Source organism: Rummeliibacillus sp. JY-2-4R (assembly GCF_053847205.1).
Map to the genome: position 1 here is coordinate 980418 of NZ_CM132623.1, position 57671 is coordinate 1038088.

The window sequence follows — 57671 nt, forward strand, 5'->3', positions numbered from 1 at the left end:
GCTTGGCTATCGTATTGGAGATATTCATCGCTTTGATATTGTCGTATTTCATGCACCCGAACAAAAAGATTATATAAAACGAATAATCGGTTTACCAGGTGATAAAGTAGCATATAAAAACGATCAATTATATATAAATGGTAAAGCTATTAGTGAACCATATTTACAAAAGTACAAAAACGAAATAACAGATGGTGGCACTTTAACTGAAGACTTTACACTGAAAGATATTCCAGGTGTGCAAGGTGATACGATACCACCAAATTATGTTTTTGTAATGGGAGATAACAGACGATATAGTAAGGACAGCCGACATATAGGACTCGTATCTGTCGATAAAATTATTGGAAAAACAACTGTAGTCTTTTGGCCACTCGATCAAATGGGCAAAGTGAATTAACATATAGGAGTGAACTAAATGACCATTCAATGGTTTCCAGGACATATGGCCAAAGCTCGCAGACAAGTAACTGAGAATTTGAAACTTGTAGATATTATTTTTGAACTAATTGATGCGCGATTACCTATGTCTTCAAGAAATCCGATGCTTGACGAAGTCATTCATCAAAAAACAAGATTATTAATATTAAACAAAGCTGATATGGCTGATGAAGCTCAAACAAAAAAATGGCTTACTTATTTTGAACAGCAAGGCCAAAAGGCAATAGCCATCAATTCGTTAGATGGAAAAGGTTTAAAACAAGTAACAAATGCTGCTAAAGAATTGCTTGCAGACAAATGGGCACGTATGAAAGCAAAAGGTTTAAAATCTCGTGCAATTAGAGCGATGATTGTTGGTATTCCTAATGTAGGTAAATCTACATTAATCAATCGTTTAGCAAAGAAAAATGTTGCGAAAACAGGAAATACACCCGGTGTCACTAAATCACAGCAATGGATTAAAGTCGGGAAAGAGTTAGAACTTCTCGATACACCAGGAATATTATGGCCAAAATTCGAAGATCAAGAAGTAGGGTATAAGTTAGCCTTAACCGGTGCTATAAAAGATACCGTTACCAATATGGATGATCTTGCTATCTATGGTTTAAAGTTTTTAAGTAATCATTATTCTGGTCGAATGGAAGAACGTTATGGAATTTCAGATTTAAGTGAAGAAATCGTAGAGACATTTGACCATATTGGAAAGTTAAGACGTGTTTACATTTCTGGCGGAGAAATTGATTACGACCAAGTTGCAGAACTCATTGTACGTGATATCAGAGGACAGCAGTTAGGTAAGTTAACCTTTGACTTCGTAGAAGACTTTGCATCATAAAGAGCTACCTTTTTTACCCTTGGTAAAAAAGGTTTTTTTCTGAGGTTTTATAATTCCATACATTTAATTATTTAGACCTTTTCATTAATATAAATTAATTAATTAGACAAAAGAGTTGCCGATAAAAACAATATAACTAAAGGGGATTTCAAATTGAGCACGATTAAAGAAATTAGAGAATCATTGTTAAAAGAAAAGGAATGGCAACCTTGGATGGCTGAACTTGAAAAAGACACACGGCAAGGCGTCAAAAAAGCATTAGAACAATGGTATCATCGTAAAGAAAAGTATGACCATTTAGTATTAGAGCATGAGAAAAAACTTGCGTTTGATGAATCGTTTAGAAGGTTTCCAATGGCTCTTATTGCAGGGACTGATGAAGCTGGGCGTGGTCCGTTAGCAGGTCCTGTTGTAACTGCTGCTGTCATTCTTCCGGAAGAATGTCCCACATTAATTGGTCTGAACGATTCGAAGCAGCTATCTAAAGAAGCGAGAGAAGCTTTTATTGAAAAGATCGAACAATGTGCAATTGCAACAGCCATTCATTTTCAGCCTGCTAGCGTGATAGATGAGATTAATATATATGAAGCTACAAAACAATCAATGAAAGCTTCGATAGAATCATTAACTATAAAACCTGATTTCGTATTAGCAGATGCAATGACTTTACCTATTAATATTCCCCAAAAGTCAATTATAAAGGGTGATGCGAAAAGCTTAGCAATTGCAGCAGCCTCTATCCTTGCAAAGACAGCAAGAGATCATTATATGGAAGAAATGGCGAAGAAATACCCTGAATATGGTTTTGAAAAGCATGCTGGATATGGTACGAAACAACATTTAGAAGCATTAAATCAATACGGACCAACAGATATCCATCGTACAACATTCGAACCGATAAAATCGATGATTCTTCAGAAAGGATGATTGATATGAGTGATTCATTAATACCAACTGTAAGTCTTCATCAGTTAAATGGGACTATGAATCAAAAGCAACCACTTGCACTAAAACAAGGACAGGTTATTCATGGAACGATCAAACAACTTTATCCAAATCAGATGGCAGAAGTCCAAATTGGTAATGATCGTATAATGGCAAAAATGGAAGTACCCCTTCAATTAGGTAAGTCGCATTATTTCCAGGTGTCGGGGGTGAAACCAGATTTACAACTAAGAGTGATATCAGGACCTATGGCTTCCTCAGTACCTTTGTCAAAACAGGTTAGTCAATTACTCGATGCATTACATCTTCCGCAAACAAATGATATGAAACAAATCACTACATACTTTTTGAATAATAATTTGCCATTTTCAAAGGAACTATTACAACAGGCTGAGCAACTTTTGAAGGGATTACCAAGTATCCCTTCAAAAGAAGCTTTAACCGTCATACAAAAATTAGTTAATTTAAGATTGCCAATTCAGCAAGATACTTTCCAAGCAGTACTCCAAGGTAGTTTAAAACAAGGATTTATAGATACACTGGATCATTTACAACAGTTAATAAAACAAGACATGTCAATTGGCGAAAGTGTACGGGAACAACTTGCTAACAAAATACAAATGGTCAGTAAACCTTTTTCAGAGGAAACTGGTGGAGTACTTTTAGCCAAAATGGTAGATATGCTCTCAAATCCTTCAACATCCAAAACGGATCAATTAGCTATAGTACAACTATTAAAAGAAGCACAGATATTGCAAAAAAACGCTAATCTATTCAACTGGGAAAACGGATTAAAACAATTTACAAATCGTACTAATACAAAAAATTCAATCCCACAAACGATGAAATTATTAATGAATGAACAACAATTAGCAACACCAAGTGAAAAAATAAAATGGTTATCACAGATTAAATCATCTATCAAAAATGAGTCTTTCCTATCAACAACACAAAAAGAAGGGCTCCTCCGGATGGTGGAGAACTTTGATGTTGTAAAGAGTACCTCTGCGGCATTGAATGATTTTATAAAAAAGTTCCAAAGTCAATTACAAAAGGGTTTAATAGAATCGATACAACAAAAGCCATTTCAAATAAATTCGCAAGGGGTATCAGCTAAAGAACAGCTAATGTTTATGTTGAATCCGCAAATATCAGAGAACAACCAAGTCCTTGAAAGGGTTAATCAATTAACGATGAAAGCAACTGCTCCAGTGTTACAGCAAATGCTAGAACAGGCGGAGCATCACATAGCTAATCATCTAGATAGCAGTGCCTTTCAAAAAGCAATCAAACAGACTTTGCATCATTTAGGACTTAGTTATGAGGCAAGGTTGCGAGATAAATCATCTGATGTAAAAGAACTTGCACAACAATTAAAGCCACAATTAGTTGGATTATTACAAGATGATTCAGTCTCAAGCCAAACGAAAAGTGTAGCAGAACAAGTTGTCGCACGTATGAATGGTATGCAGTATTTATCAGGAGAAAACGGACCACTTCATCAACTAATTATGCAAGTCCCATTAGAGTTTTTTGGTAAAAAAACAGAAGCGACATTACAGTGGAATGGTCGTATGAAGGATGACGGTAAAATTGATGCAGAATATGCACGCATACTCTTTTATCTACAACTTCATTCACTAAAAGAGACAGTTGTTGACATGCAAGTGCAGAACCGCATAGTGACAATTACTGTTTACAATGAAACAGCAGGCATAGAAGAATTAGCAAAACCGTTAAAATCATCTCTTAAAACATCCTTAGCAAAGTATGATTATCATTTATCAGGTTTATTTATTAAAAATTATACTAAGGAACAACCGTTATTAAACAATCTTTCATTATCGACGACTGTTAATAACAAAAAGGGAGTCGATATTCGAATATGATGACAGATGAAAAAAACATGAGAAAAGAAGCAGTTGCGCTTTCATACAATAAGATAAATTCTAATGTTCCAAAGGTTATTGCAAAAGGAAAGGGAAAGATTGCTGACAATATTTTAGAACAAGCTGCGCTTCATCATGTCCCTATTCAGCAAGACCCGACTCTTGTCCAATTATTAGGACAATTAGATTTAAATGAATCAATTCCAGAAGAACTTTATCAAGCGGTAGCTGAAGTGTTTGCTTTCATTTATCGACTTGATCAAAAACATGAATCTTTATAAAAATAGAAATACTAATCTATATTTCAGAAAATTTGTTCTTTTCCGATTATAGTTTAATATGTATTTTTTCATTGAAAAAGCGTAATAAAGTAGACTATGGACAATAATCCTTGAATTATATACAATAATAATATATTTCATAATATTATGAAATCTAGATGGGAGGAACAAGGATGAATATCCATGAATATCAAGGAAAAGAAATTCTTCGACAATATGGGGTATCGGTTCCTGCTGGTAGAGTTGCATTCTCTCCAGAAGAAGCTGTTAAAGTTGCCAAAGAGTTAGATTCCAAAGTAATAGTAGTGAAAGCCCAAATCCATGCAGGTGGACGTGGGAAAGCAGGCGGTGTCAAAATCGCAAAAAATTTAGAAGAAGTGCGTTCATACGCAAAAGAACTGTTAGGTAAAGTGCTTGTCACACATCAAACAGGCCCAGAAGGGAAAGAAGTCAAACGCCTATACATAGAGGCTGGTTCAGATATTAAAAAGGAATATTATCTGAGCTTTTTAGTAGACCGTGCAACTTCGAGAGTCACAGTATTGGGTTCTGAAGAAGGCGGCATGGATATTGAGGAAGTTGCAACAGAAACACCAGAGAAAATCTTCAGAGAAGTAGTAGATCCTGTAGTAGGTTTAACTGGTTTCCAAGCAAGACGTTTGGCATTTAATATGAATATTCCTACTAAATTGATAAATAAAGCTGCAAATCTAATGCTAGGATTATATAAAGCGTTCATAGAAAAAGATGCATCTATACTTGAAATTAATCCACTTGCTGTAACAGGAGATGGAGAAGTTCAAGCGCTAGATGCAAAGTTCAATTTTGATGATAATGCACTTTATCGTCATAAAGACATCGTTGAGCTTCGCGATTTCGATGAAGAAGATCAAAAAGAAATCGAAGCATCAAAGTATGATTTAAATTACGTCACATTAGATGGAAGTATCGGATGTATGGTAAATGGTGCAGGTCTTGCTATGTCTACAATGGATACAATTAGTTACTATGGTGGCAGCCCGGCAAACTTCTTAGATGTTGGCGGCGGTGCTACTGCAGAAAAGGTAACAGAAGCATTTAAAATCATCCTTTCTGATCCAAATGTAAAAGGGATTTTCGTTAATATTTTTGGAGGTATCATGAAATGTGATGTCATCGCAGAAGGGGTAATTGTAGCTGCGAAAGAAGTAGGTCTAAATGTACCGTTAGTAGTACGTTTAGAAGGAACAAATGTTGATTTGGGCAAAAAGCTATTAAATGAATCAGGCTTAAATATTATTGCTGCAGATTCAATGGCTGATGGTGCTCAAAAAATTGTAGAACTTGTAGGTTAGAAAGGCGGAACCCGAGATGAGTATTTATATCAATAAAGATACAAAAGTATTGGTACAAGGTATTACAGGCTCAACAGCTCTTTTCCATACAAAACAAATGCTCGAATATGGTACGAAAATTGTAGCAGGTGTTACACCAGGTAAAGCTGGTTCATCAGTAGAAGGCGTACCAGTTTTTAATACAGTAAAGGATGCAGTAGATACTACAGGGGCTAATGTATCTGTAATCTATGTACCAGCACCTTTTGCAGCAGATGCTATTTTAGAAGCTGTAGATGCAGATTTAGATATGGTTATCTGTATTACAGAGCATATCCCTGTGCTAGATATGGTTAAAGTGAAAAGTTACATGGAAGGTAAGAAAACACGTTTAATTGGTCCGAACTGTCCAGGAGTGATTACAGCAGATGAATGTAAAATTGGTATTATGCCAGGATATATTCATAAAAAGGGGCATGTTGGTGTAGTATCAAGATCTGGTACATTAACATATGAAGCTGTACATCAATTATCAGTTGAAGGAATTGGACAATCCACAGCAGTTGGAATCGGCGGTGACCCTGTTAATGGTACTAACTTCATCGAAGTTTTAAAAGAATTTGAAGTGGATCCTGATACTTATGGCGTGATTATGATTGGTGAGATCGGCGGAACAGCTGAAGAAGAAGCTGCTGAATGGGTCAAAGCAAATATGACAAAACCTGTTATAGGTTTTATTGGTGGTCAAACAGCTCCTCCTGGAAAACGTATGGGACACGCAGGAGCCATTATTTCTGGAGGTAAGGGTACTGCAGCTGAAAAGATTAAAGTCATGAATTCATGCGGAATCGAAGTGGCAGAAACACCTGCAGTTATTGGTGAGACATTTATCCGAGTAATTAAAGAAAAAGGGTTGTACGATAAATGTAAAACCCATTAAAGTGGAAGTGTAGTACTTACTTAGTACTACACTTTTTCCTAATATACTACTTAAATTGGTAATATTCGTTCGTTTGTTAAAATCCATATTGTGGATGAATAATAGTTATTCTTAACAAAAACAAAGAAAAAACTATATAATAATGGAGGAAAGTTATGTTGGATGTCAATTTTACTGAAAGGCTTCTTGCACTACATTATGTTTTTCCTGTGCCCCTAAACAGGATACAACCATTACTTAATGTAGATCCGGATTTACAGAATCTAGAACAAATGTCACAAAAAGAGATTGCTAGATATGTAAATATATCTGTCGAAAAAGCTAGTAAATTGAAAGAAAGCTATGAAAGAACGCTCAATTCCCCATTGAAAGAGGCGTACGAGGCCCAAAACATCTTCCCCATCCCATTTAATCATCCATTGTATCCCAACAAATTACTTGCATTATATGACCCACCAGTTGTACTTTATACAAAAGGCGTAATTGACATATTAAAGAATTGGCGTAGAATCGCAATAGTTGGTTCAAGACAAGCAACAAACTATTCTGATAAAATATTAAACTTTATTGTACCGCCATTAATAGATCATAATTATGTTATAGTAAGTGGATTAGCAAAAGGCGCTGATCGAATGGCTCATGAAGCAGCAATTCGCTTTTCAGGTCAAACGATTGCAGTTCTTGGACATGGCTTATTTCATTTATATCCAAAAGAAAATCGAAAACTTGCAGAATTTATGCAGGAAAGCCATTTACTAATGAGCGAATATCCACCTTATGTGAAACCTCAAAGGTGGTATTTTCCAATGCGTAACCGGATTATTAGTGGAATTTCAGAAGGAATACTCGTCACAGAGGCTAAAGAAAAAAGTGGAACATTAAGTACTATCGAACATGGTTTAGACAATGGAAAGCATATATTCGTTGTACCAGGAGATATAACGGAACCGCTTTCTAAAGGCCCTCATAAATTACTTTTAGAGGGGGCAACACCAGTATGGACTGGGTATCAAATTATAGAAGAAATAGAAGGTTTTTTACTTTCAAAATGAAAAAAGGTTGCAAAAAACCAAATTCTGTTATACATTTTGCAACAGGAATTTCTTTTGAAAAAGAAACATTACCTCTATAAGGGGGAACTTAAATGTCGGATTATTTAGTTATAGTAGAATCGCCCGCAAAAGCAAAAACTATTGAGCGATACTTAGGGAAAAAATATAAAGTAAAGGCTTCAGTTGGTCATGTTCGTGATCTACCAAGAAGTCAAATGGGTATTGATACAGAAAATAATTACGAACCAAGATATATTACAATTCGTGGTAAAGGACCAGTATTACAAGACTTGAAAACAGCAGCAAAGAAAGCAAAAAAAATCTATCTCGCAGCCGATCCAGACCGCGAAGGTGAGGCAATTGCATGGCACTTAGCAACAGCACTAAATATCGATGCAAATTCTGATTGCCGAGTAGTATTCAATGAAATCACAAAAGATGCTATAAAAGAATCATTTAAACATCCTCGTCCTATTGATATGGATTTAGTAGATGCACAACAAGCTAGAAGAATTTTAGATCGTCTTGTTGGTTATAATATAAGTCCTTTACTATGGAAGAAAGTCAAAAAAGGCTTATCCGCTGGTCGTGTTCAATCAGTTGCTTTACGCCTTATAATTGACCGTGAAAATGAAATCAAAAACTTTCAACCAGAAGAATATTGGACAATCGATGGTAGTTTCCAAAAAGGTAAGCAATCGTTTGATGCAATGTTCTATGGTAATACAAAAGAAAAGATTAAATTGTCAAATGAACAAGAAGTTAAACAAATTTTAAGCCAACTAAAAGGTGAAGATTTTGAAGTTGCAAAAGTTGTGAAAAGAGAACGTAAACGAAATGCATCTCCAGCGTTTACCACTTCTTCTTTACAACAAGAAGCTGCACGTAAGTTGAATTTCCGAGCACGAAAAACAATGATGCTAGCGCAACAACTATATGAAGGGATCGATATTGGAAAAGAAGGTACTGTTGGTTTAATCACATACATGCGTACTGACTCAACTCGAATTTCTGAAACAGCAAAAAAAGAAGCTCATGAATACATTGAGCAAACTTATGGTAATGAATACACAACACTTATTACCCAACAAGCAAAAAAATCAGAAAATGCACAGGATGCGCATGAAGGGATTCGACCAACAAGTACGCTACGCCATCCAGACCAATTAAAGGCCGTATTATCTCGAGACCAACTACGACTGTATCGTTTAATTTGGGACCGTTTTGTAGCAAGCCAAATGGCACCAGCTATTCTAGATACAGTAACAGCAGATCTTCAAAATGGTGATATTATTTTCAGAGCAACAGGTTCAAATTTGAAATTCCCAGGATTTATGAAACTTTATATTGAAGGTTCTGATGATCAAAAAGAAGAAAAAGATAAAGATAAACTTCTACCTCCAATGGAAAAAGGGGATATAGTAAAAAGCTTAGAAATTGAGCCGAAACAACATTTCACTCAACCACCACCACGTTTTTCAGAAGCGCGTCTTGTAAAAACATTAGAAGAGTTGGGAATTGGGCGACCATCAACCTATGCACCAACATTAGATACAATTCAAAAACGTGGATACGTATCTCTGGAAGCAAAACGTTTTGTACCAACTGAACTGGGGGAAATTGTTCATGCATTAGTACTTGAATTCTTCCCAGGTATTATTAATATCGAATTCACAGCACAAATGGAAAAAGACTTAGATAGTATTGAAGATGGAAACGTCAAATGGATCAAGATTATCGATGACTTTTATCAAAAGTTTGAAAAAGACTTGAAACACGCTGAAATTGCAATGGAAAAAGTAGAGATTAAGGATGAACCGGCAGGTGAAGATTGTGAAGTTTGTGGTTCACCAATGGTCTTTAAACTAGGACGTTATGGAAAATTCATGGCATGTAGTAATTTCCCAGAATGTCGTAATACAAAAGCTATTGTGAAAGAAATCGGTGTTAAATGTCCAAAATGTAAAGAGGGCGAAATCGTTGAAAGAAAGAGCAAGACAAAACGAGTTTTCTATGGATGTAACCGTTATCCAGACTGTGATTTTATATCATGGGATAAGCCAATTAACCGTCCATGTCCAAAATGTAACGAACTTCTAGTAGAAAAGAAAATCAAAAAAGGGATTCAAGTCCAATGTACAAGTTGTGACTATAAGGAAGATCCTACTCAATGATGTATTTAAGAAAGCAGGTAAGCAATAAATGACACCCATAGTAAATGTAATAGGAGCAGGTTTAGCTGGAAGTGAGGCTGCTTGGCAAATTGCGAAAAGAGGAGTAAATGTACGTCTTTTCGAAATGAGACCAGTTAAACAAACACCAGCACACCATACAGATAAATTTGCAGAACTTGTTTGCAGTAACTCATTACGCGCAAATAATTTAACAAATGCTGTCGGCGTTATAAAAGAAGAAATGCGCCAATTAGAATCTATAATCATAGAAGCTGCAGATCAATGTTCCGTACCAGCTGGTGGAGCTCTTGCAGTTGACCGTCATGAATTTTCAGGATATATCACTGAAAAAGTAAAAAATCATCCACTTGTTGAAGTGATTAATGAAGAAGTAATAGAAATTCCTGAAGAAGGTATTACAGTTATTGCAACAGGTCCACTTACTTCGAAAGCTTTAGCTGATAAAATTCAAAGTCTAACTGGTGAAGATTATTTATACTTTTACGATGCCGCAGCACCAATCATTGAAAAAGACAGTATTGATATGGATAAAGTATATTTAAAATCACGTTATGATAAAGGAGAAGCAGCTTATTTAAACTGTCCTATGACAGAAGATGAGTTTTATGCTTTTCAAAGAGCATTAGTTGAAGCAGAAAAGGCACCATTAAAAGAGTTTGAAAAAGAGAAATACTTTGAAGGTTGCATGCCAATCGAAGTAATGGCAGAACGCGGTCCTAAAACGATGTTATTTGGACCGATGAAACCAGTGGGTCTAGAAGATCCCAAAACAGGTAAACGCCCATTTGCAGTTGTACAACTTCGACAAGATGATGCAGCTGGCACACTTTACAATATCGTTGGTTTCCAAACGCATTTAAAATGGGGAGCACAAAAAGAAGTGTTTAGTATGATCCCAGGTTTGGAAAATGTTGAAATTGTTCGCTATGGTGTCATGCATCGTAATACTTTTATCAATTCACCAAAAGCATTAGCGCCAACTTATCAATTGAGAAGTCATCCAAATATTTTCTTCGCAGGCCAAATGACTGGAGTTGAAGGATATGTTGAATCAGCAGGTAGCGGATTAATTGCTGGTATTAACGCAGCGCACTTAGCGTTACAACAAGATCTATGCATATTCCCTGCTGAAACAGCACTTGGAAGCATGGCACGATATATTACAGAAGCTGATTCAAAACACTTCCAACCAATGAATGTCAATTTTGGTTTATTCCCTGCTTTAGGTGAAAAAATTAAATCAAAACAAGAGCGTGGAGAAAAACATGCTGAACGTGCTTTAAAAGCTTTAAATGAGTACAAAGAGTTTACAAATATTTAATATTTGCGTAAGTCCTTAAATGTTGTTATACTTTTAAGGGCTTTTTTTTATGCTTATATTGACTTTTGGATATCTTTAAGTTTTTGATATGTTAGAGTTTAGAAGCTTACATAATTAGGTATACTATCGTTTAAAATAAATAAAAAATAATTTTGTACACAAATATGTCATAAAACTACTGAAAATTGCCATAGTCTAAGTTGTTAGCGAGCGTTCAAACTTTATTTAATCGATTGACAGTGAGAGAATGAATAGAGATCTTTGAGAAATGAGGTGTTCTTATGACCATTCAATTTGAGCAAGCAATAGAACAGTTTATTTCTTATATTCAACTTGAAAAAAACTTCTCACCATTAACAGTTCGAGATTACCAATCAGATATAAACGAGTTTTATAATTTCCTCAAAGTAGAGGGTGTATCAGATTTGGATCAAGTTGAATACTTACATGCAAGGCTTTTTGTAACGAAATTGTATGAAGAAAAGAAAGCACGGACAACAATATCTAGAAAAATTTCTTCAATTCGTTCTTTCTTTAAATTCTTAAATAAGGAATATGAAATGGATGACTCGGCATTTCAAGCGCTTTATCATCCTAAAAAACAACTTAGACTTCCACATTTTTTTTATGAAGAAGAACTTTCCAAACTATTTGAGGCAAATGAAGGCGAAGATGCTAAATCATTACGGAATATGGCTATTCTGGAACTTTTATATGCTACCGGTATTCGTGTCAGCGAACTTACATCTATTGAACTAAAAGATATTGACTTTTCGTTGAATATCCTTAGAGTGATGGGGAAAGGTAGAAAAGAGCGTTATGTTCCATTTGGGCATTTTGCAGCAGAAGCAATGGAACGCTACCTAACTGAGGCACGTCCGAAGTTATTGAAGGGTACAAAACATAGTAACTTTTTTGTTAATATGCGTGGGTTTGCTCTAACTGCACGAGGTGTTCGCTATATACTAAATGAAATGATGAAACAAACGGAGCTACATACAACGATTCATCCACATATGTTACGTCATACTTTTGCGACACATCTTTTGAACAATGGAGCAGATTTAAGAACGGTTCAAGAATTATTAGGACATTCAAGTCTGTCTTCAACACAAATCTATACACATGTAACGAAAGAACATCTACGAAACACTTATATGAATGCTCATCCTAGAGCTTGATATTTAAAGGAGGTTTTATGATGGATTTGCATGCAACAACTATATTTGCCATTCAGCATAATGGCCAAAGTGCTATGGCGGGTGATGGCCAGGTTACATTAGGAAATTCTGTAGTTATGAAACATACTGCAAAAAAAGTACGCCGTTTGTATAATGGAAAAGTTCTTGCCGGGTTTGCCGGATCTGTAGCAGATGCTTTTACATTGTTTGAAATGTTCGAGAGTAGGTTAATGGAGTATAACGGTAATTTACAACGTGCTGCAGTAGAGGTTGCAAAACAATGGCGCGGTGATAAAATGCTACAAAAATTAGAAGCGCTTTTACTTGTTATGAATAGTGAAACATTATTATTGGTTTCTGGTTCAGGTGAAGTAATTGAACCTGATGATGGTATTTTAGCCATAGGTTCAGGAGGAAATTACGCTTTATCAGCAGGAAGAGCATTAAAACAATATTCTGGTGAAAAGTTGTCTGCCAAGGAAATTGCGAAAGCATCATTAGAAATTGCAGCAGATATTTGTGTTTTTACAAACCATAATATTATCGTGGAGGATCTAAGCGAATGACTCAACAAAAGACCCCTAGAGAAATGATGAATTATTTAAATCGATATATTGTAGGTCAAGTGAATGCTAAACGAGCTGTTGCCGTAGCACTTCGAAATCGCTATCGAAGACAATTGCTATCTGATGATATGAAAAATGAAGTAATACCTAAAAACATCTTAATGATTGGTCCAACAGGTGTAGGTAAAACTGAAATTGCTAGACGAATCGCTCGTCTTGTGAAAGCGCCTTTTTTAAAAGTGGAAGCTACAAAATTTACCGAAGTAGGTTATGTAGGTAGAGATGTAGAATCGATGGTTCGTGACTTAGTAGAAATTTCAATTCGACTTGTAAAAGAAGAGAAACAAGAAGAAGTGAAAGAGCAAGCCGAACGTTTAGCAAACGATCAAATTGTTAAACTTTTAGTACCTAGTATGAAAAAAAAGCAAACCACACAAAATCCTTTTGAAGCCCTTTTCGGACAAAAAATGGATACACCAGATGAAAACACAGAAGAAGATTCTCAAGTTAAATTAAAACGCTCACAAATTGCCGAAAATTTACGTGATGGTAAATTGGAAAACGAAATGGTAACTATTGAAATAACAGAACAGCAAAACAACATGATGGGCATGTTCCCGGGCATTGGAATGGATATGGGTGGAACTAATATGGGGGATATGCTATCAAGCTTTATGCCACCCAAAAAGAAAAAACGCCGTTTGCAAGTAAGTGAAGCGAGAAGACTTTTAATCGTAGAAGAAGCTAACAAACTGATTGATAATGATGAAGTATCTGAAGAAGCTATTAAGAGAGCTGAAGAAACTGGAATTATTTTTATTGATGAAATCGATAAAATTGCAACCAGAAGTAATAATGGTAATGCCAATGTTTCACGTGAAGGTGTTCAACGTGATATTTTACCTATTGTTGAAGGATCAACAGTAAATACTAAATATGGTCCTGTAAGAACCGATTTTATGTTATTTATTGCTGCTGGTGCATTCCATATGTCTAAGCCATCTGATTTAATACCTGAGTTACAAGGGAGATTTCCAATTCGCGTAGAATTAGAAAAACTTACAAAAGACGATTTTGTTCGAATTTTAAGAGAACCTGACCATTCGCTTATTTTACAATATAAAGCACTTCTTGAAACTGAAGGTGTTGAAATCGACTTTACAGATGCTGCAATTGATCGTATTGCTGAGATTGCAACAAATGTTAACCAAGAATCCGACAACATCGGTGCGCGTCGTTTACACACTATATTAGAACGTTTATTAGAAGAGCTTTCATTTGAAGCATCTGACATCGCACCAGCTCGAATAGAAATCACAGAAAAATATGTAGATGAAAAACTTAACGAAATTGTCAAGAATAAAGATTTGTCACAATTTATTTTATAGTTTATAATACAAGATATTGCACAAAATTTAAAACCTTTTGAATATTGCATAAATTTAGGAAAATTTACAGGAGGCTATTCAGTAATGAATTTATTAGCAAAAACAAGAAGAATTAATTCGATGCTTCAAGCATCAGCAGGAAAACCAGTTAACTTTAAAGAAATGGCTGAAACTCTGGGCGAAGTAATCGAAAGTAATGCATACATTGTTAGTCGCAAAGGAAAATTATTAGGTATCGCGGCAAATCAACAAATTGAAAATGAACGTTTGAAAAAAATGCTCGAAGAACGTAAATTCCCCGAAGATTATACTCAACATTTATACGACTTCAGTGAAACTGCCTCAAACTTGGATGTTTACGATCAACATAGTGCTTTCCCAGTTGAAACTCAAGAAATTTTCCAATCTGGATTAACAACGATCGTACCGATCAATGGTGGTGGAGAACGTTTAGGAACATTAGTACTTGCACGTTTAGAAAGCAAATTTGAAGATGATGATTTAATCTTAGCTGAATACGGTGCTACTGTTGTAGGTATGGAAATTCTTCGTGAAAAATCAGAAGAAATTGAAGAGGAAGCACGTAGCAAAGCAGTTGTTCAAATGGCTATTAACTCTTTATCATATAGTGAACTTGAAGCAATTGAACATATCTTTGAAGAATTAAATGGTACTGAAGGTTTACTTGTTGCATCTAAAATAGCAGACCGTGTTGGTATTACACGTTCAGTAATTGTTAATGCTCTACGTAAATTAGAATCTGCTGGTGTAATTGAATCACGTTCTTTAGGTATGAAAGGTACTTATATTAAAGTACTAAATAGTAAGTTCTTAAATGCTTTAGCTGAAATTAAAATGCGCTAATTTAACAAACGAAAAACTACCTTTCCTGATTTTTCAGGAAAGGTAGTTTTTTTATTTGACTAAAAAGCAAATTTAAAGAAATTAGTTAAGTGAATTTTACAATTATGACAATGATAAATACTTATTTTTTATGGATATTTCACTTATGACAAAATTAATGCATTCTAAGTGAGTAAACTGCTAGAAAATTCACTCTTTTTACAATTCAATTGGTAGAAAAATGATATTTTTACAAACAATTAATAATTAGAAATTTTTGGGTATAAAGTAGTGCGGATGCTTTTGGAGAAAATGTAATAGATGTGGGATAGAAAACTATAAATGCCTTATAAATTCTGTATTTAAGACTATTTTTACTATAAATACAGTGAAAACTAAATTAGGTTCAAAGTATTGTTTTTACTCTACTAATTGAAATTAACTTCCTTATTTTATAAGGAAAAATAGTATGTTTATCCTATTAAAAATATGATGTTTGAGATAGACACTTTGTAACATCTTTATTACAATTATAACGTGATGAAACATAAGGAAATTTGGCAAAGATAGTCGAATTGAGGTGAAAGATATGAGCTTTTTTGGGGGCACAATAAGCAATATCGAAAATGGATTGACTTATTCAAGTATAAAACAGAAAACAATAGCACAAAATATCGCAAATGTTGATACGCCAAACTATAAAGCTAAGGATGTTAGCTTTAGTAGTATGTTGGCAGATGCTCAAAACTCATACATAAAAGCGAACCGTACGAATGAAAAACATATAGATTTTAATACAAGTACTACAACACCTGGTGTATTTAGTTATTCAAATGATCGTTATCGTGAAAATGGAAACGGTGTGGATATGGATAAAGAACAAGCTAGCCTAGCAGAAAATACAATATATTATAATGCGCTAGTTGATCGTGTAAATGGAAAGTTAAATTCATTATTAACCGTTGCCAAAGGAGGCAATTAATATGTCAATCTTCCATAGTATGGATACTACTGATTCTGCTTTGACAGCGCAACGCCTAAGAATGGACGTTATTTCATCTAATATGGCAAATGTAGATACAACACGAGCTAAAAAAGTTAATGGGAAATGGGTGCCTTATACGAGAAAAACCGTAACGCTTGTTCCAAAAGAAAATTCCTTTTCAAATTATTTAAACGTTGCAATGGAGGGTGCTGGAAATGCATCAGTTGGAAATGGCGTGAAGGTGACAAGTATAAATGAGGATACAAAAACCCCATATAAACTAATTTATGACCCAAGTAATCCAGATGCAAATAAGGATGGGTATGTACAGACTTCCAATGTAGATTCTCTAAAAGAAATGGTAGATTTAATTTCGGCAACAAGATCTTATGAGGCAAATGTAACAGTATTTAATGCTAATAAATCAATGCTTTCAAAAGCTCTTGAAATTGGAAAGTAATTTTCTAAATGAAAGGAAAAAGTTAAATTGGCAATTTCACAAGTTTCAATTACACAGCCAGTTCAGCCTTCAATGACTCAAACAGTGGCTCAGACCACACCTACTAAAGACACTGAAAGCTTTGGCACAATTTTAAAAAATGCAATTTCAGTAGTGAATGATAGTCAGCTAGCTTCTGATAATATTACAAATAAATTAGTGAATGGGGAGAATGTTGAGCTTCATGATGTAATGATTACTGCTCAGAAGGCGAATATTACTTTAAACACAGCCTTATCTGTTCGTAACAAGGTAGTAGAAGCATATCAAGAAATTATGCGAATGACAGTTTAATAGTATACGCAATTTTCTTGTTTTAACTAAGCGGTAAGACCCCACTTCTATTAGTGGAGTTTCACTTTACAAGAGACATTCACTATTTATCGGAGGCTTAAAATGAAGGAAAGACTAACGAATGTAAAAGCTAAATTCGGTGGTTTTTGGAGTAGTCGAACAAAAGCACAAAAAGGAACGATTATAGGATCACTACTTGCAGTCGTGATTCTAGCTTCTATTGTTACATATTTTGCAACTAGAGTATCCTATGCACCCTTGTTTTCGAACCTATCAGCCGCTGAAGTTGGGCAAATTAAAGAACAATTAGATTCAAAAGGAGTAAAATATCAAATTTCAAATGGTGGAACTGCTATTTCAGTACCAGAAGATCAAGTTGATAATTTGAAAGTGGATTTAGCTTCGCAAGGCTTTCCTCAATCTGGACAAATTGATTACTCTTTCTTCTCAAAAAATGCGGGCTTCGGTATGACGGATAATGAGTTTAATGTATTAAAATTGGCATCTATGCAAACAGAACTAGCAAATCTTATGAAAGAAGTTAAAGGTGTCAAAGATGCGAAAGTTATGCTTACATTACCTCAGCAAGGCGTATTCGTAAGTGATACACAACAAGAAGCAAGTGCATCCATCGTATTAAATACAGAACCTGGCTACCAATTTACAGATTCACAAATTAAAACATTATATAATTTAGCATCCAAAAGTGTACCTAATTTAAAGCCTGAAAATATTGTCATTACAAATCAATATTTTGAATATTACGATTTAAACTCTCAAAATTCATCTACTTCAGGAAATGGGTTAGCGTCATCAGATTCAGATAAACAATTGGCAATTAAAAAACAGATAGAACGTGATCTTCAAAGACAAGTGCAAACTATGCTTGGACAATTAATGGGTCCAGGAAAAGCAGCTGTTTCTGTAACTACAGATATTGATTTTACACAAGAAAAACGAGAGGAAAATCTTGTTGAACCTGTAGATAAACAAAATATGGCCGGTATTCAAATTAGTGCCCAAAAAATTAGTGAAACATATACAGGAGCAGGAGCTACTGCTGGTGGGACACCTGAAGCTGGGCAAAATACTGATAATTTTACAAATTACCAATCATCAGCTAATGGCAACGGTGATTACGAAAAAACGCAAGATACAGTTAACTATGAAGTGAATCGTATTAAACGCCAAATCAATGAGAGTCCATATCGTATCCGAGATATTGGCATCCAAGTAATGGTGGAACCACCAAAAGCGAATGATCCAACATCATTATCAACTACTACACAATCTGACATTCAAAATATGCTTGCATCTGTCGTTCGTACATCGATTGATAAAAACGAAGCTGGTCAGTTAACGAATGCCCAAATAAATCAAAAAGTAGTAGTAGGAGTAGAAAAATTAAATGGTAAAGCATCCATCCCAACAACACCAACTAGTTCAATTCCATGGTGGGTATATGTGATTGGTGGGATTTTAATCGTCACTATTCTTCTATTAGTATTTTTCATTATTCGTTCTAGAAGACAAGAAGAATATGAAGATGAATATATTTATGAAGATGAAGAAGCACCTATAGAAATAGATGATATATCAAAAGAAAAAGAAACTGAGAACACGCTTCGTAGAAAGCAACTTGAGAAAATGGCAAAAGAAAAACCAGAAGAGTTTGCAAAATTATTAAGATCTTGGATTTCAGAAGACTAATGGAGGTTTAGGCTGTGAGTAAGAAAGAAAAAGGTTTGTCTGGTAAACAAAAAGCAGCACTTCTATTAATTTCTCTAGGGCCTGAAGTTTCAGCTGCTATTTATAAGCATTTAAATGAAGAAGAAATTGAAAGACTCACATTAGAAATCTCGGGCGTTAAAAAAGTAGAACCTGAGATTAAGGAAGAAATTATTGAAGAATTTCACAATATTGCACTTGCTCAAGATTATATATCACAAGGTGGTATAGGTTATGCCAAAACGGTATTAGAAAAAGCACTTGGAAACGAACAAGCACAAGCAATTATTAACCGTTTAACTTCATCTTTACAAGTAAGGCCATTTGACTTTGCTCGTCGTACAGATCCAACACAAATTTTCAATTTTATTCAAAATGAGCATCCGCAAACAATTGCGTTAATTTTATCTTATCTGGAACCACAACAAGCAGGTGTAATACTTTCTTCTTTACCGCAGGAAGTACAAGCCGATATTGCAAAACGAATAGCTACGATGGATTCAACTTCTCCTGAAGTGATCAGTGAAATTGAATCTGTACTTGAACGCAAATTATCATCGACTGTAACACAAGACTACACCGAAACTGGCGGTGTGGATGCAGTGGTGGAAGTATTAAATGGGGTTGATCGTCAAACTGAAAAAACGATTCTTGATGCACTTGAGATCCAAGACCCAGAACTTGCAGAAGAAATTAAAAAACGCATGTTTGTCTTTGAGGATATTGTTACATTAGACAATCGTTCAATTCAACGTGTAATACGTGATTCTGAAAATGAAGACTTGCTACTTGCAATGAAAATTTCAAGCGAAGAAGTAAAAGAAATTATCTTCAGAAATATGTCTCAGCGTATGGCTGATACATTTAAGGAAGAAATGGACGTAATGGGACCAGTACGGCTAAGAGATGTTGAAGAAGCACAATCTCGAATCGTTGCAGTTACACGCCGTTTAGAGGATGCGGGTGAAATCATTATTGCACGAGGTGGAGGGGATGACGTCATTGTCTAGGATTATTCGATTTGACAGTCCCGAGAGCTCTAAAGAAAAATTTCGTACTATTGAAATTAAAGATTTGAATTTTCAAAATGATGCTGGAATAGAAGAGGTCACTCCACAAAATATTCTAGAAGAGCGTGAACAACTGATAAATGAAGCAATTCACGATATCCAAATGCGAAAAGAATCTTTTGAGCAGCAATGTCTGATGGAGAAACAAGCTTTAGAAGAAGAAAAGAATAACTGGCAAGAGGAAAAAATCATTTTACAGCAACAAGCGTATGAAGAGGCTTTCCAACAAGGGCTAGAAGAAGGACGATTAAAGGCAGAAGCTAATATGTCTGAAGCAATTCAGCAGGCAAATGAAACTATTGCACAATCTAAGAAAAACGCGGATCTGTACTTACAAGAACAAGAAACCATTATTTTAGATCTTGCTATTCGCTCTGCAGAAAGAATACTCGGTTCCGTATTACGAGAAGACCATGAACGATATATCGATATTGTACGTAGAGGATTAAAAGAAGCAAGGGAAATGAAAGAAATTAAGCTCTATGTCTCAACTACTTACTACCAATTGGTATCGGAACATCGAGAAAGTCTAAGTGAAATGTTTCCAATTGGTGTACCTTTAATGATTTTTGTCAATGAAGAGTGGGATGAAACAGATTGCTATATTGAAACAAACCATGGAAGAATCGTCGTAAGTATTGACCAGCAACTAAATGAGCTTAAATTAAAGCTATTAGAAATTTTAGAAAGTGGGAGTTAGGATCATGAAAGCAGCAGATTTATTTGAGCAAATTTCATCTATCCAAACTTTTAAAAAGTTTGGCCGTGTAACAAGAGTTGTGGGATTGATGATTGAATCACAAGGACCTGATAGCTCCGTTGGGGATGTTTGCAAAATTCATGTAAATACTGTTAAACATGGTCATCAAGTGATTCTTGCTGAAGTAGTTGGATTCAAGGACGAAATCGTAGTATTAATGCCTTATACATCTCTCCGTGAAATTTCAATTGGCTGTTTAGTTGAAGGAACAGGGGATCCTTTAGAAGTAAAAGTGGGGCCTGAACTTATTGGGAAAGTTTTAGATTCAATGGGCTTACCAATTGATGGTAGTAGTTTACCAAAGGGATTGAAATCTGTACAAACAGAAGAAGATCCACCGAATCCTCTGACAAGGCCACCAATAAATGAAACGTTAGAAGTTGGCGTGAAAGCAATTGATGGTATGTTGACAGTTGGAAAGGGTCAACGTGTAGGTATTTTCGCTGGCTCGGGTGTAGGAAAATCTACATTGCTTGGAATGATTGCGCGAAACACTGTTGCTGATTTAAATGTCATTGCCCTTATAGGTGAGCGGGGACGTGAAGTTCGTGAGTTTATAGAAAGAGACTTAGGGGCTGAAGGATTAAAACGTTCAATCGTCATTGCTGCCACTTCTGATCAACCGGCTCTAATGCGTATTAAGGGTGCTTTTACTGCAACTGCTATTGCTGAGTATTTTCGTAATAGAGGGTTAAACGTCATATTAATGATGGATTCAGTAACCCGAGTTGCCATGGCCCAACGTGAAATAGGACTTGCAACGGGAGAACCGCCAGCTCAAAAAGGGTACACCCCCTCAGTCTTTGGTATATTACCAAAACTATTAGAACGCACAGGGACAAATGAATTTGGAACAATCACAGCATTCTATACGGTTCTTGTAGATGGAGATGATATGAATGAACCGATTGCAGATACGGTTCGTGGTATCCTCGATGGTCATATTGTATTAGATCGTACATTAGCCAATAAGGGACAATTTCCTGCCATCAATATTCTAAAAAGCGTCTCAAGATTGATGAATCATATTACTTCGGCTGAGCATAAAAAGTGCGCAGAGCATTTAAGAGAACTTTATTATACTTATTCTAAATCAGAGGATTTGATTAATATTGGTGCTTACAAAAAAGGCACCTCTAAGGAAATTGATGAAGCAATTTTTTACGAACCATTAATCACGAACTTCTTAAAACAAGGATATATGGATAAAGTTAGTATGGCAGAAAGCGTTGCTGAAATTGTGAGATTAGGAAATGGCGGTGGCAATTAGATGCAAGCATATAAGTACCGATTTGATCAAGTGATGAATGTCAAGCAACAAGAGAAACTCCAGATTGAAATTGCATATAAAGAAGCTACTAAGTCATTTGAAGATGTGGCAACAAAACTCTATACCCTTTTAAAGAAGAAAGAAGATTTAATAGATTTTCAGGAGAAGAAGTTAGCAAAGGGTTCTACAATTAATGAGATTCACCATTATTCAAGATTTTTGGATAGTATTGAAAAAACAATAAATGAAACCCAACAAAAAGTAATCCAAGCTCGTTCGAAAATGGAATGGCATAAAGATAAATTATTAGAGAAATCCTTAGAATATCGCAAGTATGAAAAGATGAAAGAAAAGGATTTTAAAGAATTCCAAAAAGGACAAGATCGCCTTGAGATGATTCAGCTAGATGAGCTATCTTCCATCGCATTTTACAATAAAGAAATTAGGTGAGAACGTGGCAACAAAACCCCGAAAAAAAATCAAAAAGCAGAGAGTCCAAATGGAAGAAGTTGAAGAAAAAAAACCTAGCATGATTCAAAAGCTATTCTTTTGGGTGATTATTCCTTTACTCTTCGTGTCGGCTGTTCTCCTAATTGCTGCAGAAGTTACAGGTACTAATGTATTTGAAAAAGCAAAGGAATTATCTGGGGGAACTTCTCAGCAAAGTGCAAAGGAAGTTAGTAAAGTCAATTCATTTAATGAAAAACAAATTGCAGATATAAAAGCACAGCTTCAGGAGAAAGAAGCAGAAATCGCTAAATTGCAGGGTCAAGTAGAAGATGCACAAAGTGAAGCATCTAAAACGAAAATCGAAAAACATCGACTAGAAGTTCAGATAAACAAACTAGAACAAACGAAAGACGAAACAAAATTAAATGACAGCGATATTGTGAAAACTTACGAAAAAATGGCGCCTAAATCTGCAGCACCTATTATTACAACTATGAAAGATGAAGATGCACTCAAAATTCTTTCAAGCATAAAACCAGATATATTAGCAGCTATCTTAGAGAAGATGCCATCAGATAAAGCTGCACATTATACAGAATTGCTATCGCAAAGTAACTAATACATGTCCATGGTAAGGAGGTGAAAAGGTGAATATTGAGGCACTAAAATCTAATCCAGTCAACAATACAATATCTTCAACTAAGGTAAAGGCAAATCCAAAAGATTTTGCAAACATATTAACGGAAGCTAGTAATGTAGCATCAAAAAAGGATCAATTTGAGGAAAAAACAAGTGAACATAATCCTTCTACTGAAGGAGTAGAAAGCAAGAAAACATCCAATCCTTCTACAATAATTGAAGAAAAAACAACAGAGTCTATTAATCAATCAAATGAATCACAGGAAACGATAGAAACAAACACTGCTTCAAGTCGGTTCACTATAAATCTATCAAACGGGTTAGAATTATTACTTGGTTCAGTATCAAAACAAGTAGATCAATCGAATATGCCAAAAGAGGTTTCAATGGATGATCTTTCTACTATTATTAATGCATCATCCTTACAAGATTTAGGGGATACGTTAGGGTTAAGTTTAGAACAAATAAATTCTGTAGAAGGATTATCATTTGATAAAATTCTGCAAGTTATTGGTATTAAAAAAGAAGAACTACAAAAAAGTATTCAACAATTAACTGGAGATGAAGTAAAAGCAGAAGATGTATGGAACATTCTGAATGGAATCGAACAAAATTTGCCAACTTTTATTCAAAGATTGATGGCATCCATTAATGGAGGTTCTGAATCTACTGTTTCTAAATCTCAAGTATCGCAAGTTTTGCAATTTTTAAAAATAGTTGAACTTGTAGCTCCGAAAACAGACTTATTGTTGAACCAAGAATACCAGACTTTCCAAGTGAAAGAATTGATATCAACTCTTTCAGCCAATGTAAAACAAAATCAAGATACACAAAATGAAGCCATGCCTATAAAAACAAGCGAATCAAAACAAGTAGATATAAAACTAGTAGATTCTCCAGTTAATCAAAATATTAGTATAATTCAACCTAATTCGAAGGAGATTACAACGGTTACCTTAAATCTACCCTTAAACAAAACTTCTCAAGCAGAGGCATTTGTGAAAGAATTTCAAGCTATTATGAATCGTGGACAATTTGCTAACAATGCAGCAGGTACAAAATTATTAATCAAACTTTACCCTGAAAATTTAGGGTCCATACGTGTTGAACTTATACAAAGAGACGGTATTATGACAGCACGATTATTAGCCTCAACAAATATAGGAAAACAAATGCTAGAAAGTCAACTGCAACAGTTGAAACAGGGATTAGTAAACCAAAATATCCAATTAGACCGGATTGATATTGCACAAACACTAAATGAACCCAATCGTAATGTTAAAGATCAACAACAACAGTTCCAACATGCTTTCAAACAACATTCAGATGAACAACAAAAGCAACAAGAAGATGAAAAAGAAGAGAATTCAAATTTCAATGATTTCTTAATGGAGTTGGAGGTTTAGAATATGGCAGATACAACAGTCACAGATAAGAACATTTCAGCAGATTATTATTTATCCAACAAAGCAGCTGAAACGAAACAAACTGGCAATAGTTCATTAGACAAAGATGCTTTCCTACAACTGCTGATTACACAGTTGCAAAACCAAGATCCAACGAGCCCAATGGATGATAAAGAATTTATATCTCAAATGGCCCAATTTTCATCCTTAGAACAAATGCAAAATGTTGCAAAATCAATTGAATCACTATCTAGCATTGCAAAACAGTCACAGTTAATTGAATATAATAATTTCATAGGTAAAAGTGTGAATTGGCATGAAGCAACCTCGAAAACAGATGAAAATGGAAATGCTGTCATTGACTCTGGTACTGGAACTATTAGCAAAATTTCTTATAAGGGAGATACAGCTATCTTTACTCTTTCAGATGGTAAAGAACTAACTCCTGCAAATATTTCTGAAGTAGTTGGAGCATCCCTCGAAAACAGTTCTTCCAATTCGCTTGCTGAGGCTAGTATGTTAATAGGAAATAGCGTATCTTACACTGAAGATAACACTACGGAAGAAATAACAGCAAACGTAAAATCTGTCAAAAAATCAACTGATGGCAGTGTCGTGTTAGTGTTATCAAATGGAAAGGAAGTTAAAATAGATCAATTATCCTCTATTTCTAAATAGTAGGATGAAAGTATTAACTTCAGGAGTGCGTTAATACATATTAAAAATTGAAATAGGAACAAATTTTAAATGAAGATTTTAAAATAAAACCAAAAAAATCATACTCTTTAAATTGAAAGGAGAAGAATTATTTATGTTACGTTCGATGTATTCTGGAATTAGCGGTCTTCGTAATTTCCAAACAAAATTAGATGTTATCGGAAATAATATTTCAAATGTAAATACCTATGGTTTCAAAAAAGGGCGTGTAATCTTCAAAGATTTAATTTCTCAAACAACACAAGGTGCTACTGCTCCTGGAAATACTCTTGGTGGGACGAACCCGAAACAAATCGGTCTTGGCTCGCAAATCGCAGCAATCGATACAATACATGATGCAGGATCAATGCAAACAACTAACCGAACATTAGACTGTGCGATTTCTGGAGATGGCTACTTTGTCGTACAAGATGGTGATGAACAGTATTTTACTCGTGCCGGAAACTTCTATTTGGATAGTAATGGTTCATTAGTTACCGCAGATGGAAAAAAAGTACTGATGGATAACGAAGCATCTATTCCAACAGATGCTACCCAAATTACAATAGGAAAAGATGGGACAGTTTCTTATACCCAAAATAATGCACTTGTAACTGCGGGACAAATCCAAATTGCACGTTTTGCCAATACTGGTGGTTTAACAAAAGTCGGTGGGAACAACTACAAACCTTCCAATAACTCTGGTGATGCTGTTATTGGCGCTCCAAATTCTAATGGAAATGGATCTATTGAATCAGGATTCTTAGAAATGTCCAATGTAGATTTATCCGAAGAGTTTACCGAAATGATTGTAGCTCAACGTGGTTTCCAAGCTAATTCACGTATTATCACAACTTCTGATGAAATTCTTCAAGAATTAGTAAATCTAAAACGATAATTGAAAGAACAAGAAAGATTAGTTAATGGAAGGGGGATGGGCCGGTTCATTTAAACCCGGCCTTCATATCCTATGATTTCTCTAACGAAATTAAATAAAAAACCGTTCTCATTGAATGCTTTATACATAGAATCGATTGAGGAATTTCCTGATACGACAATTATGTTAACAACCGGGAGAAAATATGTTGTATTAGAATCTATGGATGAGGTCCAAAGAAAAATGATTGAGTTTTATCGTAGTGTGCAACTCCTATCAAACCCGCATTTAAGAGGTGAAAAGGATGAAGAATAATAAATTACTATCAATCATGTTAATTATTTTGGTTTCTATTACATTAATTGGTGTTGTGGCGGTATTAGTAGTTACTCAATTAAACAAAGGAACAGCAGCAGCTAATGTCCAAAATATCGACGATATCATAAAGACTTCTGTGGATATTGGTGAAATTACAACGAATATATCAGGTGATAATTATGTGAAAATTTCATTTAAAATCCAAACAACAAGTAAAGATGCTGCTGCTGAATTAACAAAACGTGATTTCCAAGTAAAAAGTATTGTAATTGAAGAATTATCTGAAATGTCGAAAGAGGATTTAGAAGGTAAAAAAGGTAAAGAAATGCTTGAAAGTAATTTGAAAACGAAAATTAATGAAATAATGCAAGATGGTGAAATACAACAGGTTTATATTACTTCTTACATTATTCAATAATTATTATTTTGTAATGCAAATGGAGGTGGGCAAATGGCAGGAGATGTGTTATCACAGTCTGAAATCGATGCATTGTTATCCGCGTTATCAACGGGGGAAATGACAGCAGATGATATTAAGAAGGAAGAGGAGTCAAAAAAGGTAAAAGTCTATGACTTCAAACGTGCCCTCCGTTTCTCAAAAGATCAGATTCGCAGTTTAACTCGAATACATGAAAACTTTGCACGATTGCTAACAACATATTTCTCAGCTCAACTTAGAACATATGTACAAATTACAGTTGCATCTGTGGATCAAATACCTTTTGAAGAGTTTATACGGTCTATTCCGAATATGACTTTGATTAATGTATTTGAAGTACCGCCATTAGATGGGAATATCCTAATGGAAATCAATCCTAATATTGCATACTCTATGTTAGATCGTTTATTAGGTGGAACTGGTGCAAGTCATAGTAACGTAGATAATCTTACAGAAATTGAAACAAAAATCATGACAAATTTATTCGAACGTTCTTTTGATAATTTAAGAGAGGCATGGGCAAATATTGCTGATATTGATCCAGTGTTAACCGAATTAGAAGTAAATCCTCAATTCTTGCAAATGATTTCGCCGAATGAAACAGTTGTAGTTATCTCTTTCAATTCAATCATTGGAGAAACAAGCGGCATGATTAATATATGTATACCACATGTTGTATTAGAGCCTATCGTTCCTAACTTATCCGTTCGATATTGGATGCAATCAAATAAAAAAGAAGTTTCTAAAGAACAAACAGAAATTATTAAAAAACGTGTAAAGCAATCCGAATTGGAAGTAGTTGCTGAATTAGGAAATGCAGAGATCAGTATTGAAGACTTTCTATCATTGCAATATGGTGATGTTATTCAATTAGATCAGAAAATCAGTCAGCCACTGATTCTAAAAGTTGGAGGCATTCCTAAATTTAATGTTCAACCAGGTAAGTTAAAAAATAGAATGGCTGCACAAGTAATAGAGTCTTTGAAAGGGGGAGACGATGATGAGTGATGATATGTTATCACAAGAAGAGATTGAAGCCTTATTAAGAGGTGAATCAATTGATATAGATAGTGAGCCGTCTTCTCGCACAGAATATAATGTAGAAGATTATTTAGATCCAATGGCTCAAGATGCACTTGGCGAAATTGGCAATATTTCTTTTGGTAGTTCAGCAACTGCATTATCTTCATTACTGGGTCAAAAAGTTGAAATTACAACACCAAAAATCAGTATGATTAATAAAGAGCATTTGGAAGAAGAGTTTCCCCATCCTTATGTAGCAATACAAGTAGAATATACAAAAGGTTTAATGGGAGTGAACTTACTTGTTATTAAACAATCAGATGCTGCAATCATCGCAGATTTGATGTTAGGTGGCGATGGATTAGCACCATCTGGAGAATTAAATGAAATACATTTAAGTGCAGTTCAAGAAGCAATGAATCAAATGATGGGTTCTGCAGCTACATCCATGTCTACCATCTTTAATAAGAAAGTGGATATTTCACCACCAACAATTGATTTGATGAATATCTCGAATAATGTAGGTACAGATAAAATTCCACAAGACGAATTACTAGCAAAAATATCATTTCGATTGAAAATTGGTAACTTAATTGATTCTAATATTATGCAATTATTACCTTTAGAGTTTAGTAAATCACTTGTTCACCAACTCATGAACCCTGAGCAAGAAGAGCTTGTTGTTACACAAGAGGTACAGGAAGAAACCCAAAGACCGCAACCAGCTACACTTACAAACGCAACAACGCAAAATGTGGAGCAAAAACAGGTGCAGATGCAACAATCGATTACACAAGTAGTTGAACAACCATATGGAATGCAACAACAAGCACAAGTTGATAGGTCGGTTTATGAATCACAATCACCTCAACCTGCGCAACATAGCACTCATAACACTCCGATAAATGTTCAGCAAGCACAATTTACTAGCTTTGAAAATACTACACTTAATCAAACGGAAGCTAGAAATTTAAATATGCTACTTGACATACCATTGCAAGTTACTGTTGAATTAGGACGTACAAAACGTTCCGTGAAAGAGATATTAGAACTAGCAAGTGGGTCTATTATTGAATTGGACAAATTAGCTGGTGAACCAGTGGATATCCTTGTCAATAGCCGACTTATTGCAAAAGGAGAGGTAGTTGTAATTGACGAAAACTTTGGTGTTCGTATTACAGATATCTTAAGCAAAGCGGATCGAATAAATAATTTGAAATAGTTTTTTAGGAGGCGAAAAGTTATGTCAAAACGAATTTTAATTGTAGACGATGCAGCATTTATGCGAATGATGATTAAAGATATTTTGACCAAAAATGGCTTTGAAGTAGTGGGCGAAGCTGCTGATGGAGCACAAGCAGTAGAAAAATATGGTGAATTAAAGCCAGACTTAGTAACGATGGATATCACAATGCCAGAAATGGACGGTATTGCAGCGTTAAAAGAAATTAAACAAAAAGATCCTGGTGCAGTAATCATTATGTGTTCTGCAATGGGACAACAAGCAATGGTAATCGATGCTATTCAAGCAGGTGCAAAAGACTTTATCGTAAAACCATTCCAAGCTGATAGAGTTATAGAAGCTATTCAAAAAGCGTTAGGTTAATAAAATGTATGTTAACAAATTATTAAAACTAATGTTGTGTATATCATTTTTTTTCATTGCAATAGGACAACCTATGCAAAATTCTTTTGTATTCGCAGCTTCAAATGATTCTGTGGAAGAATGTCTTAAAAATCCAGATGTATGCAAGGATAATTCAACTCCAGCTGTCGATGATAAAAATCAATCGGCAGCTGTCGGTTTGTCTGGATGAGAATACATAAAAATGGTATTAGCGCTTGTTTTTGTCATCGCTCTCCTTTATGGTGTGCTTAAATTTATCAATAGCCGAAATAGCAAATATCAACAAAACCAATTAATGCAAAATCTAGGTGGTATATCTCTTGGTCAACAAAAATCTGTGCAATTACTAAAAGTAGGAGAATCACTGTATTTAGTGGGTGTTGGTAACGATGTTCGTATTCTAAAGGAAGTAACAGATAGTAAAGAAAAAGAGCAATTGCTAAATTTATATAACGATAAGCATGAGCTTTCAAGCCAAATTCCCTACGTCGCTCTTCTACTATCGAAGTTTAAAGAAAAAGCTTCAAATCAAAAGGAACCTTCTCAGAATAAAGATTTTAAAGAAGAATTCCAAAAACGCTTAAAGTTATTAGGGAATGAGCGTCGAAAAGAAATAGAAGATTGGAAACAGAAGGAGAGGGAAAATAATGAGTGATTTTGTCCATTACTTCTCCAATAATGACCCAACGAATGTATCTACAACTGTCAAATTAATGTTAATGCTTACAGTACTATCGTTAGCACCAAGTATATTAATATTAATGACCTGTTTTACGAGAATTGTCATTGTTTTATCTTTTGTAAGAACAGCATTAGCAACACAACAAATGCCACCAAACCAAGTTCTTGTTGGTTTAGCTTTGTTCCTAACTTTTTTCATCATGGCGCCTACATTCCAAGAAGTGAATAAAAACGCATTACAACCGTTATTTGATGAAAAGATTTCAATTGACGAAGCATATTCTAAGGCGAGTAAGCCTTTCAAAGAATTTATGAGCAAAAACACAAGGCAAAAAGATTTGGATTTATTTTTGAAGTATTCTGGTGTAAAGGAACGTCCCAAAACGATTGAGGATATCCCACTAACAACATTTGTACCGGCATTTGCGATTAGTGAATTAAAAACAGCTTTTCAAATGGGTTTTATGATTTTCATTCCATTCTTAGTCATTGATATGATTGTTGCTAGTGTTCTTATGTCGATGGGGATGATGATGTTACCACCGGTTATGATTTCACTACCTTTTAAAATATTATTATTTGTATTAGTAGATGGTTGGTACCTAGTGGTGAAGTCTTTATTAGAAAGCTTTTAGGGGATGAATAGTTATGACAGAAGAAGTAGTCATCAAGGTAGCAGAAGAAGCGATAAAAGTAATATTGCTAGGATCGGGACCATTATTACTTGTTGCATTAATAACTGGCCTTTTAGTTAGTATTTTCCAAGCAACTACTCAAATTCAAGAGCAAACTCTTGCATTTGTACCGAAAATTATTGCTGTGCTCGTTTCTATTATCTTTTTTGGTCCCTGGATGCTTAGTCAAGTGACTTCATACACCAAAGATATTTTCGAGAATTTAATTCGATTTATAGGGTGAGAAAATGGAAGAAATAGTTCCGAAACTAACCATATATCTACTAATCCTGATTCGTATTTCGGCCTTTTTTATGACAGTTCCATTTTTTTCTTATCGAACAATACCAGGCAAAGTAAGAATTACACTTGCAGTAGTGTTGTCATGGATGATGTATTATACATTAGATATAAAACCATTTGAAATTAATGGTGAATACATATTATTAATGATGAAAGAGGCTGTTGTTGGTCTTTCTATAGGTCTAATTGCTTATATGATAATGTCGGCTATACAAATAGCAGGAGGGTTTATCGATTTCCAAATGGGTTTTGCAATCGCAAATGTAATCGACCCTCAAACTGGAGCTCAAAGTCCTTTATTAGGTCAATTTTTTAATACATTAGCTCTTCTCGTGTTATTAGGTACAAATGGACACCATTTACTATTAGATGGGATTTTTTATAGTTATCACTATATTCCAATGGATCAAGTATGGCCAGCTTTTGGGGCAAGTGGTGTAACGGAATTTGTAATGAAGACGTTTGGCACACTTTTTGGCGTAGCATTTCAAATGTCCATCCCTATTGTAGCGACGTTATTCTTGACAGATATTGCGCTAGGGATTACTGCACGTACTGTTCCACAGTTAAATATATTTGTCGTAGGGTTTCCGGTAAAAATTGGCGTGAGTTTTATTGTATTAATCGTCACAATGGGCGTTATGGTTGCTGTTATGGAAAAACTATTTAACTTCTTGATGATTAGTATGAGAGATTTTATGACGCTTATTGGTGGTGGATAAAGTGAAAATGCTTGAGTTAGACTTGCAATTCTTTGCAGGGGAAAAAACGGAAAAAGCAACGCCTAAAAAACGTCAAGATTCTCGTAAAAAAGGGCAAGTCTTAAAGAGTCAAGATATTACAAGTGCTCTTGTATTGTTATCAGTATTTTTATTTCTGCTAATTGCTGCAACCCCGATGAGAAATGGCATTTTGTCGTTTTTTAAACAATCTTTTTCAAAATATATGTTAGAAGACTCCTTATCAATTGAACTTGTAGTCAAAATATATAAAGAAGTGATGTCAGAAGTAGCAGTCATTTTGTTACCAATAATGGCAATTGCAATGATTGCTGGTATAGTAGGAAATTTCCTTCAATTTGGTTTGCTATTTACAACTGAACCACTAAAATTCGATTTAACTAGATTAGATCCGATGAAAGGGATAAAGCGGATATTCTCTATCCGTTCTGTAGTTGAACTCTTAAAATCGATATTAAAGATCTCTTTAATTGGTACAGTGACAGCAGTTATATTATGGTTGAATCTTGACAGTGTATTGAGTCTATCATTTAAAACGCCTTTGGCAACTCTCGTAACAGTTTCGAAGCTTACAGTATTAATGGGTATTTGTGCATCCGCGGTATTATTGCTGATTGCTGTTCTCGATTATTTCTATCAAAAATTTGATTACGAGAAGAATCTGAAAATGTCCAAACAAGATATTAAAGATGAATATAAAAATTCAGAAGGGGATCCTCTGATCAAATCTAAAATTAAGCAACGTCAACGTGAAATGGCCATGCGTAGAATGATGCAAGAAATTCCAAAAGCAGACGTTGTTATTACTAATCCAACCCACTATGCCATTGCATTGAAATATGATGAAGAGACAATGGATGCTCCAAAAGTCATTGCAAAAGGTACAGATTATATAGCACAAAAAATAAAATTAATCGCGAAGGAAAATGATGTGGTAATGGTAGAAAACCGACCTTTGGCTCGTGCAATGTACGATCAAATCGAGATTGGACAACCTATTCCGGATGACTTTTTCAAAGCTGTAGCTGAGGTATTAGCGTATGTATATCGTATTAAGAAGAAAATTTAAGGGAATAATTGGGAGGGATACATATGAAATTTAGCGACGTAGGAGTTTTGGCTGCAGTCATTATGATAGTAGCGATGCTCATTATTCCTTTACCACCATGGATGTTAAGTTTTTTAATCATTGTCAATATTACGCTAGCGTTACTTGTATTGCTAACAGCTATGAATATGAAAGAAGCATTAGAATTTTCTATCTTTCCTTCACTCTTATTATTATTAACATTGTTCCGACTAGGTCTAAACGTTTCAACCACTCGAGCAATTCTAACAGGCGGAGATGCAGGAAATGTTGTTGAAACATTCGGTACCTTCGTAGTAGGTGGAAATGTTTTAGTTGGTTTAGTTGTGTTTGTTATATTAGTTATCATTCAGTTTATCGTTATAACCAAAGGTGCTGAACGTGTATCTGAAGTAGCTGCACGTTTTACGTTAGACGCAATGCCAGGGAAACAAATGGCCATTGATGCGGATTTGAATGCTGGTTTGATTTCTGAAACAGAAGCAAGAGAACGACGTGAGAAAGTGAGTAATGAAGCGGACTTCTATGGCTCAATGGATGGTGCTACGAAATTCGTAAAAGGTGATGCAATTGCAGCAATTATTATCGTTTTGATCAACTTAATTGTTGGTTTAATCGTTGGAATTGTTCAAAAAGGAATGGGATTTTCAGATGCTATCCATTTGTTTACAACATTGACTGTAGGTGACGGTCTTGTTTCCCAAATTCCAGCATTACTTATTTCAACAGCAACAGGTATTGTTGTTACTCGAGCTGCATCTGACGGTAACTTAAGTAAAGATATTACAGGTCAACTATTTACGAATCCTACTTTAATATACATAGCAGCTGGAGCGGTTTTTATCCTTGGATTAGTGACACCAATTCAATTTATCTATACAGTTCCTGTTGCGGCAGTATTAGCCATTTTAGCTTATCGGATGAAGCAAGGAACAAAAGAGAATATAGAAGAGCTCGAACAAATTGAAGAAGTCGAAACAACGGATAATTTGAAAAGCCCAGAGAATGTGGTTAATTTATTGAATGTCGATCCAATTGAATTTGAATTTGGCTATGGATTAATCCCATTAGTAGATGCATCACAAGGTGGAGATTTGCTTGATCGAGTAGTAATGATTCGCCGTCAACTGGCATTAGAATTAGGAATCGTGATACCTGTTGTTCGAATTCGAGATAATATTCAATTACAACCAAATGAATATCGTATTAAGATTAAGGGAAATGAATTTGCACGGGGTGAATTGTTATTAGACCATTATTTGGCAATGAGTCCAGGCGATGATGATTCGATTGAAGGGATTGATACAGTGGAGCCATCCTTTGGTTTACCTGCAAAATGGATTACTGAACAAGTAAAAGAAGATGCAGAAATGCTTGGCTATACTGTTGTTGATCCACCAAGTGTTGTATCAACGCATTTAACTGAAATTATTAGAGCGAATGCTTCTGAACTTTTAGGGCGTCAAGAAACAAAACAATTAATCGATCACTTAAGAGAAACCGTACCAATTTTAGTTGATGAATTAACTCCTGCTCCTTTATCTATTGGAGAAATTCAAAAAGTATTGGCAAAACTATTAAAAGAGAATGTATCTGTACGAAATTTACCAGTAATTTTTGAGACATTGGCAGATTATTCAAAACTAACGTCTGATGTGGATGTTTTAACCGAGTATGTTCGACAATCATTAGCTCGTCAAATTACGACTCAATATGCTTTAGGACAATCTGATATAAAAGTATTAACTGTATCAGCAAAAGTCGAAAAAATGATAGCAGATAGTATTCAGCATACAGAGCATGGAAATTATTTAGCAATGGATCCAAATGATTCACAGGCAGTTTTAGAATCAATCGCAAAAGAAGTAGAGCGTATTGCATTATTTGAACAGGCACCTGTCATATTATGTTCTCCAGCAGTTCGTATGTACTTGAGGCAATTGACCGAGAGATATTTCCCTCAAATTCCAATTCTCTCCTATAATGAACTTGAATCATCCATCGAAATTCAAAGTGTTGGGGTGGTGAACGTCGAATGAAAATGAAAAAGTATACAGCATCATCAATGGCTGAAGCGATGAAGAAAGTACAAGCTGAGTTAGGTGATGATGCCATCATATCAAGCTCAAAAGTAGTCTATTCAAAAGGCTTTTTAGGAATGTTTAAAAAGAAGAGTTTTGAAGTCGTAGCAGGAATAGATCAAGTTAATCTTATAGAATCACTCATTCCCTCAAAAGTAGATTCGCAAATAGCAAAAGAACAAACGACTGAAGAACAAAATCAAGATATCAAAAAAGAGTTAGCAGAATTAAAAACAATGTTGAAATCGTTTCAACGTCAATCTACAAGTGACAAATATCCGGATGAACTATCACTTATTATAAAAAGATTAGAGCAACAAGAGGTACACCCTGAGCTCATCACACAAATAAGTGATGGGCTCTTTCATGTTTTAAAACATAGCAAAAAAGAGTTATCACAAAAAGAAATACAAGAAATTGCTGAACAACAATTGATGATAATATTGAAGGATTTACCTTTTGGAGGCATTTCTTATAAAAAGAAATATATCAATGTATTAGGTCCAACTGGGGTAGGAAAAACAACAACCATTGCAAAAATGGCAGCACATGCAGTTTTACAAAAGAAAAAGAAAATTGGATTTATAACAACAGACACATACAGAATTGCTGCAATAGAACAACTTAAAATCTATGCAAATCTGTTACAAGCACCTGTTGAAATTGTTTACAGCCAAGAAGATTATGAAAAGGCATTAGTAAAATTTGAACATTTAGATTTAGTATTTATCGATACAGCTGGTAGAAATTATAAAGAAGTGAAATATATCAAAGATCTCATGCAGTTAATTGATGTTGAAACAAATACGGAAAATTACCTAGTGTTGTCTATGACATCAAAAGAGAATGATATGGCAACAATTATTGAACGGTTTTTGGCATTTCCAGTGGAAAGATTTATATTTACCAAGGTGGATGAAACAAATACTATTGGCTCAATGGTCAATTTAATGGTTAAATATAATAAGGGACTTGCTTACTATACCAATGGTCAAGAAGTACCAGAAGATATTGAAGAAGCTTCTCTGAAGAAAATGATTAAATTGCTCTTCCAAGGAGATTTCCAATGAGAGACCAAGCTGAATCATTAAGAATCAAAATGCAACAACATAGTCAGTTAGGAAAAGCAATTGCTGTTGTTAGTGGGAAAGGTGGCGTAGGCAAAAGCAATTTTGCTACAAACTTTTCTAGTATATTAGCATCTAATGGTAAAAAGGTCATCATTGTGGATATGGATATCGGTATGGGGAATATTCATATTTTACTAGGAATGCATTCTAGAAATAGCTTGAAAGATTACTTACAAGGAGATGTTTCTTTAGATGAAGTAATCTTTGAAGGACCTAATAATTTGCATTATATCTCTGGAGGTACTGGTCTTGCAGGATTGTTAGAATGGTCGGATGAAATGTTTATGCTGCTATTGACCGCTTTTGAAAACCTACAATCTTCTTACGATTATATCTTATTTGATATGGGAGCAGGTGCCACAAATTGGTCACTTGATTTACTAATATCAGTTGACGATATTATTGTTGTAACGACCACAGAACCTACTTCAATAACGGATGCCTATTCTATGATGAAATATATCCATTTCAAGGATAGAGAAAAGCACTTTTACCTTCTTTGTAATAGGGTTTTAGAAAGTAAAGAAGGTACAGATACATTAAATAGATTAAAACAAACCATGCACCGTTTCTTATCAAAGGAAGTAATGATTTTAGGCTCTTTACCTGAAGATAGACTAGTTCATCAAGCTGTAAAAAAACAAGTTCCCTTTTCTCTTTTATATCCAGACGCGCCTATTACGAATACATTAAAAGAGATTACATATCGATTTATAGAAGGGAATATCCAAGAAGTTATAGTTCAAAGTAAGTCTAGGTTTATCTCAAAATTAAAAAGTATTTTTACGCAAAGGAAGTGATTATTTGTCTATTAATCAACAAAAAAAGCTTTTAGTGGTTGATGACTCAGCATTTATGAGGAAGCTTATATCAGATTTCTTTGCAAATCATCCTTCTATTCAAGTTGTTGGTACAGCAAGAAATGGCAAAGATGCTATTAAGAAGATTCAATTACTAAAACCAGATGTTGTAACAATGGATGTAGAAATGCCAGAGATGAATGGACTAGATGCTTTGAAAGTTATTATGAAAGAATTTCCTGTACCAATTGTTATGTTGTCAAGTACAACAAAGAATGGCGCGAAAATTACTTTAGAAGCTATTTCAAATGGTGCTGTAGACTTTATAGCTAAACCAAGTGGCCCTATTTCATTAGATTTACATAAAGTTGAATCAGAATTAGTAGAAATTGTGGAAAATGCAGCAAAAGTCCATGTTTCAAAATTACGTCATACAGATTTTATAAAGCAAGATAAGTTGTCTGCTTCTGAAGCAAGTGTACAGATTGATCATTTACAAAGAAAAGTACCTACTAGTCAAGAATCACATTCTATCGTTAACAATCTAGTAAAATGGAATTCGCATTCTAAAAAAATGATTCTAATCGGTACATCAACAGGTGGTCCTAGAGCCTTGCAAGAAGTGATTCCAAGACTACCAAGCAATATTAAAGCACCTATCCTTATTGTGCAACATATGCCTGCGGGATTTACGAAATCATTAGCCAATCGATTAGATCACCTATCAGAAATTACTGTGAAAGAGGCTGAGCACGGCGAAATCTTACAAAATGGTGTTGCTTATATTGCCCCTGGTGGATTTCATTTGCTAATTCGTAAAATAGGGACTTCTTATGGAATTGTATTAGATCAAACAGAACCACCTCGCGTGGGACATAGACCTTCAGTAGATGTAATGTTTGTAAATAATAGTCTTTACAATGATTTTGATAAGATTGCAGTAATTATGACAGGTATGGGTTCAGATGGTACAAAAGGATTGCAAGCATTAAAAAATAGTGGAAATGTGATTGCGATTACAGAATCATCTAATACAGCTGTTGTTTATGGTATGCCTAAATCAGCATATGCAACAGGTTTAGTTGATGAAGTCGCAGATGTAGATGATATATCAAATATTATTATGAAGTATTTACCTTAAAGGGGGGCTATTCATGGATACAAATCAATATTTAGAGGTCTTTATAGATGAAAGTAAGGAACATCTTCAATCTTGTAATGAAAACTTATTAGCATTAGAAATAAGCCCACATGATCTAGCAATTGTCAATGAAATTTTCCGTAATGCCCACACATTAAAAGGAATGTCAGCAACAATGGGCTTTGAAGATTTAGCGGATTTGACTCATAAAATGGAAAATGTGTTGGATGCAATTAGAAATGAGAAAATTACTGTAACACCAGAAATTTTAGATGTTGTGTTTGAATCCGTAGACCATTTAGAAGCAATGATTGATGATATTGCAAATGGCGGAGATGGTAAACGTGATGTAACAGTGACTGTTGCAAAATTAAAACGTATTGAAAATGGAGAACCATTAGAAAATGTGGATTTTGTCAATACGAACGAAGAAACGCAAGAAGGCCCTATGACTAGTACAAAAGAATTGATGTACGATGAATTTGAGTTAACTGTCATTCAGCAATCACTTGAACAAGATTTCAATACATATGAAATTATAATTCAGCTTCGTGAGGATTGTTTATTAAAGGCTGCTAGGGTATTTATGGTCTTTGATATATTGGAGAAGTTGGGAGATGTCATAAAATCTTCACCTACTGTTGAGAAACTTGAGGAAGAGCAATTTGATCTTGAATTTATTGTCGCTTTAATAACAAAAGAATCAGCAGAAGATGTACATCAGAAATTATTGAAGGTATCAGAAGTAGATAATGTAACAGTTAAACCAATTAAATGTGAAATGCAAGAAAAGAGTGAAACTGCTGCTACTGCAATTGAAGAGGCCCAAGAGCAACATAAAGAGCAAGAATCACCTAGCCAAGTTCCGTCGAAAACAGCTACTCCAATAGCTGCTAATAAGAAGCCTACGCATGCAAGTAGCAAGACTATTCGAGTGAATATTGAACGATTAGATATCTTGCTGAATCTATTTGAGGAACTTGTTATTGACCGAGGAAGATTACAATCTATTGCATCAGAATTAAATCATGCTGAATTAAATGAGACAGTAGAGAGAATGTCACGTATTTCAGGTGATTTGCAAAACATTATCTTAACAATGCGCATGGTGCAAGTTGAAACGGTCTTCAACAGATTCCCTAAAATGGTTCGCCAATTAGCCCGAGATCTGCATAAAAAAGTAAATATAGAAATTATAGGTGCTGAAACAGAATTAGATCGAACAGTTATTGATGAAATAGGTGATCCACTTGTACATCTTATTCGTAATGCGCTAGATCATGGTATTGAAACCCCAGAAGTTCGCAATGCAGCTGGAAAATCTGAAGAAGGCCACGTTGTATTACGTGCATATCACAGTGGTAATCATGTCTTCATCGAATTAGAAGATGATGGTGCAGGTATTAATCGTGAAAAAGTACTAGAAAAGGCGATATCTAGAGGGATTGTTTCAAAAGATACTGCAAATACACTTACAGATAATCAAGTGAACGAATTGATATTAGCATCTGGTTTTTCAACAGCAGAGGTTATTTCTGATATATCCGGTCGGGGAGTAGGACTTGATGTTGTTAAATCAACTATTGAATCATTAGGCGGCACGATTACAATCGATTCAACAGAAGGTAGGGGCTCTCGATTCTCAATTCAATTGCCATTAACATTATCGATTATTTCTGTGATGTTAGTAGAAATTGAAAAAGAAATCTATGCAATTCCACTTTCATCAATTATTGAAACATCCATTATTCGTAGCGCTGATATTTTAAATGCTCATAATCAAAAAGTAATTGACTTCCGTGGCAAGGTGGTTCCTTTAGTGTTCCTGGAAGAAATCTTTGAAGTACCACGCACGAAACAACCTAATAATGATTTGTATTCAGTTGTAATTGTTCGTAAAGGTGACAAAATGGCTGGACTCGTAGTGGATTCTTTCATCGGGCAACAAGAAATCGTCTTAAAATCATTAGGAAATTACTTAACCAATGTTTTTGCAATCTCAGGTGCTACTATTCTCGGAAATGGTGAAATAGCTTTAATCATCGATTGTAATTCTCTTATTAAATAATAAAATAAAGCGATTTAAATTGTAGAAAGAGGTGTTTATATTGGCAAATTCACTAGATTTAGAAAGTGTAAAAGTTATTATCTTTCAATTAGGAGATAAAGAATATGCAATTCCTGTCAACCAAGTTCAGGGGATTGAAAAAACAATGCATATTACAAGAGTACCGAAAACACCTAACTATGTGAAAGGTGTGATTAATCTTCGTGGCGTAGTAACACCAATTATTGATCTTAGAGACCGCTTTAACGTAACTTCATCTGTGGAAAGTGAAGATACCAGAATTATTATTATTTCATTAGAGAATATGGAAGTAGGGTTTATCGTCGATTCTGCCAATGATGTAATGGATATACCGAAATCATCAATAGAACCACAGCCCGAAGTGGTTGGTTTCCATGAAGAAGAATTTATATCTGGTGTTGCAAAAGTTGAAAAAAGATTATTAATTTTATTGAATTTAGAAAAAATACTAAATACTTTAAAATAAGGACAGGGAAATTCTCATGACATTTTACGATAAGATTACGTCTTTACACTTAGATGTTTTAAAAGAAATCGGGAATATTGGGGCTGCACACGCTGCAACAGCCCTTTCTGATTTGTTAAATACGAAAATCGATATGCGTGTCCCAAAAGTTGAAATGATCTCTTTCAATGAGATGATGGAATTAGCGGGGGGCACTGAGAAAGTTGTTGCAGGAATTTATCTTAGAATTGAAGGTGATGCAAAAGGTGGGATGTTTTTCATCCTTCCTGTAGAACAGGCAAATCACTTTATAAAGAAATTAATTTTTGATGAGTCCTTTGACCTTCAAAACCCGCAAACTTCAGAAATTGGAATATCAGCCATGCAAGAGCTTGGTAATATTCTATCAGGATCTTACTTATCTGCGTTATCGGATTTTACCAGATTGAAAATTTATCCTACACCCCCCGCTTTAGCTGTAGATATGTTTGGAGCAATTATTAGCTTTGGCCTTGTTGAAATTTCTCAAATTGGAGATCAAGTTATTGTAATAGATACGACTATTTTCGAAGAACATATGGGAGATTCAGATGCTGTTCGAGGTCATTTCTTTTTACTCCCTGATCCAGATTCCTTTGAATCTATTTTTGGATCTTTAGGGGTTATGTAATATGAATGAATTAGAAAGTACAGTTATTAAAGTTGGTATTGCACAAATGGATATCGCTAAATCACCAAATTCTATTAGAACTTCAGGCTTAGGATCTTGTGTTGGTGTAGTTATATTTGATGAATCAAAAAAAATTGCGGGATTAGTTCATGTCATGTTGCCTGATTCAAAATTAGGGCGTGCAAATGTGAGTAATGCAGCTAAATTTGCAGATACAGGTATATATGCAATGGTTAAACAATTAAAATCTGAAGGTGCCCGTGCTTTTAATTTAAAAGCTAAAATTGCTGGAGGAGCGCAAATGTTCCAATTTACATCCAATACGGATTCCATGCGAATTGGTCCGAGAAATGTAGAAGCAGTAAAACAGCAATTAAAACTTCTATCGATTCCGATAGTTGCAGAAGATACAGGGGGAAACAGTGGGCGAACAATTGAGTTTGATCCTACTTCTTCTGTTTTACATATACGTACTGTAAATCAAGGAGTGAAAGAAATATAATGGTTGGCTCATATTTAACTAATTGTTTCGCAGCATTAATCGCTTTCACCATTTATTTTTTAATGTCATTGCAATCCTTAAAAAGTCCATCTACCATAATAATTTGGTCATTTATTGTTGCGATTATTGTTTTTTTAATTACGTATTTAATCCGCTATTTGATTGCGTTTGTTATGTATACCTCTTCAGATGAGGAAGCAATCGATGAAGGAGAAAAAGCAACACAAAATCATAAAAAGGATGCAGACAAATCTTTAAAGGAAAATAAGGATGAAATATTGACTGAAAATCAAGCAAAAGAATTAGCTGAAGCTGTTAAAACAATGATGTCGAATGACGAATAACTTCGATAAAAGTATTATTTTTTGCTCCCAACAATGGTAAAGATTTGATATAATATACATGGATTTAGAAGAATTTAGTAGAGTAGGCGAGGAGGATTCGATGATGCAACCAACGTCAAATGATGAACAGAAGCTATGGCAGAGCTGGATGGCAAAACGTGATCCTCATGCAGGAGATTTGTTGATAAAAAAGTATACCCCACTCGTTTCATACCATGTACAACGCATTAGTACAGGGTTACCCAAAAATGTATCGAGAGATGAATTAACAAGCCTAGGCATGATGGGATTATTTGATGCTCTAAATAAATTTGATATATCAAGAGATTTAAAGTTTGATACATATGCTTCTTTCCGTGTCCGAGGAGCAATAATTGATGGATTGCGAAAAGAAGATTGGTTGCCACGATCCGCTCGTGAAAAGTCAAAAAAATTAGAAGCACAGATTGAATTGATGGAGCAACAATTACAGCGTCATGTCACCCCGGAAGAAGTAGCTGAAAATTTTGACACTAGTGTAGATGAAGTATATCAAACTATGCAAGAAAGTTTTATGTCTAATGTGCTCTCAATGGACGAACATTATTCAGATCAGGATGATTCGGATGTTAAATCATTTGCCATTAGAGATGATCATATTCGTACACCGGAACAAGAAATTATTCGAACTGAACTTATAGATGAGTTAGTAGAGAACATATTAAAATTAAACGAAAAAGAACAACAAGTTTTAAGCTTATTTTACACAGAAGAGTTAACATTGACTGAAATCGGGGAAATACTCCATCTTTCAACTTCTAGAATTTCTCAAATACATTCAAAGGCACTTTTTAAGTTGCGAAAATTATTATCAGCCGAGATGCAAACTAGCTAAAAAATGCAAGGAGGCAACTATGAGCTTAAAAGCACTGGAATTACAAATAGCATTGCCAAAAACGTTTGAAGCAGGTAAATTGTTAGAGCAAGCTCAAGAGACAAGTAATACAGCTCAAGCTGTTGCAAATGAAGCATTGCAAAAACAAATTGAAAAAAATAAAACAACTGTTTTAGAAACTGATAAAACTTCAGAAGTAAAAGATGAACATTCTAATAAGAAAGAAAATAATAAAAACCAAAGTCGAAACAGGAATCATATGTCTTCTAATAATGAACATATTCAACATCCTTTTAAAGGACATTTTGTAGATTTCAGCGGATAGGAGTTAAGATGTTATATTTTGTATTAGTGTTTTTGTTTATAGCACAAATATTAAGCTTTTACTTCATCATATTGCTCAATGTTAAAATATCACGACTAAAAGATATTGAAAAAAGTCAAGAACGTTTAAAAGATGAAATCGATCAAGCAACATCAATATATTTAGCTGAAATGCGTGATGAAAATGATCGATTAATCGGAGAACTAAAAAAGATACGTGAAAATAGAATGCAAGACACTAAATCAATTATAAATGAGCCATTAAAAGAAGAAAAGAGCGATACAATTACGAGAAAGGAAAAACTGGATCCTCCTAATTTTAATATGCCTAGAAACCTAGTTGCCAAGGCATATCAAGATACTTCTGCAAAAGTCTCAACTAAAGAAATTCCTGACAGTGTTATGGAGCAACGAAAGAAATTAACCATAGAAGAAGAAGTAAGAAACTTGCATCAAAATGGCAAAAATATTGACGAAATAGCTAAAATGTTACAAAAAGGAAGAACAGAAATTGAATTATTATTGAAATTTCAACACTAAAATTGTTGCATAGGGATTGACGCTATGATATATTATCAATTGGTGTTACATTACACACGTATTCTGATGTTCGGAGAAGGTGCTCTGGAGGATTCTTTAGAGTTGCTCCTACAAATGACGAATGCGGAGGACAATAAAACCATATCAGGAGGAAATACAAATGTCAGTAATCTCAATGAAACAATTACTAGAAGCTGGTGTACATTTTGGTCACCAAACTCGCCGTTGGAACCCAAAAATGAAAAAATTCATTTTTGTTGAACGTAACGGAATCTACATTATCGATTTACAAAAAACAGTTAAAAAATTAGAAGAAGCTTACGACTTCATGCGCCAAGTTGGACAAGACGGTGGTAAAGTTCTTTTTGTAGGTACAAAAAAACAAGCTCAAGAAGCTATCCAAGAAGAAGCAGAACGCTCAGGTAACTACTATATTAACCAACGTTGGTTAGGTGGTACTCTTACAAACTTCGGTACAATTCAAAAACGTGTTGCACGTATGAAAGAAATCGAAAAAATGGAAGAAGACGGTACTTTCACTGTACTTCCTAAAAAAGAAGTAGTTCAACTTAATAAAGAACATGAACGTCTTGTAAAATTCTTAGGTGGTATTCGTGACATGCACGATCTACCAGACGTAATGTTCGTAGTAGACCCACGCAAAGAACGTATTGCTGTAGCTGAAGCTCGTAAATTAAATATCCCATTAGTAGCGATGGTTGATACAAACTGCGACCCAGATGAAATCGACTACGTTATTCCTTCAAATGACGATGCTATTCGTGCTGTTAAATTAATTACTTCTAAAATGGCAGATGCTTTGATTGAATCTAAACAAGGTGAAGAAGAAGAAGTTCAAGCAGCTCAAGAGGTTGCAGCTGAGTAATTTCGGATTACAGAACAGGTGATAAGCGGCTAAACCCTCTTATCACCTTTTTTTGAGAATAATAATAATAGTTCAAAGTCTATATATACGATGAACAAAAAATTAATATGAACTAATAGGGAGGAACTATCAATGGCAGAAGTAACTGCAAAAATGGTTAAAGAATTACGTGAAAAAACTGGTGCTGGAATGATGGATTGTAAAAAAGCATTAGTGAAAGTTGATGGAGACTTAGAAGCAGCAATCGATTTTCTTCGTGAAAAAGGTTTATCATCAGCTGCTAAAAAAGCAGACCGTGTAGCTGCAGAAGGTACAACTTACATTGAAGTAAAAGGTAACGATGCTGTACTTTTAGAAGTAAATGCTGAAACTGACTTCGTTGCTAAAAACGATGCTTTCAAAACTTTAGTAAAAGAATTAGCTGATCATTTATTAGCAGTTAAATCAGCATCAGTTGAAGAAGTTTTAGAAACTACTATGGATAATGGTGCAAAAGTTGCTGACCATATTTCATCAGCAATCGCTACAATCGGTGAAAAAATTACTCTTCGTCGTTTCACAGTAGCTACAAAAACTGATGCAGATGCATTCGGTGCTTACCTACACATGGGTGGACGTATTGGTGTATTAGCAGTAGTTGAAGGTACTACTAATGAAGAAGTAGCAAAAGACGTAGCAATGCATATCGCTGCATTAAATCCTAAATACATTTCTCATGACCAAGTTTCTGAAGAAGAAACTGCTCATGAACGCAAAGTATTAACTGAACAAGCTCTAAACGAAGGTAAACCAGAAAACATCGTTGCTAAAATGGTTGAAGGTCGTTTACGTAAATACTTCGAAGAAATCTGTGTTCTTGACCAAGCATTCGTTAAAAACCCAGATCAAAAAGTTGGCGACTTTGTTAAAGCTGCTGGCGGTACATTAACTTCTTTCGTACGTTATGAAGTTGGCGAAGGTATTGAAAAACGCGAAGACAACTTTGCTGAAGAAGTTATGAACCAAGTTAAAGGTAACTAATATTTAATTTTCGAATATTAATGATAAAAGTAGGGAGCACAGCTTATCGTGTTCCCTATTTTTCAAGAAAAAAGCATAATGGAGGTTCCAATGAGTATGCCACAGTACAAAAGAGTAGTCATTAAACTTAGTGGAGAAGCCCTTGCTGGAGAAGAAGGCTTTGGCTTATCACCTAAAATAGTTAAATCAGTAGCAGAACAAGTAAAAGAAGTTGTTGATCTAGGAGTAGAAGTTGCCCTTGTAGTTGGTGGCGGTAACATTTGGAGAGGCAAAATAGGCGCAGAAATGGGTATGGAACGAGCAAATGCAGATTATATGGGCATGTTAGCAACTGTTATGAACGCATTAGCCCTTCAAGATTCACTTGAAAATCTAGATGTTCCAACACGTGTTCAATCTTCAATTGTTATGACACAAGTTGCAGAACCGTATATTCGCAGAAAAGCAGTTCGTCACTTAGAGAAAAAACGTGTCGTTATTTTTGCAGCAGGTACAGGTAACCCTTACTTCTCTACAGATACAACAGCAGCGTTACGTGCAGCTGAAATTAATGCGGAAGTCATTTTAATGGCTAAAAACAACGTAGATGGTGTATACTCTGCAGATCCTAAAACAAATGCAGATGCAGTAAAATATGATAATCTAACATACTTAGAAGTAATTCAACAAGGGTTACAAGTAATGGATTCAACAGCATCCACTTTATGTATGGATAATGATATTCCATTAATCGTGTTCTCAATCACTGAAAATGGTAATATTAAACGTGCCGTTCTAGGCGAAACAATAGGAACAGTTGTTAGGAGGAATTAATAATGTCTAAAGAAGTTATGTCAAAAGCTGAAGAAAAAATGACTAAATCAATTCAAAGTTTTACGCGATCATTAGCAACAATTCGTGCTGGACGTGCAAATGCTTCACTACTTGATCATGTCAGTGTTGATTACTATGGTGCTCCAACACCAATTAACCAATTAGCAGGGGTTTCAGTACCTGAAGCTCGCCTTCTAGTTATTCAACCTTATGATAAAACAATACTTGGAGATATTGAAAAAGCATTGTTGAAATCTGACATCGGAATTACTCCAACAAATGATGGTAACGTAATCCGTTTAACAATTCCTGCATTAACAGAAGAACGTCGTAAAGAATTAGTTAAACAAGTTAAAAAAGAAGCTGAAGAAGCAAAGGTTATAGTTCGTAACGTTCGTCGTGATGCAAATGATGATTTGAAGAAATCTGAAAAAGCAGGAGAAATTACTGAAGACGATTTACGTGGTTTCTCAGATGATATTCAAAAACTTACAGATGCAAATATTGTTAAAATTGACCAAATTGCAAAAGAAAAAGAAAACGAAATAATGTCTGTTTAATTTTATTTGCAAAAGATTAATTAGTTAAAAAGTCCTCTGGTTAATGAAGGTCACTGGAAATTATAAAAAAGTATTTTTTTTGAAGATTATGATTTGCTAATTTTGAAGCTAATCACATCAAATTACAGATCATTAGTTTAGTTAAATTTTGTACTTAATTAGTTTTCAGAGACTAGGTTTTTTTCAATAGGAAGGAAAGTCCAAAATCTTAATTAACATAGGATTAGCGAAATGATTATTTAGAACCTTGTGTTATTTAAGGCGTCCTTTAATTACAGGGACGTCTTTTTTTGTTAAGATTAAGGAAATAAATTTGTATTTTTGATATGATAAATAGAGTATACGTTCCGATTTGTAAGTTAGTGGAGGATTCTAAATGTTAAACAAACTCTTATGGGGAAAATCAGATAAACAGCATCAAGATTTTCAGGAACGAATTTCAGAGATTTCTAATGAGGAAGTACCAACCCATATTGCCATAATAATGGATGGCAACGGTAGATGGGCAAAAAAAAGGTCGTTACCTCGTATTGCTGGTCATCATGAAGGAATGAAAAATGTTCGTAAAATTACACGAGCTGCCAATTCCATTGGTGTAAAAGTAGTTACGTTATATGCTTTTTCAACTGAAAACTGGAAACGTCCAAGAAAAGAAGTAGAATTTTTGATGCGGTTACCTGAAGAATTTTTAGGTTCATTTTTGCCAGAATTAATGGAACTAAATATTCGTATCGAAATGATTGGTGATATGAAAGCATTGCCTAGTTATACACAAAGTGCGGTACAAAAGGCAATGGAAAAAACAAAAGATAATACAGGAATGATTTTGAATTTTGCTTTGAATTATGGAAGTCGAACAGAAATAGTACAAGCTGTGCAACGAATTAGTCAACGAATTAAGGATGGTGAGTTAGATGTTTCAGATATAACGGAGGCTCATATTTCGTCTGAACTTCTAACTGCAAATTTACCAGAACCCGATTTATTGATACGCACAAGTGGAGAAATTCGATTAAGCAACTTTATGCTATGGCAACTTGCTTATACAGAGTTTTGGTTCACGGAGATCCTATGGCCAGACTTTGACGAACTTGCCTTTTTTGATGCAATCAAAGACTATCAAAAACGCAATCGCAGGTATGGAGGATTGAAAGGAGAATAAGGAAAGAGTGAAACAGCGCATTATTACGGCGATTATCGCAGCTTTGCTGTTTATACCATTCGTCATCTATGGTGAATTACCATTCACCATTTTGGTTTATATAATGGCAACGATTGGGTTATTTGAAATATTGAAAATGCGAGGCATATCGCTTTTCTCAATTCCTGGAATTGTCACACTTTTAGCTTTGTTTATCGTATTGATGCCAAAGGATTGGGCAGATTATATTAAAAATGTGACATCCTATTCGAACATTGAATACTTGTTTATTGCTGCAATCATTCTGTTAATTTATACAGTTATTGTTAAAAACAAATTTACATTTGATGATGTAGGCTTTTTACTTGCAAGTGCGCTATATGTAGGGATTGGTTTTCATTTCTTTATAACAACACGTTCAGAAGGACTAGCATATGTTATATATGCATTAGTTATTGTCTGGACGACCGATTCAGGAGCATACTTCATCGGAAGAAAATTAGGCAAAAATAAACTATGGCCAGAAATCTCACCAAATAAAACAGTAGAAGGTTTTTTGGGAGGAATTATTGTTGCTGTTATATCAGCAATAATTTTCCAGTTATTCGCGAAGCTTGATATTACTTATGTAGTACTAATCCTAGTCTCTATCGTAGCTTCTATTTTTGGTCAATTGGGTGATTTAGTGGAATCAGCTATAAAACGTCATTATGGTGTAAAGGATTCAGGTAAAATTTTACCCGGGCATGGTGGAATACTAGATCGATTTGATAGTCTATTATTCGTTCTACCTTTGCTTTACTTCTTGCACTTTGTAGGATAAGGGGATCTTAAAAAATGAAATCAATTAGTTTATTGGGAGCAACAGGTTCTATTGGATTGCAAACATTAGATATTGTAAGAGAACATTCAAATGAGTTTGAAATTGTAGCATTTGCAGCGGGAAAAAATATGGAGAAGGCAAAAGAAATTATTCATGAATTCAAACCAAGATTAGTATCGGTTCAATATGAAGAGGATGCTTTAATACTTTCAAAAGAGTTTCCTCATATAGACTTTACTTTTGGAGCAAAAGGTTTAGTTGATGTAGCTACTTTTTCAGATGCTAGCGTACTTTTAAATGCAGTACTAGGTAGTATTGGACTTGAAGCTACATTGGCAGCAATTCGTGAAAAAAAAGCGATTGCAATTGCAAATAAGGAAACACTTGTAACTGCTGGACACTTAGTAATGAGTGAGGCAAAAAAATATGGAGCACCTATTTTACCTGTTGATAGTGAACATTCAGCTCTTTGGCAGTCTATGCAAGGAGAAAATCGTAACTCCATTTCACGATTAATACTTACTGCATCAGGAGGTAGCTTCCGAGATCGCTCCCGCGCTGAATTAGAAAATGTAACAGTTAAAGAGGCTTTAAAGCATCCCAACTGGTCAATGGGAGCAAAAATTACCATTGATTCGGCAACTTTGATGAACAAAGGCTTAGAAGTAATAGAAGCAGCAGTTTTATATAATATGCCATATGATAAAATTGATGTTTTAATTCATCGAGAAAGTATTATTCACTCAATGGTTGAATATCATGATACAAGTATAATGGCTCAACTTGGTACACCGGATATGCGCACACCTATTCAATATGCATTGAGTTATCCTGAGAGATTACCACGATCTCAAGCTGAGAAACTAGACTTAGCCAAAATCGGCCAATTGCATTTTGAAAATGTAGATTTAAAACGTTTCCGTTGTTTGGACTTCGCATATCAAGCAGGACGCACAGGTGGAACGATTTTAACAGTCATGAATGCTGCAAATGAAGCTGCTGTCGGTGCATTTTTGCAAGAAAAAATTAAGTTTCTTGAAATTGAGGACATTATCGAAAAAATGATGAATGAACACGTTAACATTCATCATCCGGATTTAGAAACTATTTTACATGTTGACAAAGAAACGAGAAAAACAGTTCAAACCATGCTAAAATAGCAGTAGTAGTGATTTTACACAAGTTGAAAAAAGGTGGGATACCATGCAATCAATCATTGCATTCATCGTAGTATTCGGTTCCATCGTTTTTTTCCATGAACTTGGTCACTTCATCTTTGCAAAACGTTCTGGAATATTAGTGCGTGAATTTGCAATTGGCTTTGGTCCTAAAATTTTAGGAATCAATAAAGGTGAAACTTTGTATACAGTTCGCTTATTGCCAATGGGTGGATATGTCCGCATGGCAGGAGACGATGCAGATGTGGTTGAACTTCAACCAGGGTATCGAATTGGAATGCTATTGAACGATCGAAACGAAGTAACAAAAATCGTTTTAAATCAAAACAAGCAATTGCCTGACATGTTATTTTTAGAAGTTGAGAAGGCTGACCTTCAAAAAGAACTATGGGTTGAAGGTTATGATGAAGATGAAAATCTTGTACGTTACAATATTGCACGCAATGCAGTTATTGAAGAAAATGGTAGCGATTTGATTATTGCGCCATATGATCGTCAATTTAATTCTAAATCATTGGGTAAACGTGCAATGACTATTTTTGCAGGCCCATTATTTAACTTTATTCTATCTATATTAGTTTTCATTGCGATTGCTTTCATGACTGGTGTACCAACTTACGAACCAGTTATAACTGGTGTTGTAAATGATAGTCCTGCAGCTACTGCTGGAATGGAAAAAGGTGATTTGGTTACAGCGATTGATGGCAAATCAATTAAAACTTGGCAAGAACTATCAGAAGCAATTCAAAATCACCCTGAACAAGAATTAACATTAGATGTTACACGGAATGGTGAGCATCAAACATTGAAAGTAACACCAACGAAAAAGACTATTGATGGACAAACAATGGGGCAAATAGGTGTACAGTATCAAAGTCCAGTAGAAAAAAGTCCACTAAAAGCAATTGCTTTTGGTTTTACAGAGACATATCATTGGATTGTTAAAATCTTTGAAATACTTGGAAGTTTAATTACAGGTGGATTTACAATTAATGCGTTATCTGGTCCTGTAGGAATTTACAAAGCAACTGAAGAAGTAGCAAAATACGGTGCTATTAATGTAATGAACTGGGCTGCTGTCTTAAGTATCAACTTAGGTATTATGAATTTACTTCCTTTACCAGCATTAGATGGAGGACGTTTATTATTCTTCGGTTTTGAAGCAGTACGAGGAAAACCAGTTGACCGTCAAAAAGAGGGTATGGTTCATTTCGTAGGGATCGTTTTACTAATGATTCTCATGATTGCAGTAACATGGAATGATATACAACGATTCTTCTTCTAATATAGAATCTAACTAAATAGCTCAAAGTGAGGTTTTTTTGATGAAACAAAGTAATACATTTATCCCAACTTTGCGCGAAATACCTGCTGATGCAGACGCTAAGTCTCATCAGCTCTTATTGCGTGCAGGTTTTATTAGACAAAATACAAGTGGTGTTTATTCGTACTTACCATTAGGCATAAAAGTACTTCAAAAAATTGAACAAATTGTTCGGGAGGAAATGGATGCAGCTGGGGCAGTTGAGCTCTTAATGCCTTCTTTACAACAAGCTGAATTATGGCAAGAATCAGGCCGTTGGGAAGCTTATGGTCCAGAATTAATGCGTTTAACAGACCGTCATGACCGTCAATTCGCATTAGGACCAACACATGAAGAAGTAATAACTTCACTAGTGCGAGATGAAGTGAAATCTTATAAAAAATTGCCATTAACTTTATATCAAATTCAAACTAAATTCCGAGATGAAAAACGTCCACGCTTTGGATTACTACGCGGAAGAGAATTTATTATGAAAGATGCGTATTCGTTCCATGCAAACTATGAAAGTTTAGATGAAACATATCAAGCAATGGTACAAGCTTATACAAATATTTTCACACGCTTAGGCTTGAAATTCCGTGCTGTTATTGCAGACTCTGGTTCAATCGGTGGTACAGATACACATGAATTTATGGTGTTGTCTGAAATCGGAGAGGATACAATTGCTTATTCAGATGAAACAGATTACGCAGCTAATATCGAAATGGCCGAAGTAAATGTTGAATACACTCATTCAGGTGAAGAAATGAAAGAGCTTGAAAAAGTTGCTACACCTGATCAAAAAACAATTGAAGAAGTAGCTACATTCCTAGATGTTACAAAAGAACAATGTATTAAAACATTAGTCTTCAATGTAGATGATGAATTGTTTGTTGTACTAGCACGTGGTGATCATGAAGTAAATGATATTAAATTAAAACATGCACTTAATGCTGAGTCTGTTGAATTAGCAGAAGAAGATGCTATTTTCGAATTATTAAATTGCCATGTAGGGTCACTAGGACCAGTAAAACTACCAGTTAACGTGAAAGTAATTGCAGACAATGCGATTAAATCAATCCGCAATGGTGTTTGTGGGGCAAATGAGGATGGCTATCATTATATAAATGTAAATCCAGGAAGAGATTTTGCTATAGACCGTTTTGAAGATTTACGCTTTGTTAAAGAGGGAGATCCAACACCAGATGGTTCAGGCACTATTAAATTTGCTGAAGGTATCGAAGTTGGACATGTCTTCAAATTAGGAACAAAATACAGTGATGCAATGAAGGCAACATTCTTAGACGAAAATGGTCGTACACAACCATTTATAATGGGTTGCTATGGTATAGGTGTTTCTCGTGTAATGGCTGCAGTTGCAGAACAATTCCAAGATAGTTATGGTTTTGTTTGGCCAAAACAAGTTGCACCATATGATATTCATTTAATCTCAGTTAATGAAAAAGACGAAGTACAAAAAGGCCTTACTGAAGACCTTTACAAATTACTTCAATCTTATCGTTATGATGTTTTATACGATGATCGAAAAGAACGAGCAGGAGTTAAGTTTGCTGATGCAGATTTAATTGGTTTACCAGTACGTGTTACTGTTGGTAAAAAGGCAGCAGAAGGAATTGTAGAAGTAAAATTCCGCCAAACTGGTGAAACATTTGAATGGGCAAAAGAAGAACTAGTTGACCGTTTAAATAATTTCTTTCACGCAGAATAATTAACTAGAGTAATGAGTCGTTTTAGGGGAGGAAGTACATTTGTACTTTCTTTTCTTTATTTTGGAGATGTCTGTTTGTTAATTCTATATGAAAAATATACAATGATTATAATTTTTAAAGAAAGTAGGTGGGAAGATGACAAACGAAGAACAAAATTCAAAATTAAAATTCCAGCTTCTTTTACAGCAGATTAAGATGACAGAAGATGTATTTATGCCATTTTTTGAAGAAGCTGAAATGACACGTATGACAGTGCATAAAAAAGACCGAGTTTGGCGCTTTTCATTGAAATTGCATAATATTTTACCATATCGAGTTTTTCAAGACTTTAAAATGCGTTTAGATACAGCTTTCTCACAAATAGCGAATGTTTTTATTGATATAGAAGTCGAACACCCCCAATTATCTCAAGAATTAATTTCAGATTATTGGTTGAAAATTGTTGAAGAAATTGATGAGATGTCACCTCCAATAAGGGAATGTTTAGCACAGCAATCACCTGAATGGAACGGACAAAAGCTTTTGCTATATTGTCTACAAGAATTTCAAGTCTCAACATGCAAAAATAAGTATGCAGAAGCTATATCAGAAGCATATATGCATCATGGGTTCCCACATATGGCAATTGATTTTCACTTAAAAGAAATAACAGAAGATCTCGTAGAACAACAACAAGCATTTCTTGAACAACGTCGTAAAGAAGAAGCTGATTTTGCGAAGAAGGCAGTCATGGATATGCAAAAACGAGAAAAGGAAAAACAAGAGAACCCCGATATGGCAGATATTGCGGATAGACCTTTCCAATTGGGAATTCCTATTAAACCGGGCGAACCTATCATGGAAATTCATCAAATCCAAGATGAAGAACGACGCATTATAATAGAAGGTTTTGTATTTGATGTAGAAGTTAAAGAGTTACGGAGTGGCAGATCATTATTAACCATTAAACTAACAGACTACACTGACTCGATTTTAGTAAAAATGTTCTCTCGTGATAAAGAAGATGCTGCTCTTATGCAAATGGCGAAAAAAGGCATGTGGTTAAAAGTACGAGGTTCCGTGCAAAACGATACCTTTGTACGGGATTTAATTGTTATGGCTCAAGATATAGTAGAGATAAAACCAATTGTACGTGTTGATAAGGCACCCGAAGGCGAAAAACGCGTTGAATTGCATTTGCATACACCAATGAGCCAAATGGATGCTGTTTCATCAGTAGATGCACTAGTTGGACAGGCAGCAAAATGGGGTCATCCAGCTATTGCCATAACAGATCATGCAGTAGTTCAATCATTCCCAGATGCTTATAATGCAGGTAAAAAATATGGCATTAAAATTATTTATGGTATTGAAGCAAACTTAGTTAATGATGGAGTTCCTATAGCGTATGATGACCAACACCGATTGCTAGAAGATGATACATTTGTTGTATTTGACGTTGAAACGACCGGATTATCTGCAGCATATGACACAATTATTGAACTAGCAGCAGTCAAGATCAAGGGTGGAGAAGTAATTGATACTTTTGAAAGTTTTGCTAATCCTCATCACCCGTTATCAGCAACAACAATTGAATTAACGAGTATTACGGATGATATGGTAAAAGATGCACCTGAAGTTGTCGACATGATTGCAAAATTCCACGAGTTTATAGATGATGCAATCGTTGTAGCACATAATGCAACATTCGACGTAGGATTCCTTTATGAAGCATACAAACAAGCTGGCATCGATGACTTCCATCACCCAGTAATTGATACTTTAGAGCTTGCCCGTTTCTTACATCCTGAGATGAAAAATCATCGATTGAATACATTATGTAAAAAATTCGGCATTGATTTAACACAACATCACCGTGCAATCTATGATACAGAGGCTACAGGTTTTCTATTATTGCATTTACTTAAAGAGGCTGACCAACATGATATAAAGTATCATGATGATTTTAATAAGCATATTGGTGGAGGAGATTCCTTCAAACGAGCGCGACCAACCCACTGTACAATATTAGCTGTTGATAATGATGGGTTAAAAAACCTCTTTAAACTTGTAAGTGAATCCCATGTTCAAACATTCTACAGAGTGCCCCGTATTAAACGTTCTTCATTACAAAAATACCGTCAAGGTTTACTAGTGGGATCGGCTTGTGATAAGGGAGAATTTTTCACAGCGGTTATGCAAAAGTCAATGGACGAAGCAATGGAAGTTGCGAAGTTTTATGATTATTTAGAGGTGCATCCAAAAGCTGTTTATGCCCCATTAATTGAGGCAGAATTAATTCGTGATGAATGGAATTTAGAAGATATTATTCGAAAAATAGTGAAAATCGGAAAAAAATTAAATAAACCAGTAGTAGCAACAGGAAATGTACATTATTTAAGTGAGAATGATTCGATTTTCCGTAAAATATTACTACGCTCTCAAGGTGGAGCCAATCCCTTAAACCGTTATGAATTACCAAAAGTTCATTTGCGTACGACAGATGAAATGTTGCAAGATTTTGCGTTTTTAGGGGAAGATATAGCAAAAGAGATTGTAGTGACGAACTCACAGAAAATTGCGGATTCGATTGGCGATGTTGTGCCGGTAAAAGATAAATTGTATACTCCTCGGATACAAGGGGCAGAAGAGAACGTTCGTGAAATGAGTTATAACATGGCCCATAAAATTTACGGTCCAGATCTTCCAGAATTAGTAGAAGCAAGGCTAGAAAAAGAATTAGGTTCAATCATTGGTCATGGTTTCTCCGTTATTTATCTAATTGCACATAAGCTCGTTAAAAAATCATTAAGCGATGGATATTTAGTAGGTTCACGTGGATCTGTAGGTTCTTCTTTTGTTGCTACCATGATGGAGATTACAGAAGTGAACGCATTGCCTCCACATTATATTTGCCCAAATTGCCAGCATGTAGAATTCTTTAATGATGGTTCAGTAGGCTCAGGTTTCGATTTACCAAACAAAGATTGCCCTGAATGTGGTACTCACTATAAAAAAGACGGTCATGATATTCCATTTGAAACCTTCTTAGGTTTTAAGGGTGATAAAGTCCCCGATATCGATTTAAACTTTAGTGGTAGTTATCAACCACGAGCTCATAACTATACGAAAGTATTGTTTGGTGAAGATTATGCTTATCGGGCAGGAACAATTGGTACAGTTGCAGAGAAAACAGCTTATGGATATGTAAGAGGGTATGCAACTGATAATAATTTAAATTTCCGTGGAGCAGAAGTAGATCGTTTAGTACAAGGCTGTACGGGAGTAAAAAGAACAACAGGTCAGCACCCAGGTGGGATTATTGTAGTACCAGATTATATGGATATATTTGATTTCTCACCGTTCCAATATCCAGCTGATGCACAAGATGCTGAGTGGCGCACAACACACTTCGATTTCCACTCTATTCATGATAATGTGTTGAAACTAGATATTCTTGGACACGATGATCCGACAGTTATTCGTATGCTACTTGATTTGACAGGAATTGATCCAAAGACGATTCCAACAGATGACCCTGAAGTAATGAGAATCTTCACAGGTCCAGAGTCACTTGGTGTAACAGCCGAACAAATTAACTGTAAAACAGGTACACTCGGGATTCCGGAGTTTGGAACTAAATTTGTACGACAAATGTTAGAAGAAACAAAACCATCAACATTCTCTGAGCTCGTTCAAATTTCAGGATTATCACATGGTACTGATGTATGGTTAGGTAATGCAAGTGAATTAATTGAAAATGGTACTTGCGTGTTATCAGAAGTTATTGGTTGTCGTGATGATATTATGGTTTATTTGATTTATCAAGGTCTAGAACCTTCTTTAGCATTTAAAATAATGGAACATGTGCGAAAAGGGAAAGGGCTAACTGAAGAAATGGAAGCTGCTATGAGAAAAGAGAGTGTACCTGAATGGTATATCGACTCATGTAAAAAGATAAAATATATGTTCCCTAAAGCTCACGCGGCTGCATATGTATTAATGGCTGTTCGTATCGCATACTTTAAAGTACATTTCCCAATTGTATATTACTGTGCTTATTTTACTGTGCGTGCAGACGATTTTGATCTAATCGCTATGGTAAATGGTTCGCAAATGATACGAGCACATATTGAAGAAATTGAAGCAAAAGGTTTAGATGCATCAACAAAAGAGAAAAGTTTACTAACTGTATTAGAATTAGCGCTTGAAATGTGTGAACGAGGCATGTCCTTCCAAAAAGTTGACTTGTATCGCTCAAAGGCAACAGAATTTGTAATTGATGGACAAAGTTTAATACCTCCATTTAATTCAATTCCTGGGCTAGGTAATAACGTAGCATATGCTATTGTAAAAGCTAGAGAAGAAGGTGAGTTTCTTTCTAAGGAAGATTTACAAATTCGAGGACGTGTTTCAAAAACGCTAATCGAGTATATGGATAAATTAGGATGCTTAGAAGGGATGCCAGATGCAAACCAATTATCTCTCTTCTAGGGCTTTGTTGCATTTGCTGCATGATTGTGTTACAATTTAGTCAATTAT

The 57671-nt window shown here is 34.9% G+C and carries 58 protein-coding genes (1 of these 58 only partly in view); all 58 read left to right on the top strand.

The features are described from left to right. Nucleotides 1-400: the 3' portion of a signal peptidase I gene (lepB, locus tag ACWV26_RS04540; protein WP_455897186.1), read on the top strand. Its footprint begins 170 nt before the window's first position; only the last 400 of its 570 coding nucleotides appear in the window; its start codon lies off the left edge, out of view; its stop codon occupies nt 398-400. A gap of 18 nt (nt 401-418) precedes the next feature. Further along, on the top strand, nt 419-1276 hold the full coding sequence (gene ylqF / locus ACWV26_RS04545; protein WP_455897187.1) for a ribosome biogenesis GTPase YlqF: 858 nt from the start codon (nt 419-421) through the stop codon (nt 1274-1276). Nucleotides 1277-1429: 153 nt separating this feature from the next. Beyond that, a complete protein-coding gene (locus tag ACWV26_RS04550; RefSeq protein ID WP_455897188.1) occupies nt 1430-2203 on the top strand; it encodes a ribonuclease HII in 774 nt (257 codons plus the stop codon). Between the two features lie 5 nt (nt 2204-2208). After that, entirely contained in the window at nt 2209-4110 is a 1902-nt protein-coding gene (locus tag ACWV26_RS04555) for a hypothetical protein (RefSeq protein ID WP_455897189.1), read from the top strand. Continuing rightward, nucleotides 4110-4391, top strand: a complete 282-nt coding sequence (locus ACWV26_RS04560; protein ID WP_455898176.1) for an EscU/YscU/HrcU family type III secretion system export apparatus switch protein — start codon at nt 4110-4112, stop codon at nt 4389-4391. Before ACWV26_RS04555 ends, ACWV26_RS04560 begins: the two co-directional genes overlap by 1 nt. A 173-nt stretch (nt 4392-4564) precedes the next feature. Then, nucleotides 4565-5725, top strand: a complete 1161-nt coding sequence (gene sucC, locus ACWV26_RS04565; protein ID WP_455897190.1) for an ADP-forming succinate--CoA ligase subunit beta — start codon at nt 4565-4567, stop codon at nt 5723-5725. 16 nt (nt 5726-5741) lie between these two features. Further along, nucleotides 5742-6644, top strand: a complete 903-nt coding sequence (gene sucD / locus ACWV26_RS04570; protein WP_455897191.1) for a succinate--CoA ligase subunit alpha — start codon at nt 5742-5744, stop codon at nt 6642-6644. Between the two features lie 155 nt (nt 6645-6799). After that, nucleotides 6800-7696 (top strand): DNA-processing protein DprA, encoded by an 897-nt coding sequence (gene dprA / locus ACWV26_RS04575; RefSeq protein WP_455897192.1) that lies wholly within the window; start codon nt 6800-6802, stop codon nt 7694-7696. Nucleotides 7697-7788: 92 nt separating this feature from the next. Next, on the top strand, nt 7789-9870 hold the full coding sequence (gene topA / locus ACWV26_RS04580) for a type I DNA topoisomerase (protein ID WP_455897193.1): 2082 nt from the start codon (nt 7789-7791) through the stop codon (nt 9868-9870). A gap of 28 nt (nt 9871-9898) precedes the next feature. Further along, nucleotides 9899-11212 carry an FADH(2)-oxidizing methylenetetrahydrofolate--tRNA-(uracil(54)-C(5))-methyltransferase TrmFO gene (trmFO, locus tag ACWV26_RS04585; protein WP_455897194.1) on the top strand — a complete coding sequence of 438 codons (1314 nt, stop codon included), beginning with the start codon at nt 9899-9901 and terminating at the stop codon, nt 11210-11212. A gap of 281 nt (nt 11213-11493) precedes the next feature. Further along, nucleotides 11494-12393, top strand: a complete 900-nt coding sequence (gene xerC / locus ACWV26_RS04590; RefSeq protein WP_455897195.1) for a tyrosine recombinase XerC — start codon at nt 11494-11496, stop codon at nt 12391-12393. A gap of 17 nt (nt 12394-12410) precedes the next feature. Next, nucleotides 12411-12959: an ATP-dependent protease subunit HslV gene (gene hslV / locus ACWV26_RS04595; protein ID WP_455897196.1), complete on the top strand. Its 549-nt coding sequence runs from the start codon at nt 12411-12413 to the stop codon at nt 12957-12959. Next, a complete protein-coding gene (gene hslU, locus ACWV26_RS04600; protein WP_455897197.1) occupies nt 12956-14347 on the top strand; it encodes an ATP-dependent protease ATPase subunit HslU in 1392 nt (463 codons plus the stop codon). The genes hslV and hslU overlap by 4 nt, the downstream gene beginning before the upstream one ends. An 84-nt stretch (nt 14348-14431) precedes the next feature. Then, the gene (gene codY, locus ACWV26_RS04605; RefSeq protein ID WP_455897198.1) at nt 14432-15211 is read left to right on the top strand and encodes a GTP-sensing pleiotropic transcriptional regulator CodY; all 780 of its coding nucleotides are present in this window, start codon (nt 14432-14434) and stop codon (nt 15209-15211) included. Between the two features lie 568 nt (nt 15212-15779). Continuing rightward, nucleotides 15780-16172: a flagellar basal body rod protein FlgB gene (flgB, locus tag ACWV26_RS04610; RefSeq protein ID WP_455897199.1), complete on the top strand. Its 393-nt coding sequence runs from the start codon at nt 15780-15782 to the stop codon at nt 16170-16172. 1 nt (nt 16173) lies between these two features. Then, nucleotides 16174-16635, top strand: coding sequence for a flagellar basal body rod protein FlgC (gene flgC / locus ACWV26_RS04615; RefSeq protein ID WP_455897200.1), 462 nt, complete (start codon nt 16174-16176; stop codon nt 16633-16635). Nucleotides 16636-16662: 27 nt separating this feature from the next. Next, nucleotides 16663-16968: a flagellar hook-basal body complex protein FliE gene (gene fliE, locus ACWV26_RS04620; RefSeq protein WP_455897201.1), complete on the top strand. Its 306-nt coding sequence runs from the start codon at nt 16663-16665 to the stop codon at nt 16966-16968. A 102-nt stretch (nt 16969-17070) separates the two neighbouring features. Continuing rightward, on the top strand, nt 17071-18678 hold the full coding sequence (fliF, locus tag ACWV26_RS04625) for a flagellar basal-body MS-ring/collar protein FliF (protein WP_455897202.1): 1608 nt from the start codon (nt 17071-17073) through the stop codon (nt 18676-18678). Between the two features lie 14 nt (nt 18679-18692). Further along, entirely contained in the window at nt 18693-19706 is a 1014-nt protein-coding gene (gene fliG, locus ACWV26_RS04630) for a flagellar motor switch protein FliG (protein WP_455897203.1), read from the top strand. Then, complete coding sequence (gene fliH / locus ACWV26_RS04635; protein WP_455897204.1) at nt 19690-20466, top strand: flagellar assembly protein FliH; 777 nt, start codon at nt 19690-19692, stop codon at nt 20464-20466. The genes fliG and fliH overlap by 17 nt, the downstream gene beginning before the upstream one ends. A gap of 4 nt (nt 20467-20470) precedes the next feature. Further along, nucleotides 20471-21796, top strand: coding sequence for a flagellar protein export ATPase FliI (fliI, locus tag ACWV26_RS04640; protein ID WP_455897205.1), 1326 nt, complete (start codon nt 20471-20473; stop codon nt 21794-21796). Beyond that, complete coding sequence (fliJ, locus tag ACWV26_RS04645; protein WP_455897206.1) at nt 21797-22246, top strand: flagellar export protein FliJ; 450 nt, start codon at nt 21797-21799, stop codon at nt 22244-22246. 49 nt (nt 22247-22295) lie between these two features. Further along, nucleotides 22296-22865: a MotE family protein gene (locus ACWV26_RS04650; protein ID WP_455897207.1), complete on the top strand. Its 570-nt coding sequence runs from the start codon at nt 22296-22298 to the stop codon at nt 22863-22865. A 28-nt stretch (nt 22866-22893) separates the two neighbouring features. Next, nucleotides 22894-24291 (top strand): flagellar hook-length control protein FliK, encoded by a 1398-nt coding sequence (locus ACWV26_RS04655; protein ID WP_455897208.1) that lies wholly within the window; start codon nt 22894-22896, stop codon nt 24289-24291. A 3-nt stretch (nt 24292-24294) separates the two neighbouring features. Further along, complete coding sequence (gene flgD / locus ACWV26_RS04660) at nt 24295-24969, top strand: flagellar hook assembly protein FlgD (protein ID WP_455897209.1); 675 nt, start codon at nt 24295-24297, stop codon at nt 24967-24969. A 133-nt stretch (nt 24970-25102) separates the two neighbouring features. Further along, nucleotides 25103-25885, top strand: a complete 783-nt coding sequence (flgG, locus tag ACWV26_RS04665; RefSeq protein WP_455897210.1) for a flagellar basal body rod protein FlgG — start codon at nt 25103-25105, stop codon at nt 25883-25885. Between the two features lie 72 nt (nt 25886-25957). Then, nucleotides 25958-26179 carry a flagellar FlbD family protein gene (locus ACWV26_RS04670; protein ID WP_455897211.1) on the top strand — a complete coding sequence of 74 codons (222 nt, stop codon included), beginning with the start codon at nt 25958-25960 and terminating at the stop codon, nt 26177-26179. Beyond that, nucleotides 26169-26600 carry a flagellar basal body-associated protein FliL gene (fliL, locus tag ACWV26_RS04675; protein WP_455897212.1) on the top strand — a complete coding sequence of 144 codons (432 nt, stop codon included), beginning with the start codon at nt 26169-26171 and terminating at the stop codon, nt 26598-26600. Before ACWV26_RS04670 ends, fliL begins: the two co-directional genes overlap by 11 nt. A gap of 33 nt (nt 26601-26633) precedes the next feature. Next, nucleotides 26634-27629, top strand: a complete 996-nt coding sequence (gene fliM, locus ACWV26_RS04680; protein ID WP_455897213.1) for a flagellar motor switch protein FliM — start codon at nt 26634-26636, stop codon at nt 27627-27629. Then, complete coding sequence (gene fliY, locus ACWV26_RS04685; RefSeq protein ID WP_455897214.1) at nt 27622-28866, top strand: flagellar motor switch phosphatase FliY; 1245 nt, start codon at nt 27622-27624, stop codon at nt 28864-28866. The genes fliM and fliY overlap by 8 nt, the downstream gene beginning before the upstream one ends. 21 nt (nt 28867-28887) lie before the next feature. Further along, complete coding sequence (locus tag ACWV26_RS04690) at nt 28888-29250, top strand: response regulator (protein WP_455897215.1); 363 nt, start codon at nt 28888-28890, stop codon at nt 29248-29250. Nucleotides 29251-29473: 223 nt separating this feature from the next. Continuing rightward, complete coding sequence (locus ACWV26_RS04695) at nt 29474-29926, top strand: flagellar biosynthetic protein FliO (RefSeq protein WP_455897216.1); 453 nt, start codon at nt 29474-29476, stop codon at nt 29924-29926. Further along, nucleotides 29919-30587, top strand: a complete 669-nt coding sequence (fliP, locus tag ACWV26_RS04700; RefSeq protein ID WP_455897217.1) for a flagellar type III secretion system pore protein FliP — start codon at nt 29919-29921, stop codon at nt 30585-30587. Before ACWV26_RS04695 ends, fliP begins: the two co-directional genes overlap by 8 nt. 13 nt (nt 30588-30600) lie before the next feature. Then, entirely contained in the window at nt 30601-30870 is a 270-nt protein-coding gene (fliQ, locus tag ACWV26_RS04705) for a flagellar biosynthesis protein FliQ (protein WP_455897218.1), read from the top strand. A 4-nt stretch (nt 30871-30874) separates the two neighbouring features. Next, nucleotides 30875-31651 carry a flagellar biosynthetic protein FliR gene (fliR, locus tag ACWV26_RS04710; RefSeq protein WP_455897219.1) on the top strand — a complete coding sequence of 259 codons (777 nt, stop codon included), beginning with the start codon at nt 30875-30877 and terminating at the stop codon, nt 31649-31651. Between the two features lie 7 nt (nt 31652-31658). Next, nucleotides 31659-32738, top strand: a complete 1080-nt coding sequence (flhB, locus tag ACWV26_RS04715) for a flagellar biosynthesis protein FlhB (protein ID WP_455898177.1) — start codon at nt 31659-31661, stop codon at nt 32736-32738. Nucleotides 32739-32761: 23 nt separating this feature from the next. Further along, the gene (gene flhA, locus ACWV26_RS04720; RefSeq protein WP_455897220.1) at nt 32762-34795 is read left to right on the top strand and encodes a flagellar biosynthesis protein FlhA; all 2034 of its coding nucleotides are present in this window, start codon (nt 32762-32764) and stop codon (nt 34793-34795) included. Then, a complete protein-coding gene (gene flhF / locus ACWV26_RS04725; RefSeq protein ID WP_455897221.1) occupies nt 34792-35907 on the top strand; it encodes a flagellar biosynthesis protein FlhF in 1116 nt (371 codons plus the stop codon). Before flhA ends, flhF begins: the two co-directional genes overlap by 4 nt. Beyond that, nucleotides 35904-36767: a MinD/ParA family protein gene (locus tag ACWV26_RS04730; protein WP_455897222.1), complete on the top strand. Its 864-nt coding sequence runs from the start codon at nt 35904-35906 to the stop codon at nt 36765-36767. Before flhF ends, ACWV26_RS04730 begins: the two co-directional genes overlap by 4 nt. Before the next feature lie 55 nt (nt 36768-36822). After that, nucleotides 36823-37908, top strand: coding sequence for a protein-glutamate methylesterase/protein-glutamine glutaminase (locus ACWV26_RS04735; RefSeq protein ID WP_455898178.1), 1086 nt, complete (start codon nt 36823-36825; stop codon nt 37906-37908). A 13-nt stretch (nt 37909-37921) separates the two neighbouring features. Continuing rightward, nucleotides 37922-39976, top strand: a complete 2055-nt coding sequence (locus ACWV26_RS04740; protein WP_455897223.1) for a chemotaxis protein CheA — start codon at nt 37922-37924, stop codon at nt 39974-39976. Nucleotides 39977-40016: 40 nt separating this feature from the next. Then, complete coding sequence (locus ACWV26_RS04745; RefSeq protein WP_455897224.1) at nt 40017-40463, top strand: chemotaxis protein CheW; 447 nt, start codon at nt 40017-40019, stop codon at nt 40461-40463. A gap of 16 nt (nt 40464-40479) precedes the next feature. Then, nucleotides 40480-41112, top strand: coding sequence for a chemotaxis protein CheC (locus ACWV26_RS04750; RefSeq protein WP_455897225.1), 633 nt, complete (start codon nt 40480-40482; stop codon nt 41110-41112). A 1-nt stretch (nt 41113) separates the two neighbouring features. Then, complete coding sequence (locus ACWV26_RS04755) at nt 41114-41614, top strand: chemotaxis protein CheD (protein ID WP_455897226.1); 501 nt, start codon at nt 41114-41116, stop codon at nt 41612-41614. Continuing rightward, entirely contained in the window at nt 41614-41958 is a 345-nt protein-coding gene (locus ACWV26_RS04760) for a hypothetical protein (RefSeq protein ID WP_455897227.1), read from the top strand. The genes ACWV26_RS04755 and ACWV26_RS04760 overlap by 1 nt, the downstream gene beginning before the upstream one ends. 100 nt (nt 41959-42058) lie before the next feature. Then, nucleotides 42059-42832: a FliA/WhiG family RNA polymerase sigma factor gene (locus tag ACWV26_RS04765; RefSeq protein ID WP_455897228.1), complete on the top strand. Its 774-nt coding sequence runs from the start codon at nt 42059-42061 to the stop codon at nt 42830-42832. Nucleotides 42833-42851: 19 nt separating this feature from the next. Further along, a complete protein-coding gene (locus tag ACWV26_RS04770; RefSeq protein ID WP_455897229.1) occupies nt 42852-43157 on the top strand; it encodes a hypothetical protein in 306 nt (101 codons plus the stop codon). An 8-nt stretch (nt 43158-43165) separates the two neighbouring features. Then, nucleotides 43166-43696: a hypothetical protein gene (locus ACWV26_RS04775; RefSeq protein ID WP_455897230.1), complete on the top strand. Its 531-nt coding sequence runs from the start codon at nt 43166-43168 to the stop codon at nt 43694-43696. A gap of 160 nt (nt 43697-43856) precedes the next feature. Beyond that, nucleotides 43857-44582, top strand: a complete 726-nt coding sequence (gene rpsB / locus ACWV26_RS04780) for a 30S ribosomal protein S2 (RefSeq protein WP_455897231.1) — start codon at nt 43857-43859, stop codon at nt 44580-44582. Between the two features lie 132 nt (nt 44583-44714). Continuing rightward, nucleotides 44715-45602, top strand: coding sequence for a translation elongation factor Ts (tsf, locus tag ACWV26_RS04785; protein WP_455897232.1), 888 nt, complete (start codon nt 44715-44717; stop codon nt 45600-45602). A 90-nt stretch (nt 45603-45692) separates the two neighbouring features. After that, complete coding sequence (gene pyrH, locus ACWV26_RS04790; protein ID WP_455897233.1) at nt 45693-46415, top strand: UMP kinase; 723 nt, start codon at nt 45693-45695, stop codon at nt 46413-46415. Nucleotides 46416-46417: 2 nt separating this feature from the next. Continuing rightward, nucleotides 46418-46975 carry a ribosome recycling factor gene (frr, locus tag ACWV26_RS04795; RefSeq protein WP_455897234.1) on the top strand — a complete coding sequence of 186 codons (558 nt, stop codon included), beginning with the start codon at nt 46418-46420 and terminating at the stop codon, nt 46973-46975. 376 nt (nt 46976-47351) lie between these two features. After that, complete coding sequence (locus tag ACWV26_RS04800) at nt 47352-48137, top strand: isoprenyl transferase (protein ID WP_455897235.1); 786 nt, start codon at nt 47352-47354, stop codon at nt 48135-48137. Between the two features lie 7 nt (nt 48138-48144). After that, nucleotides 48145-48939: a phosphatidate cytidylyltransferase gene (locus ACWV26_RS04805; RefSeq protein WP_455897236.1), complete on the top strand. Its 795-nt coding sequence runs from the start codon at nt 48145-48147 to the stop codon at nt 48937-48939. A 14-nt stretch (nt 48940-48953) separates the two neighbouring features. After that, nucleotides 48954-50099 carry a 1-deoxy-D-xylulose-5-phosphate reductoisomerase gene (gene dxr, locus ACWV26_RS04810; RefSeq protein ID WP_455897237.1) on the top strand — a complete coding sequence of 382 codons (1146 nt, stop codon included), beginning with the start codon at nt 48954-48956 and terminating at the stop codon, nt 50097-50099. A 43-nt stretch (nt 50100-50142) separates the two neighbouring features. Further along, a complete protein-coding gene (gene rseP, locus ACWV26_RS04815) occupies nt 50143-51402 on the top strand; it encodes an RIP metalloprotease RseP (protein WP_455897238.1) in 1260 nt (419 codons plus the stop codon). A gap of 40 nt (nt 51403-51442) precedes the next feature. Next, the gene (locus ACWV26_RS04820; RefSeq protein WP_455897239.1) at nt 51443-53149 is read left to right on the top strand and encodes a proline--tRNA ligase; all 1707 of its coding nucleotides are present in this window, start codon (nt 51443-51445) and stop codon (nt 53147-53149) included. 136 nt (nt 53150-53285) lie between these two features. Continuing rightward, nucleotides 53286-57623, top strand: a complete 4338-nt coding sequence (locus ACWV26_RS04825) for a PolC-type DNA polymerase III (RefSeq protein ID WP_455897240.1) — start codon at nt 53286-53288, stop codon at nt 57621-57623. Nucleotides 57624-57671 lie beyond the last annotated feature (48 nt).

Bases quoted from the DNA above. Each gene is read 5' to 3' on its own strand.
- ylqF (WP_455897187.1), top strand. From the start codon at position 419: ATGACCATTCAATGGTTTCCAGGACATATGGCCAAAGCTCGCAGACAA.
- ACWV26_RS04555 (WP_455897189.1), top strand. From the start codon at position 2,209: ATGAGTGATTCATTAATACCAACTGTAAGTCTTCATCAGTTAAATGGG.
- ACWV26_RS04560 (WP_455898176.1), top strand. From the start codon at position 4,110: ATGACAGATGAAAAAAACATGAGAAAAGAAGCAGTTGCGCTTTCATAC.
- sucC (WP_455897190.1), top strand. From the start codon at position 4,565: ATGAATATCCATGAATATCAAGGAAAAGAAATTCTTCGACAATATGGG.
- sucD (WP_455897191.1), top strand. From the start codon at position 5,742: ATGAGTATTTATATCAATAAAGATACAAAAGTATTGGTACAAGGTATT.
- dprA (WP_455897192.1), top strand. From the start codon at position 6,800: ATGTTGGATGTCAATTTTACTGAAAGGCTTCTTGCACTACATTATGTT.
- topA (WP_455897193.1), top strand. From the start codon at position 7,789: ATGTCGGATTATTTAGTTATAGTAGAATCGCCCGCAAAAGCAAAAACT.
- trmFO (WP_455897194.1), top strand. From the start codon at position 9,899: ATGACACCCATAGTAAATGTAATAGGAGCAGGTTTAGCTGGAAGTGAG.
- xerC (WP_455897195.1), top strand. From the start codon at position 11,494: ATGACCATTCAATTTGAGCAAGCAATAGAACAGTTTATTTCTTATATT.
- hslV (WP_455897196.1), top strand. From the start codon at position 12,411: ATGATGGATTTGCATGCAACAACTATATTTGCCATTCAGCATAATGGC.
- hslU (WP_455897197.1), top strand. From the start codon at position 12,956: ATGACTCAACAAAAGACCCCTAGAGAAATGATGAATTATTTAAATCGA.
- codY (WP_455897198.1), top strand. From the start codon at position 14,432: ATGAATTTATTAGCAAAAACAAGAAGAATTAATTCGATGCTTCAAGCA.
- flgB (WP_455897199.1), top strand. From the start codon at position 15,780: ATGAGCTTTTTTGGGGGCACAATAAGCAATATCGAAAATGGATTGACT.
- flgC (WP_455897200.1), top strand. From the start codon at position 16,174: ATGTCAATCTTCCATAGTATGGATACTACTGATTCTGCTTTGACAGCG.
- fliF (WP_455897202.1), top strand. From the start codon at position 17,071: ATGAAGGAAAGACTAACGAATGTAAAAGCTAAATTCGGTGGTTTTTGG.
- fliH (WP_455897204.1), top strand. From the start codon at position 19,690: ATGACGTCATTGTCTAGGATTATTCGATTTGACAGTCCCGAGAGCTCT.
- fliI (WP_455897205.1), top strand. From the start codon at position 20,471: ATGAAAGCAGCAGATTTATTTGAGCAAATTTCATCTATCCAAACTTTT.
- fliJ (WP_455897206.1), top strand. From the start codon at position 21,797: ATGCAAGCATATAAGTACCGATTTGATCAAGTGATGAATGTCAAGCAA.
- ACWV26_RS04650 (WP_455897207.1), top strand. From the start codon at position 22,296: ATGGAAGAAGTTGAAGAAAAAAAACCTAGCATGATTCAAAAGCTATTC.
- flgD (WP_455897209.1), top strand. From the start codon at position 24,295: ATGGCAGATACAACAGTCACAGATAAGAACATTTCAGCAGATTATTAT.
- flgG (WP_455897210.1), top strand. From the start codon at position 25,103: ATGTTACGTTCGATGTATTCTGGAATTAGCGGTCTTCGTAATTTCCAA.
- ACWV26_RS04670 (WP_455897211.1), top strand. From the start codon at position 25,958: ATGATTTCTCTAACGAAATTAAATAAAAAACCGTTCTCATTGAATGCT.
- fliL (WP_455897212.1), top strand. From the start codon at position 26,169: ATGAAGAATAATAAATTACTATCAATCATGTTAATTATTTTGGTTTCT.
- fliM (WP_455897213.1), top strand. From the start codon at position 26,634: ATGGCAGGAGATGTGTTATCACAGTCTGAAATCGATGCATTGTTATCC.
- fliY (WP_455897214.1), top strand. From the start codon at position 27,622: ATGAGTGATGATATGTTATCACAAGAAGAGATTGAAGCCTTATTAAGA.
- ACWV26_RS04690 (WP_455897215.1), top strand. From the start codon at position 28,888: ATGTCAAAACGAATTTTAATTGTAGACGATGCAGCATTTATGCGAATG.
- ACWV26_RS04695 (WP_455897216.1), top strand. From the start codon at position 29,474: ATGGTATTAGCGCTTGTTTTTGTCATCGCTCTCCTTTATGGTGTGCTT.
- fliP (WP_455897217.1), top strand. From the start codon at position 29,919: ATGAGTGATTTTGTCCATTACTTCTCCAATAATGACCCAACGAATGTA.
- fliQ (WP_455897218.1), top strand. From the start codon at position 30,601: ATGACAGAAGAAGTAGTCATCAAGGTAGCAGAAGAAGCGATAAAAGTA.
- fliR (WP_455897219.1), top strand. From the start codon at position 30,875: ATGGAAGAAATAGTTCCGAAACTAACCATATATCTACTAATCCTGATT.
- flhB (WP_455898177.1), top strand. From the start codon at position 31,659: ATGCTTGAGTTAGACTTGCAATTCTTTGCAGGGGAAAAAACGGAAAAA.
- flhA (WP_455897220.1), top strand. From the start codon at position 32,762: ATGAAATTTAGCGACGTAGGAGTTTTGGCTGCAGTCATTATGATAGTA.
- flhF (WP_455897221.1), top strand. From the start codon at position 34,792: ATGAAAATGAAAAAGTATACAGCATCATCAATGGCTGAAGCGATGAAG.
- ACWV26_RS04730 (WP_455897222.1), top strand. From the start codon at position 35,904: ATGAGAGACCAAGCTGAATCATTAAGAATCAAAATGCAACAACATAGT.
- ACWV26_RS04735 (WP_455898178.1), top strand. From the start codon at position 36,823: ATGAGGAAGCTTATATCAGATTTCTTTGCAAATCATCCTTCTATTCAA.
- ACWV26_RS04740 (WP_455897223.1), top strand. From the start codon at position 37,922: ATGGATACAAATCAATATTTAGAGGTCTTTATAGATGAAAGTAAGGAA.
- ACWV26_RS04750 (WP_455897225.1), top strand. From the start codon at position 40,480: ATGACATTTTACGATAAGATTACGTCTTTACACTTAGATGTTTTAAAA.
- ACWV26_RS04755 (WP_455897226.1), top strand. From the start codon at position 41,114: ATGAATGAATTAGAAAGTACAGTTATTAAAGTTGGTATTGCACAAATG.
- ACWV26_RS04760 (WP_455897227.1), top strand. From the start codon at position 41,614: ATGGTTGGCTCATATTTAACTAATTGTTTCGCAGCATTAATCGCTTTC.
- ACWV26_RS04765 (WP_455897228.1), top strand. From the start codon at position 42,059: ATGATGCAACCAACGTCAAATGATGAACAGAAGCTATGGCAGAGCTGG.
- ACWV26_RS04770 (WP_455897229.1), top strand. From the start codon at position 42,852: ATGAGCTTAAAAGCACTGGAATTACAAATAGCATTGCCAAAAACGTTT.
- ACWV26_RS04775 (WP_455897230.1), top strand. From the start codon at position 43,166: ATGTTATATTTTGTATTAGTGTTTTTGTTTATAGCACAAATATTAAGC.
- rpsB (WP_455897231.1), top strand. From the start codon at position 43,857: ATGTCAGTAATCTCAATGAAACAATTACTAGAAGCTGGTGTACATTTT.
- tsf (WP_455897232.1), top strand. From the start codon at position 44,715: ATGGCAGAAGTAACTGCAAAAATGGTTAAAGAATTACGTGAAAAAACT.
- pyrH (WP_455897233.1), top strand. From the start codon at position 45,693: ATGAGTATGCCACAGTACAAAAGAGTAGTCATTAAACTTAGTGGAGAA.
- frr (WP_455897234.1), top strand. From the start codon at position 46,418: ATGTCTAAAGAAGTTATGTCAAAAGCTGAAGAAAAAATGACTAAATCA.
- ACWV26_RS04800 (WP_455897235.1), top strand. From the start codon at position 47,352: ATGTTAAACAAACTCTTATGGGGAAAATCAGATAAACAGCATCAAGAT.
- dxr (WP_455897237.1), top strand. From the start codon at position 48,954: ATGAAATCAATTAGTTTATTGGGAGCAACAGGTTCTATTGGATTGCAA.
- rseP (WP_455897238.1), top strand. From the start codon at position 50,143: ATGCAATCAATCATTGCATTCATCGTAGTATTCGGTTCCATCGTTTTT.
- ACWV26_RS04820 (WP_455897239.1), top strand. From the start codon at position 51,443: ATGAAACAAAGTAATACATTTATCCCAACTTTGCGCGAAATACCTGCT.
- ACWV26_RS04825 (WP_455897240.1), top strand. From the start codon at position 53,286: ATGACAAACGAAGAACAAAATTCAAAATTAAAATTCCAGCTTCTTTTA.